General features: G+C 72.1%; 42 protein-coding genes and 1 pseudogene (1 of these 43 only partly in view). 10 read left to right on the top strand and 33 right to left on the bottom strand.

Translation table 11 applies throughout. The features are described 5' to 3' along the window. Positions 1 to 16: 16 nt before the first annotated feature. From DEJ47_RS28145 to rimP, 9 genes are all read right to left on the bottom strand, one after another. Positions 17 to 970, bottom strand: coding sequence for a bifunctional riboflavin kinase/FAD synthetase (locus tag DEJ47_RS28145; protein ID WP_150172855.1), 954 nt, complete (start codon positions 968 to 970; stop codon positions 17 to 19). A gap of 180 nt (positions 971 to 1,150) precedes the next feature. Continuing rightward, positions 1,151 to 4,681, bottom strand: a complete 3,531-nt coding sequence (locus DEJ47_RS28140) for a trypsin-like peptidase domain-containing protein (RefSeq protein ID WP_150172853.1) — start codon at positions 4,679 to 4,681, stop codon at positions 1,151 to 1,153. 228 nt (positions 4,682 to 4,909) lie between these two features. Then, a complete protein-coding gene (truB, locus tag DEJ47_RS28135) occupies positions 4,910 to 5,815 on the bottom strand; it encodes a tRNA pseudouridine(55) synthase TruB (protein WP_150172851.1) in 906 nt (301 codons plus the stop codon). Further along, positions 5,812 to 6,273 (bottom strand): 30S ribosome-binding factor RbfA, encoded by a 462-nt coding sequence (gene rbfA, locus DEJ47_RS28130; protein ID WP_150172849.1) that lies wholly within the window; start codon positions 6,271 to 6,273, stop codon positions 5,812 to 5,814. The genes truB and rbfA overlap by 4 nt, the downstream gene beginning before the upstream one ends. A 50-nt stretch (positions 6,274 to 6,323) precedes the next feature. Then, a complete protein-coding gene (locus tag DEJ47_RS28125) occupies positions 6,324 to 6,617 on the bottom strand; it encodes a DUF503 domain-containing protein (protein WP_150172847.1) in 294 nt (97 codons plus the stop codon). A gap of 157 nt (positions 6,618 to 6,774) precedes the next feature. Then, the gene (gene infB / locus DEJ47_RS28120) at positions 6,775 to 9,888 is read right to left on the bottom strand and encodes a translation initiation factor IF-2 (RefSeq protein ID WP_150172845.1); all 3,114 of its coding nucleotides are present in this window, start codon (positions 9,886 to 9,888) and stop codon (positions 6,775 to 6,777) included. A gap of 146 nt (positions 9,889 to 10,034) precedes the next feature. Next, entirely contained in the window at positions 10,035 to 10,325 is a 291-nt protein-coding gene (locus DEJ47_RS28115) for a YlxR family protein (protein WP_150172843.1), read from the bottom strand. Between the two features lie 132 nt (positions 10,326 to 10,457). Further along, positions 10,458 to 11,447, bottom strand: a complete 990-nt coding sequence (gene nusA / locus DEJ47_RS28110; protein ID WP_150172841.1) for a transcription termination factor NusA — start codon at positions 11,445 to 11,447, stop codon at positions 10,458 to 10,460. Between the two features lie 2 nt (positions 11,448 to 11,449). Beyond that, positions 11,450 to 11,947, bottom strand: coding sequence for a ribosome maturation factor RimP (gene rimP / locus DEJ47_RS28105; RefSeq protein ID WP_150172839.1), 498 nt, complete (start codon positions 11,945 to 11,947; stop codon positions 11,450 to 11,452). A 267-nt stretch (positions 11,948 to 12,214) separates the two neighbouring features. Between rimP and DEJ47_RS28100 the strand changes: the two genes are divergently transcribed. The 3 genes from DEJ47_RS28100 to DEJ47_RS28090 are packed head-to-tail and all read left to right on the top strand — an operon-like array spanning position 12,215 to position 14,175. Next, positions 12,215 to 12,766 carry a hypothetical protein gene (locus DEJ47_RS28100; protein ID WP_150172837.1) on the top strand — a complete coding sequence of 184 codons (552 nt, stop codon included), beginning with the start codon at positions 12,215 to 12,217 and terminating at the stop codon, positions 12,764 to 12,766. Continuing rightward, a complete protein-coding gene (locus DEJ47_RS28095) occupies positions 12,763 to 13,248 on the top strand; it encodes a ferritin-like domain-containing protein (protein WP_150172835.1) in 486 nt (161 codons plus the stop codon). Before DEJ47_RS28100 ends, DEJ47_RS28095 begins: the two co-directional genes overlap by 4 nt. A 27-nt stretch (positions 13,249 to 13,275) precedes the next feature. Further along, positions 13,276 to 14,175 (top strand): aminoglycoside phosphotransferase family protein, encoded by a 900-nt coding sequence (locus tag DEJ47_RS28090; protein ID WP_150172833.1) that lies wholly within the window; start codon positions 13,276 to 13,278, stop codon positions 14,173 to 14,175. Positions 14,176 to 14,243: 68 nt separating this feature from the next. On the opposite strand, the gene DEJ47_RS28085 is transcribed toward DEJ47_RS28090, so the two are convergent. The 13 genes from DEJ47_RS28085 to DEJ47_RS28025 form a co-directional block, all read right to left on the bottom strand. After that, a complete protein-coding gene (locus DEJ47_RS28085) occupies positions 14,244 to 15,938 on the bottom strand; it encodes a proline--tRNA ligase (protein WP_150172831.1) in 1,695 nt (564 codons plus the stop codon). Between the two features lie 74 nt (positions 15,939 to 16,012). Further along, positions 16,013 to 16,564 (bottom strand): GNAT family N-acetyltransferase, encoded by a 552-nt coding sequence (locus DEJ47_RS28080; protein WP_150172829.1) that lies wholly within the window; start codon positions 16,562 to 16,564, stop codon positions 16,013 to 16,015. Positions 16,565 to 16,593: 29 nt separating this feature from the next. Then, positions 16,594 to 17,442 (bottom strand): GNAT family N-acetyltransferase, encoded by an 849-nt coding sequence (locus DEJ47_RS28075; RefSeq protein WP_150172827.1) that lies wholly within the window; start codon positions 17,440 to 17,442, stop codon positions 16,594 to 16,596. A 1,483-nt stretch (positions 17,443 to 18,925) separates the two neighbouring features. Further along, entirely contained in the window at positions 18,926 to 20,083 is a 1,158-nt protein-coding gene (gene ispG / locus DEJ47_RS28070) for a flavodoxin-dependent (E)-4-hydroxy-3-methylbut-2-enyl-diphosphate synthase (protein WP_150172825.1), read from the bottom strand. A 191-nt stretch (positions 20,084 to 20,274) separates the two neighbouring features. Continuing rightward, the gene (locus DEJ47_RS28065; protein WP_150172823.1) at positions 20,275 to 21,576 is read right to left on the bottom strand and encodes a M50 family metallopeptidase; all 1,302 of its coding nucleotides are present in this window, start codon (positions 21,574 to 21,576) and stop codon (positions 20,275 to 20,277) included. Then, the gene (dxr, locus tag DEJ47_RS28060) at positions 21,573 to 22,841 is read right to left on the bottom strand and encodes a 1-deoxy-D-xylulose-5-phosphate reductoisomerase (RefSeq protein WP_150172821.1); all 1,269 of its coding nucleotides are present in this window, start codon (positions 22,839 to 22,841) and stop codon (positions 21,573 to 21,575) included. The genes DEJ47_RS28065 and dxr overlap by 4 nt, the downstream gene beginning before the upstream one ends. A 55-nt stretch (positions 22,842 to 22,896) precedes the next feature. After that, positions 22,897 to 25,620, bottom strand: coding sequence for a preprotein translocase subunit SecA (gene secA, locus DEJ47_RS28055; RefSeq protein ID WP_150172819.1), 2,724 nt, complete (start codon positions 25,618 to 25,620; stop codon positions 22,897 to 22,899). A 48-nt stretch (positions 25,621 to 25,668) separates the two neighbouring features. After that, positions 25,669 to 26,199, bottom strand: coding sequence for a chloramphenicol phosphotransferase CPT (cpt, locus tag DEJ47_RS28050; RefSeq protein WP_165283573.1), 531 nt, complete (start codon positions 26,197 to 26,199; stop codon positions 25,669 to 25,671). 590 nt (positions 26,200 to 26,789) lie between these two features. Continuing rightward, positions 26,790 to 28,733, bottom strand: coding sequence for an acyl-CoA dehydrogenase family protein (locus DEJ47_RS28045; RefSeq protein ID WP_150172817.1), 1,944 nt, complete (start codon positions 28,731 to 28,733; stop codon positions 26,790 to 26,792). 77 nt (positions 28,734 to 28,810) lie between these two features. Then, positions 28,811 to 29,692 carry an SDR family NAD(P)-dependent oxidoreductase gene (locus DEJ47_RS28040; protein WP_150172815.1) on the bottom strand — a complete coding sequence of 294 codons (882 nt, stop codon included), beginning with the start codon at positions 29,690 to 29,692 and terminating at the stop codon, positions 28,811 to 28,813. Positions 29,693 to 29,882: 190 nt separating this feature from the next. Continuing rightward, positions 29,883 to 31,328, bottom strand: coding sequence for an aldehyde dehydrogenase family protein (locus tag DEJ47_RS28035; protein ID WP_150172813.1), 1,446 nt, complete (start codon positions 31,326 to 31,328; stop codon positions 29,883 to 29,885). A 233-nt stretch (positions 31,329 to 31,561) separates the two neighbouring features. Beyond that, a complete protein-coding gene (locus DEJ47_RS28030) occupies positions 31,562 to 33,256 on the bottom strand; it encodes a PucR family transcriptional regulator (RefSeq protein WP_150172811.1) in 1,695 nt (564 codons plus the stop codon). Between the two features lie 258 nt (positions 33,257 to 33,514). Beyond that, complete coding sequence (locus DEJ47_RS28025; protein ID WP_150172809.1) at positions 33,515 to 35,695, bottom strand: ATP-binding protein; 2,181 nt, start codon at positions 35,693 to 35,695, stop codon at positions 33,515 to 33,517. A 241-nt stretch (positions 35,696 to 35,936) separates the two neighbouring features. Here DEJ47_RS28025 and gabT point away from each other — a divergent pair, with 241 nt between their 5' ends. Further along, on the top strand, positions 35,937 to 37,271 hold the full coding sequence (gene gabT, locus DEJ47_RS28020) for a 4-aminobutyrate--2-oxoglutarate transaminase (RefSeq protein ID WP_150172807.1): 1,335 nt from the start codon (positions 35,937 to 35,939) through the stop codon (positions 37,269 to 37,271). A gap of 433 nt (positions 37,272 to 37,704) precedes the next feature. Here gabT and DEJ47_RS28010 read toward each other — a convergent pair whose 3' ends face one another. Then, on the bottom strand, positions 37,705 to 38,733 hold the full coding sequence (locus tag DEJ47_RS28010) for an Lrp/AsnC family transcriptional regulator (RefSeq protein ID WP_150172805.1): 1,029 nt from the start codon (positions 38,731 to 38,733) through the stop codon (positions 37,705 to 37,707). A 152-nt stretch (positions 38,734 to 38,885) separates the two neighbouring features. On the opposite strand from DEJ47_RS28010, the gene DEJ47_RS28005 reads away from it, so the two are divergent. Together DEJ47_RS28005 and DEJ47_RS28000 are read left to right on the top strand one after the other, a co-directional pair. Then, positions 38,886 to 42,059, top strand: coding sequence for an amidohydrolase family protein (locus DEJ47_RS28005; RefSeq protein WP_150172803.1), 3,174 nt, complete (start codon positions 38,886 to 38,888; stop codon positions 42,057 to 42,059). A 45-nt stretch (positions 42,060 to 42,104) separates the two neighbouring features. Then, positions 42,105 to 42,779 (top strand): phosphatase PAP2 family protein, encoded by a 675-nt coding sequence (locus tag DEJ47_RS28000; protein ID WP_150172801.1) that lies wholly within the window; start codon positions 42,105 to 42,107, stop codon positions 42,777 to 42,779. Here the strand turns inward: DEJ47_RS28000 and DEJ47_RS27995 are convergent. The 8 genes and pseudogenes from DEJ47_RS27995 to DEJ47_RS27960 all read right to left on the bottom strand — a co-directional run. Then, positions 42,718 to 43,725: pseudogene (locus tag DEJ47_RS27995) on the bottom strand (chitinase); the annotation flags it as partial. The gene DEJ47_RS28000 and the pseudogene DEJ47_RS27995 sit on opposite strands and share 62 nt — an antisense overlap. A 277-nt stretch (positions 43,726 to 44,002) precedes the next feature. Continuing rightward, the gene (locus tag DEJ47_RS27990) at positions 44,003 to 44,488 is read right to left on the bottom strand and encodes a hypothetical protein (RefSeq protein WP_150172796.1); all 486 of its coding nucleotides are present in this window, start codon (positions 44,486 to 44,488) and stop codon (positions 44,003 to 44,005) included. A gap of 91 nt (positions 44,489 to 44,579) precedes the next feature. Then, the gene (locus DEJ47_RS27985; protein ID WP_150172794.1) at positions 44,580 to 45,998 is read right to left on the bottom strand and encodes an NAD(P)/FAD-dependent oxidoreductase; all 1,419 of its coding nucleotides are present in this window, start codon (positions 45,996 to 45,998) and stop codon (positions 44,580 to 44,582) included. 29 nt (positions 45,999 to 46,027) lie between these two features. Then, positions 46,028 to 46,831 (bottom strand): ABC transporter permease, encoded by an 804-nt coding sequence (locus tag DEJ47_RS27980; RefSeq protein ID WP_150172792.1) that lies wholly within the window; start codon positions 46,829 to 46,831, stop codon positions 46,028 to 46,030. Then, positions 46,831 to 47,781 carry an ABC transporter permease gene (locus DEJ47_RS27975; protein ID WP_150172790.1) on the bottom strand — a complete coding sequence of 317 codons (951 nt, stop codon included), beginning with the start codon at positions 47,779 to 47,781 and terminating at the stop codon, positions 46,831 to 46,833. The genes DEJ47_RS27980 and DEJ47_RS27975 overlap by 1 nt, the downstream gene beginning before the upstream one ends. Continuing rightward, positions 47,778 to 48,938, bottom strand: a complete 1,161-nt coding sequence (locus DEJ47_RS27970) for an ABC transporter ATP-binding protein (RefSeq protein WP_150172788.1) — start codon at positions 48,936 to 48,938, stop codon at positions 47,778 to 47,780. Before DEJ47_RS27970 ends, DEJ47_RS27975 begins: the two co-directional genes overlap by 4 nt. A gap of 38 nt (positions 48,939 to 48,976) precedes the next feature. Next, positions 48,977 to 50,227: a spermidine/putrescine ABC transporter substrate-binding protein gene (locus DEJ47_RS27965; protein ID WP_150172786.1), complete on the bottom strand. Its 1,251-nt coding sequence runs from the start codon at positions 50,225 to 50,227 to the stop codon at positions 48,977 to 48,979. 69 nt (positions 50,228 to 50,296) lie between these two features. Then, a complete protein-coding gene (locus DEJ47_RS27960; RefSeq protein WP_150172784.1) occupies positions 50,297 to 51,799 on the bottom strand; it encodes a gamma-aminobutyraldehyde dehydrogenase in 1,503 nt (500 codons plus the stop codon). Between the two features lie 177 nt (positions 51,800 to 51,976). Here DEJ47_RS27960 and DEJ47_RS27955 point away from each other — a divergent pair, with 177 nt between their 5' ends. Continuing rightward, positions 51,977 to 52,555 carry an NADAR family protein gene (locus DEJ47_RS27955; protein ID WP_150172782.1) on the top strand — a complete coding sequence of 193 codons (579 nt, stop codon included), beginning with the start codon at positions 51,977 to 51,979 and terminating at the stop codon, positions 52,553 to 52,555. Here the strand turns inward: DEJ47_RS27955 and DEJ47_RS27950 are convergent. Continuing rightward, entirely contained in the window at positions 52,552 to 53,859 is a 1,308-nt protein-coding gene (locus DEJ47_RS27950; protein WP_150172780.1) for an MFS transporter, read from the bottom strand. The two genes, DEJ47_RS27955 and DEJ47_RS27950, sit on opposite strands and share 4 nt — an antisense overlap. Before the next feature lie 112 nt (positions 53,860 to 53,971). Between DEJ47_RS27950 and DEJ47_RS27945 the strand changes: the two genes are divergently transcribed. After that, positions 53,972 to 55,291 carry an aminotransferase class I/II-fold pyridoxal phosphate-dependent enzyme gene (locus DEJ47_RS27945; RefSeq protein WP_150172778.1) on the top strand — a complete coding sequence of 440 codons (1,320 nt, stop codon included), beginning with the start codon at positions 53,972 to 53,974 and terminating at the stop codon, positions 55,289 to 55,291. On the opposite strand, the gene DEJ47_RS36600 is transcribed toward DEJ47_RS27945, so the two are convergent. After that, the gene (locus tag DEJ47_RS36600; protein ID WP_190415597.1) at positions 55,275 to 56,036 is read right to left on the bottom strand and encodes a DUF4190 domain-containing protein; all 762 of its coding nucleotides are present in this window, start codon (positions 56,034 to 56,036) and stop codon (positions 55,275 to 55,277) included. The genes DEJ47_RS27945 and DEJ47_RS36600 overlap by 17 nt on opposite strands. Positions 56,037 to 56,160: 124 nt before the next feature. On the opposite strand from DEJ47_RS36600, the gene DEJ47_RS27935 reads away from it, so the two are divergent. Continuing rightward, positions 56,161 to 57,222 (top strand): adenosine deaminase, encoded by a 1,062-nt coding sequence (locus tag DEJ47_RS27935; RefSeq protein WP_223828530.1) that lies wholly within the window; start codon positions 56,161 to 56,163, stop codon positions 57,220 to 57,222. Between the two features lie 54 nt (positions 57,223 to 57,276). Continuing rightward, a protein-coding gene (locus DEJ47_RS27930; protein ID WP_150172774.1) for a glycerophosphodiester phosphodiesterase crosses the window boundary here: on the top strand, positions 57,277 to 57,671 show its 5' portion. The gene runs 298 nt beyond the window's last position; 395 of the gene's 693 nt are visible here — the first part of the coding sequence; its start codon is at positions 57,277 to 57,279; the stop codon falls past the right edge of the window.

Below are 57,671 nucleotides of genomic sequence, written 5' to 3'. Positions count from 1 at the left end.
CACGCCGCCCGAGGCACTACGCCCGGGTCGCCGCCGCCACAAGCTCCCCGCACCGCTTCACGTCATCCGCCATGGCGACCAGCAGCGAGTCGATCGTGTCGAACTTCGCCTGGCCGCGGACGAAGGCCAGGAAGTCCACGGCCACGTGCAACCCGTACAGGTCGAGGCCGACGCGGTCGATCGCGTACGCCTCGACCGTCCGCTCCGTGCCGTCGAACTGCGGGTTCGTCCCGACGGAGATCGCCGCCGGCATCGCCTCGCCCTGGGCGTGGAGCCAGCCGGCGTAGACGCCGTCCGCGGGGACGGCGGTGTGCGGCAGGGTCTCCACGTTCGCCGTGGGGAAACCCAGCTCGCGTCCGCGCTGGGCTCCGCGGACCACGACGCCCTCGACGCGGTGCGGGCGGCCCAGGATCTCCGCGGCGCCCGTGACGTCGCCCTCGGCGATGAGGCGCCGGGTCAGGGTCGAGGAGAACGGCTCGCCGCCGCCCGCCTCGCCGCTCACGTAGAGGTCGATGACGTCCACTTCGTAGTCGTACGTTCCGCCGAGCTCCGCCAGGAAGTCGACGTTGCCCGCCGCCTTGTGTCCGAAGCGGAAGTTGGGGCCCTCGACGACCACGCGCGCGTGGAGCTTGTCGACGAGGACCTTGACCACGAAGTCGGCGGGCGACAGCTTCGAGAACTCGGTGGTGAAGGGGAGGATCAGCAGCGCGTCCACGCCGAGCTCCGCCATCAGCTCGGCGCGCCGGTGATGCGGGGCGAGCAGCGGCGGGTGGCTGCCGGGGCGGACGACCTCGCTGGGGTGCGGATCGAAGGTGACGACGACGGCGGGCACGCCGAGCTCACGGGCCCGCTCCACCGCGCGGCCGATGATGAGCTGGTGCCCGCGGTGCACGCCGTCGTAGGAACCAATGGTGACGACGCTGCGCCCCCAGTCCTGGGGGATGTCCTCCAAGCCACGCCAGCGCTGCACTTCTTTGCTCCTCGCCGAACCCGTATACGTCACGTACATCTGTACGTTCCCATTGCCGATTGCGCAGGACTAAGAGTGCCATGCCGACACCTCGCGGCTCGCACCGGAGTGAGTGGCAGGGGTCACTCCTGTGTGTCATTTCCCTCCGCTGTTCCCGTGCGTCGTGCCCGTGCGTCCTTCCTATGCGGGGACGCTGACGCCGCCCGCGAGGTTCTCGAGCACACGCAGTGCGCTCGGGCCGATGAGTGCGGCCCAGTCCTGCGGGGCCTCGGTCAGCCAGCCGACGAGCAGCGCGGCGAAGTCCGGACGGCCGCCGCGGGCCAGTTCGACGAGGCACCGGTCGCACCGGGACGCACCTTCCGGCGTGCGGACGAGCAGCAGCGCGGTGCGGTGGACGAGCGCGCGGGTGCGGTCCTCGCCGCTCTCCGCAGCGCCGAGCACCACCGCCCGCAGGACGCTCTCCAGGACGGCGGCGTCCCGCTCCTGGCTGAGCAGGACGTCGAGCAGTTCGCCCCGCAGGGCGCGTGACGCGTCGGTGCCGGGCGCGGCGAGCACGGGCGCGAGGGCCGCGCGGAGCTGTACGTGTCTGCTGTGCAGGAGCCCCGCGACCAGGGGGAAGAGGACGGGGCGCGCGTCGGGGCCGTGTTCGAGGCGGCGGTCGATGTACGCGACGGCGGGCGCGGCCGCTTCGGGGCGGGCTTCCAGGAGGTCGTGGACGAGGGTGGCGACGCGGCGGGCGAGCGCTGGCGTGGTCACGTCGGCGAGACAGCACAGGATGGCGTCGGCGGCCGGGTCCGGGGCGTGCAGACGGGTGCGGAAGGCGTCGAGGACGGGGTCGGGGTGGGTCGTCAGGGCGGCGGCGAGGGCGCTCGCGGGCAGCTGCGGGTCCCCGGCGGTGAAGCGTCGCACGGCGTGCGGCAGGTGCGTGGCGCGGGTCTGCGGGTCGCGTACGAGGAGGGCCAGGGCGGCGCCGTGGAGGGCCTCGTCGGCGGGGCGGCCGAGGAGAGCCAGGGCGGCGCACCGGAGGAGGGCGTGCTCGGCGGGGGTGGTGGCGTGCGGGGCGGCGCGCAGCCCGTAGGCGGCGGCCGCTACGCGCCGGGCGGGGCGTTCGTCGCGGGCCCAGCGGTCGACGGCCCGGCACAGGGCGGCGGGCTCCTCCTCGGCGAGCGCGGCGAGCAGTTCGTCGGCGCGGGCGTGCGCGCAGTCGACGAGGGCTTCGGTGAGGTCGTCGATGGCGCGGTGCCGGTGCGTGTGGAGCAGCGCCTGCGCGGCGGAGGCGACGGTGGCGTCGGGCGCGGCGTCCAGCGGCCTCTCGTCGGCGAACCATCGCGCGAGGAGCGGCTGTACGTTCGCGGGGTCGGCGCGGAGCAGTGCGGCGACGGCGTCCAGTCGGCGGTCCGGGGTCCCCGGTGGGCCGTCGTGCACGACGAGCCCGCGCAGCAGCGAGAACCGGTCGGCCTCGGCGAGCGGCAGCCGCAGCCAGAACGCCGTCCTGAACTCCCCGCGCGCGGCGAGGGGTTCGAGCACCGCGAGGTACGGCGTCGCATCCGGCACCCGCAGCAGCACCTCACCGAGAAGCCGCGAGGCCCACCACGCGCCGTCCCCGGACCTGCCCGCCGCTCCCCCGCGCCCGAACTCCACCAGCGCATCGGTGAGCTCCCCCAGTCGAGAGGCCAGCTCCGCGGCCCCCCGCTGCCGCCCGAGCAGCAACAGAGCCTGCACCACGGGCCCGATCCGGTGCCGCGGCACGGGCAGGGGGCGGGTGGGGGGAAGGGGCGGTGCCGGGGCGCTGCCCGGCGTTCGACGGCGCTGTTCCGGGACGGCCGGGCCGTCCCCTCCCGCCCCCCGGTCCCGATCCAGATCCCGATACCGGTGCACCAGTGCTCCCAAAGCCCCGTCCACGTCCAGATGCGTGCCCTGGAGCCAGTCCGCCAGTTCCTCGTGGGCGAAGCGGTAACCCGTGCCCGCCGGTACGAGGAGCCCCTCCGTGAGCACCGCCGAAGCCCAGCCCGTACAGCCGTGGAGGCGTGTCGCCCACGGGAAGGTTTCCTCGAAGGAGGCCCGGTCCAGTTCCCCGTGGCCGGGGCCGAGGCAGCGCCGTGCCGCCTCGTGGACCTGGCCGGACACCCTCGCCGCGAGGCGGCGCACCGCGCCCCCGCGCAGCCCGTTGGCCGCCGCGAGCCGCACCGCGACCCGCAGGCAGAGCAGGTGCAGGTAGGCGCTGAAGATGTCCTCGCGGCTCGGGGTGCCCGGAGGAGGGGCGTCCGGTGTCGCGCCCCGCACTTCGGAGAGGAGGCGCAGGGCCAGTGGGTGCCGGGCGTCGGCGGGGGTCAGCGCGTCGTCCGGGATGCCGTGGAGCGCGCGGGCCCGGCTCGCCTGGGGTTCCGGCAGATCCCCGAGGCGTACGCAGCCGGGGAGCTCCGCGCCGTCCGTCGCCGCGTGCAGCGACGCCGCGTCGAAGTGGGTTCCGGCCTGCTCCCAGTACTCCGCGCGGCTCGCGATGACGAGCCGGGCGCCCGTGTCCCGCAGCCAGCGTGCCGTGCCCGAGCTCCACTGCGCGAGGTGGTGGGAGAGGACGGCCGGCATTTCCTCGGGGCCGTCGAGCAGGAGGAGGAGCGGTCGTCCCGCGTCCCGTACGAGCCGGGCCAGCCGGTCGGCCCCCACGTCGCCGAGGACCCGCTCGTCCGGCGCCGACGCGGCGAGGATGCGGCCCGCGCGGTCGAGTGCCCGCTCCACCGCGTCGGCCACGGACGTGTCCGTGCCCCGCAGGTCCGCGCCGCGCAGCCACAGTGTGGGGGCGGGCTCGGCGCCCCTGGCGCGTCGTGCGGCGAGCGCGGCAAGCTCCGTCGTGCGTCCCGTGCCGGGGTCGCCGACGAGGCCGAGTACGCGGGCCGGGCCGGTCATGAAGGCCGTGAACTCGCGTGCCGTGTCGGGGCGTTCGACCGGTTCGTGGGGTGGGGCGGGCGGGCCGTCGGAGCCCGCCGAGACTGCGGTGAGGTGCAGTGCGCCCGCGAGGTTGAGGTCCTCGCCGTACGCGGGAACGGTCGCGGCGTTGCGGGCGACGAGTTCGGCGAGCGGCCCGCCCGGGTCGGCGGCGGCCGCCTCCAGGAGGGCGACGGCGAAGCCCGCGGGACGGTGGGCTTCCTGGTCGGAGGGCTCGATGCCGCGGCGGGGCCGCAGGGCCGTTCCGAGGACGGCGAGCACCGCGCCCGTCGCCGCGTCCACGACGGGCCCGCCCGCGGCGCCCCCGCCGAGCCGCAGCGCGTCGGCGCCGTCCGTGCCGATCGCGAGTTCCAGGGCGGCGCCCACGAGGTGGTAGCGGTCCGTCGCCGTGTAGGTGACGGCCGAGGTGCCGAGGACGCGTGCCTCGCGCCAGCCGCCCGCGACGATGCGCACGTACGTGCCGATCGCCACGGATGCCCGCGCGGCGACCGGCAGGGGCCGCAGTGCGAGTCCTTCGGTGCGGATGAGGGCGAGGTCGGTGCCGGGCAGCTCGGCCACGGCTTCGGCGGGCACCACACAGGTGCGGTCGTCCGCCGCGTACAGGACGATGCGGGCGAGCCCGTCGACCGCCTCGTGGCTGGTGATGACCGTGCCGTGCTCGTCGGCGGCGAACCCCGTGCCGCGCGGTCGCCCCGCGAGATCGCAGACCCGCACCAGAGACGCCTCCGGCGCCGGAACCGGGAAGCCGTCCCGGCCGCGTCCCGCCATGCTCGAACCTCCCCACCGTGCCCCGTTCCCTCGACCGTAGGTCGGGGGTGATCAGCGGGACAGGTGACGGCGCGAACGCGCCCCCTTCCGACCCCCCGGTTCACTCCGAGCGCCTGCCCGATGGGGTGAATGCGGGCGTGTCGGTGGATAGACCTTAAGAGGGGGGAAGCGTGGAGCGGCGGACCGAGGTCCGCCGCTCCACTACGTTCCACCACCCGGAGCAGGCCGTCAGGCGAAGACGGCGAGGCTCTTGGCCTTGCCCCGCGACTCCTCCGCGAGGACCAGGAAGCGGCCCTCCGGGTCGAAGACGGCGACGGCACCCACACCCGCGTACTCCTCGGGCATGTCGATCCGGACGCCGTTGAGCAGCAGCCGTCCGCGCTTCTCGTCCACGTCCCAGCGCGGGAAGGCGCGGCCGGCGGCCTCGGCCACGGGCATCACGGTCAGCTCTTCCTGGAGCTGGTCGAGGGTCTTCGCCGCGTCCAGCTTGTAGGGGCCGACACGGGTGCGGCGCAGCGCGGTCAGGTGACCGCCGACGCCGAGGTCGGCGCCGAGGTCGCGGGCGATGGCCCTGATGTACGTGCCCGACGAGCAGACGACCGAGACGACCAGGTCGAGCACGGGCGTGCCGTCCTCGGCGACCGCGTCGCGGACGTCGTACACCGTGAAGGCGGAGATCGTGACCGGTCTGGCCGGGATCTCGAAGTCCTCGCCCTTCCGGGCACGGGCGTACGACCGCTTGCCGTCGATCTTGATGGCGCTGACCTTCGACGGCACCTGCATGATCTCGCCGGACAGCTTGGCGATACCGGCGTCTATGGCCTGGCGGGTGACCTTCGAGGCGTCCGTCGACGAGGTGATCTCGCCCTCGGCGTCGTCGGTGAGGGTGTTCTGGCCCAGGCGGATGGTGCCCAGGTACTCCTTCTCGGTCAGCGCGAGGTGGCCGAGGAGCTTGGTGGCGCGCTCGACGCCGAGCACGAGGACGCCGGTCGCCATGGGGTCGAGGGTGCCCGCGTGCCCGACGCGGCGGGTCTTGGCGATCCCGCGCATCTTGGCCACCACGTCGTGCGAAGTGAAGCCGGACGGCTTGTCGACGATGACAAGGCCGTCCGGCGTGGTGCCGCTGTTGCTCATGCTCGGGCGTCGCCGTCCGTCTCTTCGTCGGAGTCGTCCTCGGGCTTGCGGTACGGGTCCGCGCCGCCCGCGAACTCGGCGCCGGCCGAGACCTCGCGCACCTTGGCGTCGGACATCCGTGCCTTGTCGAGGAGGTCCTCGATGGCCCTGGCGTTGTCCGGCAGGGCGTCCGCGACGAAGGACAGGGTCGGCGTGAACTTCACGCCCGCGGCCTGTCCGACCGCCGAACGGAGGACGCCCTTGGCGCTCTCCAGGCCCGCGGCGGCCGCCGCCCGCTCCTCGTCGTCGCCGTAGACCGTGTAGAAGACCGTGGCCTCCCGCAGGTCGCCGGTCACCCGGGTGTCCGTGATCGTCACGTGCGTGCCGAGCCGCGGGTCCTTGATCCCGCGCTGCAGCTTCTGAGCAACCACCTCTCGGATGAGGTCCGCCAGCCTTTTCGCCCGCGCGTTGTCGGCCACTGCTCCGTCTCCCTTATCCCCGGGCATTCCCTGGGCTTGTCTTGCTGTGTTCAATCATCGTCGCCGTGCAGCCGCCGCCGTACCGACAGCAGCTCCACTTCCGGCCGGGCGGCGACGAGGCGCTCGCACCGGTCCAGTACGTCGTGGAGGTGGCCCGCGTCGCCCGACACCACCGCGAGGCCGATCTCGGCTCTGCGGTGCAGGTTCTGACCGCCCACCTCCGCCGCGCTCACCGCGTACTTCCGCTGGAGCTCGGCGACGATCGGACGGACGACGGAGCGTTTCTCCTTCAGCGAATGTACGTCGCCGAGGAGCAGATCGAAGGACAGAGTCCCCACATACATGTGTGTCCGGATGTCCCGCCGGTACGGGTTCGAGGCCCCGCCAACCACTTGGCAGGGACACAAGAACCGTACACGGAACGGCCGGGGCCGATCGACGGGATTTTTCCCCGTCGACCGGCCCCGACACTGAACCGAGCGGATCAGATCAGTGAACTGATCAGCCGCGCGGCTTCTCGCGCATCTCGTACGTCGCGATGACGTCGTCGATCTTGATGTCGTTGAAGTTGCCGAGGTTGATACCGCCCTCGAACCCTTCGCGGATCTCGGTGACGTCGTCCTTGAAGCGGCGCAGACCCTCGATGTTGAGGCTCTCCGCGATGACCTTGCCGTCGCGGAGCAGGCGGGCCTTGGTGTTGCGCTTGACCTCGCCGGAGCGGATGAGCACACCCGCGATGTTGCCGAGCTTGGACGAGCGGAAGACCTCGCGGATCTCCGCGGTGCCGAGCTCGACCTCCTCGTACTCCGGCTTGAGCATGCCCTTGAGGGCCGCCTCGATCTCCTCGATGGCCTGGTAGATCACCGAGTAGTAGCGGACGTCGACACCCTCGCGCTCCGCCATCTGCGCGGCACGGCCGGCCGCACGGACGTTGAAGCCGATGACGATGGCGTCGGAGCCCATCGCCAGGTCGATGTCGGACTCGGTGACCGCACCCACACCGCGGTGCAGGACGCGGATGTCGACCTCTTCGCCGACGTCGAGCTGGAGCAGCGAGGACTCGAGAGCCTCCACCGAACCGGACGCGTCGCCCTTGATGATGATGTTGAGGTCCTGGACCAGACCGGCCTTGAGCACCTGGTCGAGGTCCTCGAGGGACACCCGGCGGGTGCGCTTGGCGAACGCGGCGTTGCGCTCGCGGGCCGCGCGCTTCTCGGCGATCTGACGCGCCGTACGGTCCTCGTCGACAACCAGGAAGTTGTCGCCGGCACCCGGCACGTTGGTGAGACCGAGAACGAGGACGGGAGTCGACGGGGTCGCCTCCTCGACGTTCTCGCCCTTGTCGTCGAGCATCGCGCGGACTCGGCCGTACGCGTCACCGGCGACCATCGTGTCGCCGACGCGGAGGGTACCGCGCTGGACGAGGACGGTCGCGACGGCGCCGCGGCCCTTGTCGAGGTGGGCCTCGATCGCGATGCCCTGCGCGTCCTGCTCCGGGTTGGCCCGCAGGTCGAGCGAGGCGTCCGCGGTCAGGACCACGGCCTCGAGCAGCTGCTCGATGTTCTGGCCCTGGCGCGCGGAGATGTCGACGAACATCGTGTCGCCGCCGTACTCCTCGGCCACCAGACCGAACTCGGTGAGCTGACCGCGCACCTTGGTCGGGTCGGCACCCTCGACGTCGATCTTGTTGACCGCGACCACGATCGGCACGTCGGCCGCCTTGGCGTGGTTCAGCGCCTCGATCGTCTGCGGCATCACACCGTCGTTCGCCGCGACCACGAGGATCGCGATGTCGGTGGACTTCGCACCACGGGCACGCATGGCGGTGAACGCCTCGTGACCGGGGGTGTCGATGAAGGTGATGGCGCGCTCTTCACCGTTGACCTCGGTGGCGACCTGGTACGCACCGATGTGCTGCGTAATACCGCCGGCCTCGCCCGCGACGACGTTCGTCTTGCGGATCGCGTCCAGAAGTCGGGTCTTGCCGTGGTCGACGTGACCCATGACGGTCACGACCGGCGGACGGGAGACGAGCATGTCCTCGCCGCCCTCGTCCTCGCCGAACTCGATGGAGAACGACTCGAGGAGCTCGCGGTCCTCCTCCTCCGGGCTGACGATCTCCAGCACGAAGTTCATCTCTTCGGCGAGGAGCTTCAGCGTCTCGTCGGAGACGGACTGCGTGGCGGTGACCATCTCGCCAAGGTTCATCATCACGCCGACCAGCGAGGCCGGGTTCGCGTTGATCTTCTCGGCGAAGTCGGTCAGCGAGGCACCGCGCGACAGGCGGACGGTCTGTCCGTTGCCGCGAGGCAGCATGACGCCGCCCACCGACGGGGCCTGCATGGCCTCGTACTCCTGGCGCCTCTGCCGCTTCGACTTGCGGCCACGACGGGCGGGCCCGCCGGGACGGCCGAACGCACCCTGCGTGCCACCACGGGCACCGGGACCACCGGGACGGCCACCGAAGCCGGGACGACCGCCGAAGCCGCCGCCACCGCCGGGACGACCGGCACCGCCGCCACCCGGACCGCCGGGACGGCCGGCGAAGCCGCCGCCACCGCCACCGGGACGACCCGCGAAGCCGCCGCCACCGGGACGACCGCCACCGCCGCCACCCGGGCGACCGCCGCCGCCGGGACCACGGCCGCCGCCGGGGCCACCGCCGGGACGCGGACCCGCGGCGGGACGCTGCGGCATCATGCCCGGGTTCGGACGGTTACCGGCGGGACCGCCGCCGGGACGCGGAGCGCCGCCCTGCGGGCGAGGCATGCCGCCCGGGGTCGGACGTGCGCCGCCCTGACCCTGCGGACGGGGAGCGCCGCCGGGGCCGCCCTGGCCCTGCGGGCGCGGGGCGCCACCGGGACCGCCGGGGCCACCCTGGCCGCCGGGGCGCGGGGCGCCGCCCGGACGGGGCGCCTGCGGGCGCGCCATGCCGGTGGAGCCACCAGAGGTGAAGGGGTTGTTGCCCGGACGCGGACCCGAGGGACGGGCGCCGCCGGGACGCGGGGCGCCACCCTGGCCGCCGGGGCGCGGAGCACCCTGACGGTCGCCGCGGTCACCACGGCCCTGACCCTGGCCCTGGCCCTGTCCGGGGGCCGGACGGCCACCGGGCTTCGGGGCGCCGGGACGGGCAGCCGGACGGGGTGCCTGCGGGGCCGCGGGGGCCGCGGGCGCGGCCGGCGGAGCGGTGAACTCCGGGGCGGACGGGGCCGGCGAGGCCGGTGCCGGCTTGGGGGCCGGCGGCTTCGGGCCGGGCGTCGGGCGCGGGCCCGGCGTCGCGGGGGACGCGGGCTTCTCGGCCGCGGCGGGCTTGGGCGCCGGCGGCTTCGGTGCGGCCGGACCCGGACGGGCGGCCTGCGCGGGAGAGGGGGTTGCGGGAGCCGCGGGGCTCGCCGGCTTGGGGGCGGCCTGCTTGCGCGGCGCCGCGGGCTTGGCGGCGGACTTGCCGTTGCCGCCGCCCTGGTTCAATGCGTCAGTCAGTTTGCGTACCACCGGCGCCTCGATCGTCGAGGACGCCGAACGTACGAATTCACCGAGTTCTTGGAGCTTGGCCATGACGACCTTGCTCTCTACGCCGAACTCCTTGGCGAGCTCGTATACCCGGACCTTAGCCACTTCGCTCCTTTTAGGTCCGGGTTACGCCGGACCGTCGCTACTTCATGGGCGTACTCATCGCGTGCTCATCGAGTGCTCATCGCAATCTCGACCTACTTCCAACTCGCGGGGTACCAGGGCCACACGGGGTTCCGTGCGCCCACGTCTTACGGTGTCGCCTCCTGGGCAACTGTCTCGACAGCCCGGCGCAGTGCCTCCGTGTCGAGCGGCCCCTGGGCGCGGAACGCCCTCGGGAACGCCCGGCGGCGGACCGCCAGGTCCAGACAGACCAGGGCGGGGTGTACATACGCACCCCGGCCGGGCAGCGTACCGCGCGGATCGGGGACGCAGACGCCCTCTTTCCTCACGATGCGCAGCAGTTCGCTCTTGGCCGCTCGCTCCCGGCACCCCACACAGGTGCGCTCAGGGCATGCGCGGGCATGCGTCCGGCCAGACACGCTTAAGTCTACCTCCCCGCACCGACCTCACCCCTTTGGGGCAAGAATCGAACGGCTTCTCGCCACATACTGTCGTGATCGAAGCGGTGGCCGCCCGGAATTTATTCCCGGAGCGGCACCGCCCACAGCCCTCTACTGGTCGGCGGGCTGCTCCGTGTCGGGCCTGATGTCGATGCGCCAGCCCGTGAGCCGCGCGGCGAGGCGGGCGTTCTGCCCCTCCTTGCCGATCGCGAGCGAGAGCTGGTAGTCCGGCACGGTCACGCGGGCCGAGCGGGCGCCGAGGTCGACGACCTCGACCTTGCTGACGCGGGCCGGGGAGAGCGCGTGGGCGACCATCTCGGCCGGGTCGTCGGACCAGTCGACGATGTCGATCTTCTCACCGTTGAGCTCGCCCATGACGTTGCGCACACGGCTGCCCATGGGGCCGATGCAGGCGCCCTTGGCGTTGAGGCCCGAGCGCGTCGACCGGACCGCGATCTTGGTGCGGTGGCCGGCCTCGCGGGCGATGGCGGAGATCTCGACGGAGCCGTCGGCGATCTCCGGGACCTCCAGCGCGAAGAGCTTCTTCACCAGGTTGGGATGGGTGCGCGACAGGGTCACGGAGGGGCCGCGGACGCCCTTGGCCACGCGCACGACGTAGCTGCGCAGGCGCATGCCGTGGGGGTACCGCTCGCCGGGCACCTGCTCCTGCACGGGCAGGATGGCCTCCAGCTTGCCGATGTCGACCAGCACGTTCTTCGGGTCGCGGCCCTGCTGGACCACGCCGGTGACGATGTCGCCCTCGCGCCCGGCGTACTCACCGAGCGTCGCGTCGTCCTCGGCGTCGCGCAGGCGCTGCAGGATGACCTGCTTCGCGGTGGTCGCGGCGATGCGGCCGAAGTCGGACGGGGTGTCGTCGAACTCGCGGGGCTCCTGGCCCTCCTCGAGGTCGTCCGCCTCCTCCTTCGCCCAGACCGTGACGTGTCCGCTCTCACGGTCGAGCTTCACGCGCGCGCGGCGGTGGCTTCCCTCGGTGCGGTGGTAGGCGATGAGGAGGGCAGACTCGATCGCCTCGACGAGGAGGTCGAAGGAGATCTCCTTCTCCCGGACCAGACCCCGCAGGGCACTCATGTCGATGTCCACGGCTACGCCTCCTCTTCCTTCTTGTCCTTGCGGTTGAACTCGACCTGCACGCGCGCCTTGTCGATCTCGTCGAAGGCGAGGCGGCGGGACGTGGGCTTGCGGCCCTTGACGCCGGGCACTTCGAGGTCGAGGCCCTCGTCGTCCACGGTGAGGATGCGGGCGGTGACCTCGCCGCCCTCGGTGAGCTGGAACTTCACCAGGCGGTCGACGGCGCGCAGGTAGTGGCGGCGCTCGGTGAGCGCACGCTCGGCGCCGGGGGAACCGACCTCCAGGTCGTACTCGCCCTCGCCCATCGCGTCGGTCTCGTCGAGCTTCGCGGAGAGCGCACGGCTCACGTCCGCGATCTGGTCCAGGTCCACGCCGTCCTCGGAGTCGATCACGACTCTCAGCACCCGCTTGCGTCCGACGGAGGCCACTTCGATCTCTTCGAGATCCAGGTCCTGCGAGGTGACGAGCGGTTCCAGTAGTTGCCGCAGCCTCTCGCTCTGGGTGGTGCTCATCCGGGTGACTCCTCGGCCGCGTGTGCTGTTGTGGGTGCGTTGCAAGTCTGCGTGTCAGGTCAAAGGGTATCCGGTCCGAAGGGGTGTTGCCGCCCACGGGCGGGACGATACGGCGCTCCGTTCCGAGCCGATCGCGGGCGCAGGGCCGGTCCGAAGGTACGGTGATCACCGGGCCAGTGCCCATCGATCTCCCTTTCTGTTCCTTTCCGTTCCCTTTCGCACCTTTCTTGCTCGCGCCTTTTGGCCTTCCTTCCGAGGACGTCTGCCGTGCCGTCGTATCGCACCGCCCCGCGCTCCCGTCCGGGACCGCGCCGAAGGAGTCTGCTCACCGGCGCCGCGGGCGTCGCGTCCGCCGCGCTGCTCGCGGGCTGCTCGGACTCCGCCGACTCCGACACCGACGGGCGCCCGTCCGAGGCCCGGCGCCTGCGCGCAGCTGCGGCGAAGGACAGCCGGGAGCTCCTGCGGCGGTACGACGCCGTGCTCGCGGCGCACCCCTCGCTCGACAAGCGCCTCGGGCCGCTGCGGGGCGAGGTGCAGCGGCATGTGGAGGCGTTCGAGAAGAGCACGGACACCGAGAGCCCGTCCCCCACCGCGTCCGGCTCCCCCGCAGGCTCCACGCCGAAGGCACCCTCGCCCTCCGCGGCCCCCGACCCGAGGGCGGCCGTGCGCGACCTCGCCAAGGCCGAGCGCGAGCTGGCCGACCGCCGGGGCAAGGCCCTGCTCGACGCCCCCGCCGAGGAGGGCAGGCTGCTCGCCTCGGTGGCCGCCGCGGGCGCGGCCCACGCCTACCTGCTGACGGAGACGGAGGACGACAAGTGAGCGGTACGAAGGACTCGCCCGAGCCGTCGAAGGACGACGAGCTGAAGGCGCTTCAGGCCGCCCTCGGCGCCGAGCACGCCGCCGTGTACGGCTACGGAGTCGTCGGCGGCCGCATCGGCGACCAGCGCAGGGACGAGGCGCGCACGGCGTACGACGCGCACCGCGCCCGGCGCGACGAACTGCAGCGCGCGGTGCGCGACCTCGGCGGCGAACCGCAGTCGGCGGACGCCGCATACTCGCTGCCCTTCCCGGTGCCCGACGCCGCCGCGGCGGTCCGGCTCGCCACGGAGCTGGAGGACCGGGTCGCGGGCGTCTACTCCGATCTCGTACGCGCCTCGTCGGGCACCCGGCGGGGCACCGCGGCCCTCGCACTGCGGGAGGCGGCGGTCCGTGCGGCACGGTGGCGGGGCGGGAGCGTAGCCTTCCCTGGGCTCGCCGAGCGGTCGACACCGTCGTCCGCACCGGCGACACCCCAGGCGTAACGCGCTCAGGAAGGGAACGACTCGCGCATGGCTCTCGAACCGCCGCAGCGCCTCGTCACAGCACTCGGCGAGACGGCGCAGGACGGCGACGACTGGCTGGACAAGCTGCCCGGGGCAGTCGAAAAGGCCGTCGCTCTACGCGGGTTGACCGTCGAGCGGGTGCACGTGCCCGGTGGCCGCAGCAGCCTCGTGCTGATGGTGCGGCGCTCCGACGACACGCCCGCGGTGCTGAAGCTCGTACCGTCCCGGTCGCGTCCTGAGAGCGAGCGGGCCGCGCTCGCCCACTGGAACGGGCTCGGCGCCGTGCGGCTGCTCGACCCCGAGTGCGCGGACGGGGCACTGCTCATGGAGCGGCTGCACCGTGACGTGTCCGTACGGTCGCTGCCCGAGGCCAAGGCGCTCCTGGAGGCGGCGGGCACGCTGCGCAGGCTGTGGGTGGAGCCGCCCGCCGGGCACCGCTTCGAGACGGTCGCCGAGCGCACGGGCCGGCAGGCCGACGCGATGCGCGCCTCCGCCTCGGCCGACGCGGGGGTCGCGCCGCTGGTCGACGCGGCGCTCGCGGCGCGGGACGAGCTGCTCGCGGCGAGCGTGGAGCCGCGGCTGCTGCACGGCACGTTCCGGCAGAGCAAGGTGCTCGCCGGGGACCGGCTGCCGTGGCTGGCCGTGGGCCCCGACCCGGTCGTCGGCGAGCCCGCCTTCGACCTGGCCCGGCTCGTCCGCGACCGGGTCGAGGACCTGATCGCGTCGCCGTCGGGCGCCTCGATCACGCGGCGGCGCGTGAAGAAGCTGGCGGAGTCCCTGGAGGTCGAGCAGGAGCGGCTGCGGGGCTGGACGCTGTTCCGCGCGGTGGAGTCGGGCGTGCGGGCGCTGCGGGTGGGGCGGCCGCAGGACGCGGAGCTGCTGTTGGAGTTCGCGGGCTGGCTGTAGCGGTCCGTGTACGTGTGACGCGAGAAGGGGGCGCCCCGCCGTGCGGAGCGCCCCCTTCTCGTGTGTCGTCAGGCGGTGAGGCGGGCGATCGCCTCGTCGACGGTGAGCTCCTCGCGCTCGCCGGTGCGGCGGTCCTTGAGCTCGACGACGCCGTCGGCGGAGCGGCGGCCCGCGACCAGGATCTTCGGCACGCCGATCAGCTCGGAGTCGGTGAACTTCACGCCCGGCGAGACGCCCGGCCGGTCGTCGACCAGGACGCGGACGCCGGCCGCGGCCAGCTTGTCGGAGACCTCCAGGGCCAGCTCGGTCTGGAGCGCCTTGCCCGCGGCGACGACGTGGACGTCGGCGGGGGCGATCTCCTCGGGCCAGATCAGGCCCTTGTCGTCGGCGTGCTGCTCCGCGAGGGCGGCGACGGCGCGGGAGACGCCGATGCCGTACGAGCCCATGGTCACGCGGACCGGCTTGCCGTTCTGGCCGAGGACGTCGAGCTGGAAGGCGTCGGCGTACTTGCGGCCCAGCTGGAAGATGTGGCCGATCTCGATGGCGCGGTCCAGCTTGAGGCCGGTGCCGCAGTTCGGGCAGGGGTCGCCCTCCTGGACGACGACCACGTCGACGTACTCGTCGACCTCGAAGTCACGGCCCGCGACGACGTTCTTCGCGTGCACGCCGTCCTTGTTGGCGCCGGTGATCCAGGCGGTGCCGGGGGCGACGCGCGGGTCGGCGATGTACTGGACCTTCTCCAGGCCCTGCGGGCCGACGTAGCCCCGTACGAGATCGTCGCGGCCCTCGAAGTCGGCGCCGGTCACCAGCTCCACCGCGGCGGGGGCGAAGTGCGCCTCGACCTTGTCCATGTCGACCTCGCGGTCGCCGGGGACGCCGACGGCGACGATCTCGCCGTCGACCTTCACGAGGAGGTTCTTGAGGGTGGCGGACGCGGGGACGCCGAGGTGCGCGGCGAGCGTCTCGATGGTCGGGGTGTCCGGGGTGGGAATCTCCTCGGCGGCGGGCACGCCGTCGGCCTCCACCGGCTTCAGGGCGAAGGAGACGGCCTCGGTGTTCGCCGCGTAGTCGCAGCTCGGGCAGTCGGCGAAGGTGTCCTCGCCGGCGGCGGCCGGGGCGAGGAACTCCTCGGACTTCGAGCCGCCCATGGCGCCCGCGGTGGCGGCGCAGATGCGGTAGTCCAGGCCGAGGCGCTGGAAGATCTTCTGGTACGCGGCGCGGTGCAGCGCGTACGACTGGGCGAGGCCCTCGTCCTCCGTGTCGAAGGAGTACGAGTCCTTCATGAGGAACTCGCGGCCGCGCAGGATGCCGGCACGGGGGCGGGCCTCGTCGCGGTACTTGGTCTGGATCTGGTAGAGGATCACCGGCAGGTCCTTGTAGGACGTGCACTGGTCCTTGACCAGGAGGGTGAAGATCTCCTCGTGGGTGGGGCCGAGGAGGTAGTCGCCGCCCTTGCGGTCGTTGAGGCGGAACAGCTCGGCGCCGTACTCCGTCCAGCGGCCGGTCGCCTCGTAGGGCTCCTTGGGCAGCAGGGCCGGCAGGGAGACCTCCTGGCCGCCCATCTCGTCCATCTCCTCGCGCACGACGCGTTCCACGTTGGCGAGGACCTTCTTGCCCAGCGGCAGCCACGACCAGACACCGGCGGCGGTACGGCGCACGTATCCGGCGCGGACGAGGAGTTTGTGGCTGAGCACCTCGGCGTCCGCGGGGTCGTCGCGCAGCGTCTTCGCCATCAGTCGGGACATGCGCTGGACCTGGGCCATGGTGAACTCCTGCTGTAAAGGTGGTACGCAGGAGGTTAGCCGGGGGCCGGGGGCGGGCGGAAATCGGTTACGGCTCAGAACCGTTTCGGCGGCGTCGGCAGCGGGAGGGTGGCGCCCATGACGGCGTACGGCCGGGCGGCGCTGGGGAACAGGACACGGCGGGCCAGGTCCGCGTAGCCGAGGGAGCGGTAGAGGCCGCGGGCGGGGCTCTCCACGTCGATGGCGGAGAGGATCGAGCGCGGCTCGCGGACACCCTCGGTGATGGTCGTGATGAGACCGCGCCCGATGCCGCGGTTCTGGTGGTCCGGGTGCACGTGCAGCTCGGTGATCACGAAGGAGTCGTCGAGCCAGCCGTCCAGGTTCTGGCTGCGCAGGTACGGCTCGACGACCGTCGACCACCAGTGGCCGCGGCTGTTCGGCATGCCGTAGACGAAGCCGACGAGACGGTCGTCGGGGGTCGTCGCGCCGAACGCGCGGGCGCCCGGATAGGTGAGGTGTCGCAGGACGATCTGCCGCCGGACGGCCACTTCGTCGTCGCTCAGCCCGAAGGCGTGGGCCTGGACGCTCAGTGCGTCGTCCACGCGCGCGGCGAGGTCGAGCGGCGCGATCACGACATCGTCTGTCATGGGGCGACCCTACTTCGCGACGCTCACGTTCAGAACAGGACGCTCATGAACGCCCCGACCTCCTGGAAGCCGACGCGCCGGTACGCCGCCCTCGCCGCGGTGTTGAAGTCGTTCACGTAGAGGCTGGCGACGGGGGCGATGTCCGCGAGTGCGTAGCGCAGGACGGCGGCCATGCCGGGGGCGGCGAGGCCGCGGCCGCGGTACTCGGGGGCGACCCAGACTCCCTGGATCTGGCACGCCTGCGACGTGGCGGCGCCGATCTCCGCCTTGAAGACGACCTTGCCGTCGCGGTCGAGGCGGGCGAAGGAGCGGCCGGAGCCGACGAGCTCGGCGACGCGGGCCTGATACAGCAGCCCGCCGTCCCCCGCGAGCGGCGACACCCCGACTTCCTCGGTGAACATGGCCACGCACGCCGGCATGATCGTCTCCATCTCGTCCTTGCGGACGCGACGGACGTACGGATCGGGGACGACGTCGTCCGGGAGCCGGTCGGTGACCATCAGGGGCTGCTGGGCGCGGACTTCGCGGGCGGGGCCCCAGGAGGGTTCCAGGAGCCGCCACAGCCGGGCGGTGGACTCGGCGGGGCCGACGATGGAGGAACAGCGGCGTCCTGCGCGACGGGCGCGGTCCGCGAAGCCGCGGATCGCTCGGGGGGTGGCGCAGATGGGGACGAGGTTGGCACCGGCGTAGCACAGGGAGGCGAGCATGCCGTCCTCGTACCAGCCCCACATCTCGCCGCCGAGACGCCAGGGGTCGAGGCCCGCCACCTGGACGCGGGCGGTCACGAACGCGTTCGCGACCGGCTCGCGGTCGAGCACGGCGAGCGCGGCGTCGAGGTCACTCGGTTCGAGGACCCGGGTGGTGGTCTGAGTCAACACGTGCGGGGGCCTCACCATACGGTTTGCTGATCTCCGCACTGTACCTGGCGGGGGCGCCTTGTGCGGAGCGCCGTTCTGCCCCCCGTTCGCCGCCTGGTACCCGGCACGTCGGCTCTCCCGGCGGGCCGAACCCGAACGGACCCGCCCTCGTCGCGCAACCTTCCCCGCCGCTCCGCGGCGTCACCCCCACCCACCCACCCGTCACTCGGCACCTTCGTGACCTCCGGCAGGCCGACCCGAACAGAACCGCCCCCGTACGCGGAACTTCCCCGCCGCTCCGCGGCGTCACCCCACCCACCCACCCGTCACTCGGCGGGTTCGCGCTGGGGTGGGGGCACAGGGCACTGGTTGCTCGGCGTCATCGCGATGCTGGGGGGCGAGGCGGTGCGATGTGCGGGGTGAACGGACAGGGAGCGGCTCGGTGCCGGTGTGGGCGGCGCGGGCGTCGGCCCTGCGGGACTGACGGAAGGGTGAGTGCGATCCGCCGCGAGGCGGGGCCCCGGGGCAGCGCAACAGTGCCAGGCGCAGACCCGTGGGCGGTACGGGGCGCACCGGCTGGAGGGAGCCTCGGGACCGGCACGACGGTGCGGGGTACGGCTCGGGGCCGGGCGCACGGACGGACGGGAGGTCGGCATCTGCCGCGAAGCGGCGGGCTCGGGACCAGCGCAGCGGTGCGGGGCACGGCTCGTACGGAACGAAGCGGGGCCGGGCGCACGGGCGGGTGGTAGGGAAGCATTCGCCGCGCAGCGGCGGGCCAGGGCAGCGCACAACGGTGCCAGTCACCGCCCCTACGGAACGAAACGAGGCCGGGCACACGGGCCGGGTGGGCGGGAGGCATCCGCCGCGCAGCAGCGGGCCAGGGCAGCGCACAACGGTGCCAGTCACCGCCCCTACGGAACGAAACGAGGCCGGGCACACGGGCCGGGTGGGCGGGAGGCATCCGCCGCGCAGCAGCGGGCCAGGGCAGCACGCAACGGTGCGGGGCACCGCTCCTACAGAACGAAACGGGGCCGGGCGCACGGGTGGGCGGGTGGGAAGCATCCGCCGCGCGGCGGCGGGCCGGGGCAGCGCACAACGGTGCCGGCCACCGCCCCTGCGGGCGCGGTGCACGGACGGGTTGGGGGCCGTCGCTGGGTGGCGATGGCGGGTGGTGCGGCCCTGACAGAGCGGCACGGCTCGGCACGGCACAGCCCCGGTGCTCTGGGAGCTTCCGGGGCCGCAGCGAGAGGGAGAGGGAAAGGGAAAGGCAGAAGACCGCGGGGCCGCCCGCGACGGAGAGCGTGGCGGGCGGCGACCTGCGGCGGGAGGCACTCTCATCGGCCGGCCACGAACCAACCGGGTGCGCCGCGGTCAGCCAACGGCCCGGTACGGCGGGGTCAGGGGTCAGGGGTCAGGGGTCAGCCGAGTACGGGGAGTGCCGAGGGCGGGCAGCCGAGTACGGGGAGTGTTACGCGGCCAGCAGGGGCGACGTGGAGTGTCGGGGTCAGCCGGCGACCGAGATGGTGGGTTCGCCGGAGGCCACTCCGTCCTTCTCCATCTGCTCCGCAATCTTCATCGCCTCATCGATGAGCGTCTCCACGATCTTCGACTCGGGCACCGTCTTGATGACCTCGCCCTTGACGAAGATCTGGCCCTTGCCGTTGCCGGAGGCGACGCCGAGGTCGGCCTCGCGGGCCTCGCCGGGGCCGTTCACGACGCAGCCCATGACGGCGACGCGGAGGGGGACCTCCATGCCGTCGAGGCCGGCGGTGACCTCTTCGGCGAGCTTGTAGACGTCGACCTGGGCGCGGCCGCAGGACGGGCAGGAGACGATCTCCAGGCGGCGCTGGCGGAGGTTCAACGACTCCAGGATCTGGATGCCGACCTTGATCTCCTCCGCGGGCGGCGCGGAGAGGGAGACGCGGATCGTGTCGCCGATGCCCTCGGAGAGCAGCGCGCCGAACGCGACGGCGGACTTGATCGTGCCCTGGAACGCGGGGCCCGCCTCGGTCACGCCGAGGTGGAGCGGGTAGTCGCACTGCGCCGCGAGCTGCCGGTACGCGTTGACCATGACCACCGGGTCGTTGTGCTTGACCGAGATCTTGATGTCGCGGAAGTCGTGCTCCTCGAAGAGGGACGCCTCCCAGAGGGCGGACTCGACGAGCGCCTCGGGGGTCGCCTTGCCGTACTTCTTGAGGAGGCGCGCGTCCAGGGAGCCCGCGTTGACGCCGATGCGGATCGGCGTACCCGCGTCCTTCGCGGCGCGCGCGATCTCCTTGACCTTGTCGTCGAACTGCTTGATGTTGCCGGGGTTCACGCGGACCGCCGCGCATCCGGCGTCGATCGCGGCGAACACGTACTTCGGCTGGAAGTGGATGTCCGCGATGACGGGGATCTGCGACTTCTTCGCGATGACGGGAAGCGCGTCCGCGTCGTCCTGCGTCGGGCAGGCGACGCGCACGATCTGGCAGCCGGACGCCGTCAGCTCCGCGATCTGCTGGAGCGTGGCGCCGATGTCGGACGTGCGCGTCGTCGTCATCGACTGGACCGAGACCGGTGCGTCCCCGCCCACGGCCACCGTGCCGACCTGGATCTTGCGGCTGACCCTTCGGTCGGCGAGCTTGGTCGGAACGGACGGGATTCCGAGCGATACGGCAGTCATCTGGCGAGCATCCCCAAGAGTGTGGATCACAGAGTGTCGAGCACGCGGTGTGCTCTGGGTCCCGAGATCGGCGGGCTCCCGGATTCGAGATTACGGCACCCTCCGGCGGCCGGGCACATCACGTCCGGAAGTCCACCCAATGGTGGGCGACCCGACACACAAGGTGCCGGGGCGCCGTAAATTTCTCGTAATCAGGAGATTCTGACCGGGTTCACCACGTCCGCGATGAGGACGAGGATCGTGAAGCAGATGAAGATCCCCGCCACCACGTAGGCGACCGGCATCAGTTTGGCGACGTCGAACGGGCCCGGGTCGGGGCGGCGCAGGACCTTCGCCGCGTTGCGGCGCACGGACTCCCACAGGGCGCCGGCGATGTGGCCGCCGTCGAGCGGGAGCAGCGGCAGCATGTTGAAGAGGAAGAGCGAGAGGTTGAAGCCCGCGATGAGGAACAGCATCATCGCGATCTGGTTCTCCGGCGGGATGTCCAGGGTGAACACGTCGCCGCCCACGCGGGCCGCGCCGACGACACCCATCGGGGAGTCCTGCTTGCGCTCCCCGTCGCCGAACGCCGCGTTCCACAGGTCGGGGATCTTGGACGGCAGGGCGATGATCGACTCGACGCCGTTCTCCATCATGTCGCCCATGCGGTCGACGGAGTCACCGAAGGACTGCTGCACGATGCCGGTGGCGGGGGTGAAGCCGAGGAAGCCGGCGTAGACGTACTTGCCCTCCACGTACGCGCCGTCGCCGTCGGTCTTGGTGACCTGGTTCCTGATGAGGTTCGCGTGCAGGTCGAGCCGCTTGCCGTCGCGCTCGACCGTGATGGTGGCCGGGCCGATGGTCTCGCGGATCTTCGACTGGAGGGCGGACCAGTCGTCGACGGGCTGGTTCTGGAAGGCGACGATCTTGTCGCCCGGCTTCAGGCCCGCCGCCTTGGCGGGTGCGGCCTTGTCGCCCTTCTCGCACTTGGCGCGGTTCTCGCTCTGCTGGATGACGCAGTCGGAGACCTTGCCGACCTGGGTGGTCTGGCTGCTGATGCCGAACGTCATCATCACGCCGAGGAAGATCGCCACGGCGAGGATGAGGTTCATGAACGGCCCGGCGAACATGACGATCACGCGCTTCCAGGGCTTGCGCGTGTAGAAGAGGCGGGTCTCGTCGCCGGGCTTGAGCTCCTCGAACGCCGCCGAGCGCGCGTCCTCGATCATGCCGCGCCAGGGTGACGTGGACCGTGCCTCTATGCGGCCGTCGGCGCCCGGCGGGAACATGCCGATCATGCGGATGTACCCGCCGAGGGGGATGGCCTTGATGCCGTACTCGGTGTCGCCCTTCTTGCGCGAGAAGAGGGTGGGTCCGAAGCCGACCATGTACTGCGGCACGCGGATGCCGAACATCTTGGCGGTCGACAGGTGCCCCAGCTCGTGCCAGGCGATCGAGAAGAGCAGCCCGATCACGAAGACGACTATCCCGAGGATCATCATCAGTGTCGTCATGCACGGGCCTCCGCGGTCGTCTTCGCTGCCAGTTCGCGTGCCCGGGCACGCGCCCAGGTCTCCGCCTCGAGGACGTCCGCGACGGTCAGGGGGGTTCCAGGACCGCCGGTGACGGCGGTCTCGTGTTCCTCCACCGTCCTCGTGACCGTCTCCATGATGCCGTTGAAGGGCAGGGCGCCCTTCAGGAACGCGTCCACGCACTCCTCGTTGGCGGCATTGAACACCGCCGGGGCCGTGCCCGCGAGTTCCCCGACGCGCCGGGCGAGCCCGACCGACGGGAACGCGTCGTTGTCGAGGGGGAAGAATTCCCAGCTCGACGCCTTGGTCCAGTCGAAGGCGGGGGCGGCGTCGGGGACGCGCTCGGGCCAGCCGAGACCGATGGCGATGGGGCCGCGCATGTCGGGCGGGGTGGCCTGGGCGAGGGTCGAGCCGTCGGTGAACTCCACCATGGAGTGGACGTACGACTGGGGGTGGACGACGACCTCGATGCGATCGAAGGGGATGTCGTAGAGCAGGTGTGCCTCGATGACCTCGAGACCCTTGTTGACCAGCGTCGCGGAGTTGACGGTGATGACCGGGCCCATGGCCCAGGTGGGGTGCGCCAGCGCGTCCTCGGGGGTGACGTCGGCCAGGTCGGCCTTCGTACGTCCCCGGAAGGGGCCGCCGGAGGCGGTGACGACCAGTTTGCGTACGTCGGCGCGCGTGCCGGCGGCCAGCGCCTGGAAGAGCGCGGCGTGCTCGGAGTCCACCGGGATGATCTGGCCGGGCTTGGCGAGCGCCTTGACGAGGGGCCCGCCGACGATGAGGGATTCCTTGTTGGCGAGCGCGAGGGTGCGGCCCGCTTCGAGGGCGGCGAGTGTCGGCGCGAGGCCGATGGAGCCGGTGATCCCGTTGAGGACGGTGTGGCAGGCGGACGCGGCGAGCTCCGCAGCGGCGTCGGGTCCGGCCAGGATCTCGGGGAGCCGCTCCCCCGCGGCGTACTGCCCCTTCAGGGCCTCGCGCAGTGCCGGTACGGCCTTCTCGTCGGCGACCGCGACGGTCCCGGCCCGCAGCCTGCGCGCCTGCTCGGCGAGGAGGCCGACGCGGCCGCCCGCGGCGGAGAGCGCCGTGACGCGGAAGCGGTCGGGGTTGCGCAGGACGAGGTCGATGGCCTGGGTGCCGATCGAGCCCGTGGAGCCGAGGATCACGATGTCCCGCGGTCCGTCGCCCGTCAGGGGGTCGAAGACGAGATGCGGGTCGGCGAGGGGGGATGGGCTGTCGCTCATCCCCCTATTGTGGCCGTATCCCGGGCCCGGCCCGACAGGGCGTGCCCGATCGGGGTCACTCCTTCTCGTCGCGGGAGGGGTGACGGGGGTGGTCGCGGGACGTGTCGCGCAGGTCGTCGCGGGTGTCGAATTCGCCCTCCTGGACGCCCTCCGCGGTGTCCATCGTCGGTGCGCTGAAGCGGAGTTGGCCGTCGGTCTTGCGCGCCTCCAGGCTTTCGGCGCGGACGTCCAGGTTGAAGAGGTAGCCGACGGACTCCTCCTTGATGGCGTCCATCATGGCGGTGAACAGGTCGAAGCCCTCGCGCTGGAACTCGAACAGGGGGTCCCTGCCGAGGTAGGAGCGCATCCAGATGCCCTCCTGGAGATAGTCCATCTCGTACAGGTGCTCGCGCCATTTGCGGTCGAGGACGGAGAGCACCACGCGGCGTTCCAGTTCGCGCATGGCGTCGGGGCCGAGGGCCCGCTCGCGTTCCTCGTAGCGGGCGTGGATGTCGTCGGTCAGGGTCTCGGCGATCAGCAGTGGGGTGACCTCGGCGCGACCGCCCGCCTTCCGGTCGAGGTCGTCGGTGGTGACGCGGGCGGGGTAGAGCAGGCGGCAGGCGGTCCAGAGCCGTTCCAGGTCCCACTCCTCGGCGAAGCCGTCGGCGGTCTCGGCGGCGACGTACGCGTCGATGGTGTCGGCCATGAAGTGGTGCATCTGTTCGCGCAGGTCCTCGCCCTCGAGGACGCGGCGCCGTTCCTGGTAGATGAGGCCCCGCTGGCGGTTGAGGACCTCGTCGTACTTGAGGACGTTCTTGCGGGTCTCGAAGTGGTGCTGTTCGACCTGGGACTGTGCGGAGGCGATGGCGCGGGTCACCATCTTGTTCTCGATGGGCACGTCACCGGGGACGTTGGCCATGAGCATGACGCGTTCGACGAGTTCGGCGCGGAACAGACGCATCAGGTCGTCGCCGAGCGAGAGGTAGAAGCGGGAGCGGCCGGGGTCGCCCTGGCGGCCCGAGCGGCCGCGCAGCTGGTTGTCGATGCGGCGCGACTCGTGGCGTTCGGTGCCGAGGACGTAGAGCCCGCCGAGGGCGGTGACCTCGTCGTGCTCGGCGGCGGCCGCGGCGGCGATGCGGTCGAGGGCCGTGCGGTAGCCGTCCGGGGCGTCCTCGGGGGTGCGGCCGTCCGCCCGGAGCTCCGCCTCGGCCATGGCCTCGGGGTTTCCGCCGAGCATGATGTCGGTGCCACGGCCCGCCATGTTCGTGGCGACGGTGACGGCGCCCTTGCGGCCGGCCTGCGCGACGATCTGCGCCTCGCGCAGGTGGTTCTTGGCGTTGAGCACCTCGTGCGGGACGCCGCGCCGGGTGAGCAGGGCGGAGAGGTGCTCGGACTTCGCGACGGAGACGGTGCCGACCAGGATCGGCTGGCCGGTGCCGTGCTGCTCGATGATGTCGGCGACGACCGCCTCGAATTTGACGGACTCGTCGCGGTAGATCACGTCGGGCCGGTCGGCCCGGATCATCGGCTTGTTGGTGGGGATCGGCACGACGTGGAGTTGGTAGATCTGGTGGAATTCGGCGGCTTCCGTCATGGCCGTGCCGGTCATTCCGGCGAGTTTTTCGTAGAGGCGGAAGAAATTCTGGAGGGTGATCGTGGCGAGCGTCTGGTTCTCGTCCTTGATCTCCACGCCCTCCTTGGCCTCGATGGCCTGGTGGACGCCTTCGCTGTAGCGGCGTCCCGCGAGGATGCGTCCGGTGTGCTCGTCGACGATCAGGACTTCCCCGTCGGTGACGACGTAGTCCTTGTCCTTCTTGAAGTGTTCCTTCGCCTTGAGAGCGTTGTGCAGCTGACCTATGAGCGAGGTGTGGGCGGAGTCGTAGAAGTTGTCGATGCCCAGCTGGTCCTCGAGGAATTCGACGCCGCTGTCCAGTACGGCCACGGTGCGTTTCTTCGGGTCGTACTCGTAGTCGTACGCGGCGCGCAGTTCCGCGAGTTCCATTTTGCGCTGCGGCGCCGTGTACTTCTCTTCCTGGATCGCGACGCCCCGCATTCTGCGGACGGCGTCGGCGAAGAACGCGTACCAGTGCGTCGGCTGGTCGGCCGGGCCCGAGATGATCAGAGGAGTGCGGGCCTCGTCGATGAGGATGGAGTCCGCTTCGTCGACGATCGCGAAGTGGTGCCCGCGCTGCACCAGTTCGCTCTTCGACCAGGCCATGTTGTCGCGCAGGTAGTCGAAGCCGAATTCGTTGTTCGTGCCGTACGTGATGTCGCAGGCGTACGCGGCACGGCGTTCGTCCGGGCTCATGTCCGCCTTGATGACACCGACGGTCAGACCGAGGAATCGGTAGGCGCGGCCCATCCAGCGGGCGTCGCGCTCGGCCAGGTAGTCGTTGACCGTGACGAGGTGGACCCCCTTGCCGGTGAGGGCGTTCAGATACGCGGGCAGCGTGGCGGAGAGGGTCTTCCCCTCGCCCGTCTGCATCTCCGCGATGTTGCCGAGGTGGAGGGCCGCGCCGCCCATGACCTGGACGTCGAAGTGGCGCATGCCGAGGACGCGCCGTGCCGTCTCGCGGACGGTCGCGAAGGCCTCCGGGAGCAGCGCGTCGAGGCTCTCCCCGTCGGCGTACCGCTCCTTGTACTCGTCGGTTGAAGCGCGGAGTTCGGCGTCGGAGAGCCGCTCGATCTCGCCCTCGACGGAGTTGACCTGGTCCCTGACGCGTTCGAGCCTGCGCAGCATCCGGCCCTCGCCCGCGCGCATGATCCTGCCGGTGAGCCGGTCCAGCCTGAGGACGGACATGATGACCCCTCCCTGGCTCGCCGGCCGGTCCGCCCATTGTGGGCTGGGTCACACGGCGGCAGCAATGGTCCGCGCGCACTCCATCGACTCGGTGTGCGCGGTGTCGATCTCCAGGTCGTAGACCATGCCGCGGTGGACCACCTCGGCCTGCGACGCGGCCATCCCGGCGGCCCGGTCACCGCGGGCGATCCCGCGGGCCTCGGCGACCGCGGCGTCGCACCGGACGCCGACCCAGAGCACCGGCAGCCCGTCCAGGGCCTTCCGCCAGCGCCGCTGCGACTCCCCGCCGCCGAGGAAGATCTCGTCGACGATGATGCGGGCACCCGCGCGGGCCATCGCGGCGACCCCCTCGATCCACGCCGCCTCCAGGGTCCGGAACTCCTCCCCCACGCTCACCGTGCCGTCGGCCGCGAACTCGATGCCGCCGTCCGAGGACCGCAGGGACGCGGGCATCGCGGCGACCAGCGTGTCGGCGCCGAGGGCCAGCCACGGCTCCGGCAGGACCGACTGCAGACACCGCACGATCCCGGTCTTCCCCGAACTGGAACCACCGTTGAGAACGATCACCTGGGTCATCACCGGGTCACCGTAGGAGCGCCGCGCCCCCGCTCCAAACGATTTACCGGGGTTGGCGCCGGGCGGCGCGTCTTCAAGGCGGGACGGACGGCGGACGATCTCGGCACGGGTGCTCCCCGAACATGGCCGCAACGGCCGCACCGGCCGCTTGGAGCCCGCAAGCGCGACGCCCCCGGAGTGCGCGACACGTCGTTCCCGGCCGGGACACGGGTCGACCGTCGCGGACCTCGACCACTTCTTCCGCGAGCTGATCGACGGCCGTGTCGTCGACCGGAAGTCCCTCGCGCAGATGCAGCGCACGGGCCCAGTGCGCGTTCTGGACGGCGGGCGAAACGCTCGACTACGGGTTCGGCCCGACGCGGACCGAGGCTCCGGGGCGGCCGCGTGTACGGGGGGGCACGAGGGCACGGTCCGGGGCGCCGGGACGACGTCCCGGACCAGTGCCGACGGCCGGCGTCAGATGACTCTCGCCGTCAACCTCGTGCGGTGGAACAAGCCGGACGCCTCGGGGAAACCGCAGCCGCGCGCCATCGACGGCGCGCTCGCGGCCCTGCACCAGCCGGCGCTCGGCTGACCGCCGCCACCATGCCGGATCACTGCTCCTCGATCACCCTGCGCACATCGGGCCGCGGCGTCGCGGGCAGCGCGGTGTCCGCGATCCACGGGCCGTCACCGGAGGGGTCGACGACCCCTTCCTCCAGCCAGGTGTACGTCCCCGACAGAACGCCCTTGACGACCTTGCGGTCCAGGTCGTCGGTGTTGGTCCACAGCCGGCCGAAGAGTTCCTCGACCCGGATGCGGGACTGGCGGCAGAAGGCGTCGGCCAGTTGGTACGCCTCGCGTCCGTGGTCCTCGGTGGTGCGCAGGAGTTCGGCGCGTACGCACGCCGCGCTCATCGCGAACAGTTCGGCGCCGATGTCGACGATCCGGCCGAGGAAGCCCTGCTTGGTCTCCATCTTCCCCTGCCAACGGGACATGGCGTAGAAGGTGGAGCGGGCCAGCTTGCGGGCACTCCGCTCGACGTAGCGCAGGTGACCGGAGAGGTCGGCGTGGCCCTCGGGGTGGAACTCGGCGTACGAGCGCGGGAGTTGCCCCGGCCCCGCCACCAGTTTCGGCAGCCACTTGGCGTAGAAGCCGCCGGCCCGCGCGCCCGCCTTCGCCTTGTCGGAGAGGGTCTTGTCGGGGTCGATGAGGTCGCCCGCGACCTTCAGGTGGGCGTCCACCGCTTCGCGGGCGATCAGCAGGTGCATGATCTCGGTGGAGCCCTCGAAGATGCGGTTGATGCGCAGGTCGCGCAGGACCTGCTCGGCGGGGACGGCGCGTTCGCCGCGGGCCGCGAGGGACTCGGCGGTCTCGAAGCCGCGGCCGCCGCGGATCTGGACGAGCTCGTCGGCCATCAGGCACGCCATCTCGGAGCCGTACAGCTTGGCGAGGGCCGCCTCGATGCGGATGTCGTTGCGGTCCTCGTCGGCCATCTGCGAGGACAGGTCGAGGACGGCCTCCAGCGCGAACGTCGTCGCCGCGATGAAGGAGATCTTCGAGCCGACCGCCTCGTGGAACGCGACGGGCTTGCCCCACTGCTCCCGGGCGGCCGACCACTCGCGGGCGATCTTCAGACACCACTTGCCCGCGCCGACGCACATGGCGGGCAGCGAGAGCCGCCCGGTGTTGAGGGTGGTGAGCGCGATCTTGAGGCCGGCGCCCTCGGATCCGATGCGGTGGGCGGCGGGGACCCGTACGTTGTGGAAGCGGGTCACACCGTTCTCCAGGCCGCGCAGGCCCATGAACGCGTTGCGGTTCTCCACGGTGACGCCCTCGGACGCCGCCTCGACGACGAACGCGGTGATGCCGCCCTTGTGTCCCTCGGACTTCGGCACCCGCGCCATGACGACCAGCAGGTCGGCGACGACGCCGTTCGTGGTCCACAGTTTCACGCCGTCGAGCACGTAGTCGTCGCCGTCGGGCACCGCCGTGGTGGCGAGGCGCGCCGGGTCGGAGCCGACGTCGGGCTCGGTGAGCAGGAACGCGGTGATGTCGGTACGGGCACAGCGCGGCAGGAACGCGTCCTTCTGCTCCTGCGTGCCGAAGATCTTCAGGGGCTGCGGTACGCCGATCGACTGATGCGCGGAGAGCAACGCGCCGACCGCCGGGTTGGCGGAGCCGACCAGGGCGAGGGCCTTGTTGTAGTACACCTGCGTGAGACCGAGTCCGCCGTACTTCGTGTCGATCTTCATGCCGAGGGCGCCGAGCTCCTTGAGGCCGTTGAGCACCTCGTCGGGGATCTTCGCCTCGCGCTCGATGCGCGCTGAGTCGATCTTCGTCTCGCAGAAGTCGCGGAGCTTGGCGAGGAACTCCTCGCCGCGCTGCGCGTCCTCGTCGGGCGGCATCGGGTGCGGGTGGACGAGGTCGAGCCGGAATCGCCCGAGGAAGAGTTCCTTGGCGAAGCTGGGCTTGCGCCAGTCCTGCTCGCGGGCGGCCTCGGCGACCTGCCGGGCCTCGCGTTCGCTCACGGACGGTTTGGAGGTTGGTGCGGACATGAGGAGCTCACCTCGCCGCGGAGTGGGGCCGTCGGGCCGGTCGGCCCGATCGTGACCCGGTCGGTTACTGACTGGTGCTACTGGATCGTTGGTACCCGATTCGCCCCGCTCCTGCCAGTCCTCGCGCAGCCATCGCTCCACCGGGGAAGGCCGAGGAGACGGTGGGTCAGCTCCATCAGGCGTGCCCTCGCCCCGGTGTCGTACGCCTGCTCGTGGGCGCGCGTGTCGGTGTACTGGTCGAAGTAGCGGCCGGTCGTGCCGTCGAGTTCGGGATCGACGAGGAGCCGCACGGTGGGCCGCACCCCTTCCTCCACGCCGACGAGCGGGGCGAGGCCGTACGCCCGCACGCCCTCCGTGTCCATCAGGTGCGCCGGATGGAGGGCGTTCACGGTGACGCCGGTGCCTTCCAGTTCGACGCCGAGCTCGAAGGTCGTCATGATCATGGCGACCTTGCTGCGGCAGTAGGCGCGCAGCCCCTCATAGCCGTGCTCCAGCATGACGTCGTCGAAGTCCACCGCTTCCTGCCCGATGGAGGCCACGTTGACGACGCGGGCGGGCGCGGACGCGGTGAGCAGGGGCAGCAGGCCGCGGACGAGTGCGTAGGGCGCGAGGTGGTTCACGGCGAACCGCAGCTCGTGGCCCTGGGCGCTGAACTCCCGCCGGAGGGGCTCGGCGCCGCCGCCCGCGACGGCGTTGTTGACGAGCCCGTCGAGCCGGGGTTCGGCGGCGGAGATCTCGGCGGCCAGCGCGCGCACCTGGTCGAGGTCGGCGAGATCGGCGAGGTAGGTGCGGACGGGGGCGCCCGGCGCGTGCTTGCGCACCTCCGCCGCGACGGCGTCGAGCCGGGTCCGGTCGCGGCCGTGCAGGAGGACGGCGTGGCCGCGGGTGGCGAGGTCGAGCGCGATGCCGCGGCCGAGGCCCTGGGTCGCGCCGGTGACGAGGGTGGTGTGTCGGTCCATGGGGACCACGGTGGGGGCGCGGGGAGGCGGGTGGGGAGAGCGTGCCGAGCCTGGTGTCAGCACCACCAGGCGGGCTCACGGAGGCGGGGCGGGGTGTACGACAACGGCCGGAGCCCCCGCACAGTGGGCTCCGGCCGTTGGTCTCGGACGCGGCCGGTCTCGGACGCGGCCGGTCTCGGGACGCTCGGTCCTACAGGGCGAGGCCCGTCAGGACCATGACGCGCTCGTACGTGTAGTCGTCCATCGCGAAGCGCACGCCCTCACGGCCCACGCCGGACTGCTTCACGCCGCCGTACGGCATCTGGTCGGCGCGGTAGGAGGGGGCGTCGCCGATGACCACGCCGCCGACCTCGAGCTCGCGGTGCGCGCGGAAGGCGGTCTGCAGGTCGTGCGTGAAGACGCCCGCCTGGAGGCCGTACTTGGAGTCGTTGACGGCGTCGAACGCCTCGGTCTCGCCGTTCACCTTCTTCAGGGTGAGGACGGGGCCGAAGACCTCCTCGCAGGCGATCGTGGTGTCGGCCGGTACGTCGGCGAGGACGGTCGGCGCGTACGAGGCGCCGTCGCGCTTGCCGCCGGTCAGGATCTTGGCGCCCGCCTTCGCCGCCTCGTCGACCCAGGACTCCACGCGCTTCGCGGCGTCCTCGTTGACGAGCGGGCCGACCTCGGTCGCCGGGTCGGACGGGTCGCCGGTGACCTGGGCCTCGACGGCCTTGACCACGCGCGGCACGAGCCGGTCGTACACGGACGCGTCCGCGATGACCCGCTGCACGGAGATGCAGGACTGGCCGCCCTGGTAGTTGGAGAACGTGGCGATGCGCGAGGCGGCCCAGTCGAGGTCCTCGTCGGAGGACCAGTCGCCGAGGACGACGGCCGCGCCGTTGCCGCCGAGCTCCAGAGTGCAGTGCTTGCGCGGCACCGAGTCCATGATCGCGTAGCCGACCTTCTCGGAACCCGTGAAGGAGATGACCGGCATCCGCTCGTCCTGGACGAGGGCGGGCATCTTGTCGTTGGCGACCGGCAGGATGCTCCACGAACCGGCCGGCAGGTCCGTCTCGGCGAGCAGCTCGCCGAGGATCAGGCCGGAGAGCGGGGTGGCCGGGGCCGGCTTGAGGATGATCGGCGCGCCGACGGCGATGGCCGGGGCGACCTTGTGCGCGCAGAGGTTCAGCGGGAAGTTGAACGGCGCGATGCCGAGGACGACGCCCTTGGGGAAGCGGCGGGTCAGGGCGAGACGGCCCTGGCCGCCGGCGTCGGTGTCGAGGCGCTGGGCCTCGCCGCCGTTGAAGCGGCGGGCCTCCTCAGCGGCGAACCGGAAGACGGAGACGGCACGGCCGAGCTCTCCTCGGGCCCACTTGATCGGCTTGCCGTTCTCGGCGGAGATCAGCTGGGCGATCTCCTCGGTGCGCTCGACCAGGCGGTTCGACACGTGCATGAGGGCGGCGGCGCGGACGTGGGCCGGGGTGGCGGCGAACTCGTCACGCACGGCGTACGCGGCGGCGACGGCTTCCTCCACCTGGGCGTCGGTCGGGACGGCGGCCTTGCCGACGACCCGGCCGTCCCAGGGCGAGGTGACGTCGAAGGTGGTCTCGCCGGTGGTCTGGCGACCGGCGAGCCAGAAGGCGTGGATGGAAGTCATGTCGATTCCGGCCCTTCCGCGGGGGTGTGTCTGGGGGTACGTACGTCCCTCACGGTAGGGGTAGGGGTGGGCGTCGACGTTTGTCCTGTGCGGAGTGCTGGCCGGGGGCCTTGTGCCGCTTTGTATGTGTCGCCGTCGCCCTTGGGGCTCGGCTCCGCCGGGGCCGGGCGCTCCTCGTCCGCGGGCCGGGGGGGCTCGTCGCGCAGTTCCCCGCGCCCCTGGTCGGGCGTGGCTCAGTCCGAGTTCGTTGATGTGGCCTTCAGGGAGAGCCACAGCTCCATGCGGACGTCCGGGTCGTCCAGGGAGCGGCCCAGGATCTCCTCGACCCGGCGCATGCGGTAGCGGAGGGTGTGGCGGTGGACGCCCAGGTCCGCTGCGGCCGCGTCCCACTGGCCGTGGCGGGAGAGCCAGGCGCGGAGGGAGGCGACCAGGTCGCCGCGGCCCGTCGCGTCGTGTTCGTGCAGGGCGCGGAGGAGGCCGTCCGCGAACGCCCGTACCGCGTCGTCCGCGAGGAGCGGCAGGACGGAACCCGCGGCCAGCTCCTCGTGCTCGACCAGCGCGCGGCCCCGACGCCGTGCGACGGACAGCGCCTGCTCCGCCTGTTTGTACGCCGTCGCCGCGGCGATCGGTCCGGCCGGCGCGGACAGGCCCATCACCAGTTCGCCCTCCTCTCCCGAGGTGGACGTATCGCGTCCTGCCGTCAGCCGGCCCGCCTCCAGCGCCGCCGCGTACTCCGCGCACGCCCGCACTCCCGCGCCCCCGTCCACGACGAGCAGCACGAGCCGTTCCCCGTAGGGGACGACGAGCAGTGCCTCGCCGGAGCGCGCGGCCGCCGCTTCGACGACGTCGACGAGGCCGGCGAGCGGATCGCCGTTCCCGGAGGCGTCGGCCACCGCGGCGAGCACCGCGGCGGACGCGGTGCCGGGCATCGCGTCGGCCGCGCCCTCGCCGTTCTCCTCCGCGCCCGCCCGCACCCGCGCCGCGGACGCCGACGCGACCTGCGCGACGACCAGGCGAAAGGGGGCGTCGAGGAGGCTTCCGTACAGTTCGCCGGCGACCGTTCGCGCGTGGTCGGGCTCCCCCGCGAGCAGCATCCGCAGGACCGCCGCGCCGATCCGCTGCTCGGCGGCGTGCAGGGAGCGGGAGCGCTCGGTGGTGAGGGTGAGGAGGGCGATGGCGGAGTGGACCGCGTAGCGCTCGGCGGTGCCGAGGGTCGACGCCGTACCGACGGCGAGCGCCGCGCGCGGCCTGCGTCCCGTGCCGAGGGAGTGCAGCTCCACGCGGTCCTCGGCGCCCGCGACGACGGAACTGGCGGGCGCTGGACGCTCCCTGAGGCGTTCCACGTCGGCGGTGACCCGCGCGGCCCTGCGGTTGGCCCACTCCGGCGCGGCGGCGACCACGGCGCCCGACGCGTCGTACAGCGCGGCCCACCCGTCGACCTGTCCGGCGAGCGCGAGGAGCAGCCCCTCGGGGCCGTCGCTCAGCGCCTGCTTGGTCAGCTCGCGCTGGGCGGCGAAGCCCGCCGTCACGGCGCGGTACTGCTCGGCGGCGATGGCGGCGGACACGGCCTTGCTGATGGCGAGGAACGGGGTGCGCCGCGGCACCTCGATGAGCGGCAGGTCGGCGTCGGTCGCGGCGTCGACGAGGGCCTTCGGGATGTCGGGGTAGTGCACGCCGACGGCGAAACCGAGCCCGACGACTCCGGCGCCGGCCAGCCGCTTCACGTACCGCCGCATGGCGTCCGGGTCCTCCGCGTCCAGCTTGAGCGCGGTGATCAGGAGGAGTTCGCCGCCCTCCATGTAGGGGACGGGGTCGGCGAGCTCGCTGGCGTGCGCCCAGCGCACGGGGGCGTCCAGGCGGTCCTCGCCCGCGCGCACGGTCAGCTTGAGCGCGGAGTGGTGGACGAGCGAGGCGAGCGTGGGCGGCATGGGACCTTCAGGTCTGCGGCAGGCGGGGCGGATGGGTTGGTTCTCCGGCCCCCGGTTCGCGGGCGCCGGATGTGGATCTTTTGGCCGGTCCGTATGAACGACCTGTGTCGATTCTGCCTCACCGTATGGTGCGGCAGAGACCGAACTCCCCGTACGTGTGATCCGGAGGGGGTGACCCGGCGCGTCCTGCGCGCCGGTCCCGCGCCGGACCTACCGGGTGCCCCGTCCACGCCGCTTCAGGCCGCGCCCCGTGCCGCTTCAGGAGCGCAGGTCGACCAGGAGCGGGGGCGCGTGCTCCCCGCGTACGTCCGTCAGGGACAGCACGGCGTGCCCCGGCGGCACCCCGTGCGCCAGCTCGGAAGCGGACCACCGCTCGCGCTCGACCTGACGGACGGTGACGGCGCGGGCCGTCGGCGCGTTGCCGGTGATGACGCGGCGCAGCATGTGCACGGTTTTGCCGAGCGGGGTCTCGGCGATGATCTGCCGGTCGGTCACATCGCGGGCCTCTGTCCACTCCTTGCCCCAGACCTCCGCGAAGTCCTGGCCGTCCCACGGCGTGAGCCCGGAGAGCGCCATGCGGCAGCCGATCGCGCCGAGCAGCGGTGTGCGCAGCGGACGGGGTACGTCGTCGAGCGTACGCAGAGTCATGACGACGCCCGCGTTGGCGGACCGCAGCCGCTGGACCCGGCGTACGGATTCCGGGGTGATCGTGCCCGACGCGTCGTCCAGGACGAGGCAGGCGAAGAGGGAGCGGTCCTCGCGTCCCGCGGCGACCGCCGTGAACTGGGCGAGGACGAGGCGGGCCAGGATCCGCGAGGCGTCGGCGTGCCCGCGCTCGGGGAGGTCGATGCGGACCCGTACGGGGTGGTCGAGGGCGCGCAACGAGAACGGGGTACTGCGCCCCGAGGTGTCGAAGAACGGCGCGAAGGCGGGCCGGTCCAGGAGTGCGATGCGGTCGGCGAGGACCGCGCCCGGGTCGCCGGGGTGGCCCAACTGGCGTTCGCGGGCGTCGAGTTCCCTGATCATCGCGTCGTGCCCGGCGGACTGGAGTGCCTTGCGCAGGGCGGCGAGCGGGCCGGGCGCTCCGTCGAGCAGGGCGCGCAGCTCGGGCACCGAGGGGAAGCGCCGGTGGACGGCGAGGAAGGGGCCGAGGAGCTGGGCGAGGCAGGTCGTGGAGCGGCGGCTGTCACCGCTGGGGTGCGGGTCGACGAGGTCGCCGACGAGGGCCTCGGCGAGGACGGCGGCGGCTTCGTCGGGGTCGTTGGTGCCGCCGTACAGGTCGAGGTCGTACACGGAGTCGGGCTGTCCGATCCGGACGATCACGTCGTAGTCCTCGGCGGGCCCGAGCCCCGCGCCCGCCGCGCCGACGACGACCACGGCGGCCCGCCCGGCGAGTGCGCCCAGGCACAGGGACTCGGCGATGGGCCAGACCACGCGGCCGGTCTTGCCGGAGCCGCCGGGGCCGACGGCGAGCAGGGAGGTGCCGAGCAGGTCGGGGCCGAGGGCGAGCCCGGTGCCGCGGTAGGCGTAGGGGTTGCGGGGGTCGTCGGCGGTCGTGCCGATCCGCACCTGCGCGGTGGCGAGGTCGTGCCGGGCGGCCCGCGCGGGCAGGTCCCTGTCACCCGAGGGGTGCGGGCAGGCGCGGGCGCCGTCGCGCACGACGGCGTCGGTGAAGACGTGCAGGGGGCTGTGGCCGGTGCGCACGGACCGCCAGGCCCGCGCGATCCGCGCGTGGTCCACGTCCCGCATCAGTCCGGCCCGCGCGTCGGCGGCGAGCCGGTCGGCGGCGGCCTCCGCGCCCGCGGCCCGCAGCTGCGGCCAGCGGACGGGGTCGTCCTCGGGGGCGGGCGGCGGCGGGGGCGCGTCGGGGCGGCGCAGCCGGGGGGCGACGAAGCGGCGCCAGACCTCGCCCCAGCGGCCGAGCCTGCCGACGCCGATCATGATGGCGAACGCGATGAGGGTGTAGTAGCCGTACCAGACGACGGCGTTGCCGACCTTGTCGCCGGTGTAGAGCCAGGCGTCGGGCAGGAACAGTTCGATCGGCAGGACCCACCAGCCGCCCAGGTACCCGTTCCACAGCAGCGACCAGATGAGCCAGCCGACCAGGAACGAGATCAGGGCGCCGCTGAGCAGTTGCCGGGTCGGCACGGTGTCGGGTTCCTGGGCGGGCCGCGGCTTGTGCGCGAACCGCCAGATGCCGGGCAGGGCGTCGGGGCGCGGCGCGCGCAGCCAGGCGAGGAAGGCGGCCCCGTCGGGCAGCGGCGGCGCTCCGGGGGCCTGCGCGGGCCGGGGCGGCAGACCGGACACCGGGCCGCGCGCGCCCTGTGGTGGCGTGGCGGGTCCCTGCGGGGGCGGTACGGACCCGGTCGGTGGCGACGCCGGGCGCGGCACCGGCGTCGCATGCGTGCCCTGCGCGTCCTGCGTGCCGTCGGAATCCACGATTCTTGCCCCCTGGCCTGCCGCTCTCTTGTTTCGCGGGTCAATCTAGTGCCCCTGCGGGGCGAGCTCACCGGATACGCGCCCGGCGATGAGCTCTCCGCTATGTCCACCACGGACAACCGCCGCGTCGAACGACTCCCCCATGGAGCATGCCCACCCCCTGGTGCCGCCCCTAACCTGCGAAGAAAGCAGTAGAGCGTCCGTATCGTCGCCCCACCCCCGTCAGCAACAGGAGCCCCTCATGACTGCCCTTCCGCAGGAGCGCCGCGTCGTCACCGCCATCCCCGGTCCGAAGTCGCAGGAGCTGCAGGCCCGCCGTACCGCCGTGGTAGCCGGTGGCGTGGGCTCCGTGCTGCCCGTCTTCACCGCCCGCGCGGGCGGCGGCATCATCGAGGACGTCGACGGCAACCGTCTGATCGACTTCGGCTCCGGCATCGCCGTGACGTCCGTGGGCGCCTCCGCCGAGGCCGTCGTGCGCCGGGCCTCCGCCCAGCTGCGGGACTTCACCCACACCTGTTTCATGGTCACGCCGTACGAGGGCTACGTCGCCGTCGCCGAGGCGCTGGCGGAGCTCACGCCGGGTGACCACGCGAAGAAGTCGGCGCTGTTCAACTCCGGCGCCGAGGCCGTCGAGAACGCCGTGAAGATCGCGCGTGCGCACACCAAGCGCCAGGCCGTCGTCGTCTTCGACCACGGCTACCACGGCCGCACCAACCTCACGATGGCGCTGACCGCCAAGAACATGCCGTACAAGCACGGCTTCGGCCCGTTCGCCCCCGAGGTGTACCGCGTCCCGGTGGCGTACGGCTACCGCTGGCCGACGGGTGCCGAGAACGCCGGTCCCGAGGCCGCCAAGCAGGCCATCGACATGATCAACAAGCAGGTCGGCGCCGAGAACGTCGCCGCGATCATCATCGAGCCGGTGCTCGGCGAGGGCGGCTTCATCGAGCCCTCGAAGGGCTTCCTGCCGGAGATCGTGCGGTTCGCCAACGACAACGGCATCGTCTTCGTGGCCGACGAGATCCAGTCCGGCTTCTGCCGCACGGGCCAGTGGTTCGCCTGTGAGGACGAGGGCATCGTCCCGGACCTCATCACCACCGCCAAGGGCATCGCGGGCGGTCTGCCGCTCGCCGCCGTGACGGGCCGCGCCGAGATCATGGACGCCGCGCACGCGGGCGGCCTCGGCGGCACCTACGGCGGCAACCCGGTGGCCTGCGCCGGTGCGCTCGGCGCCATCGAGACCATGAAGGAGCTCGACCTCAACGCCAAGGCGAAGAACATCGAGTCGGTCATGAAGGCCCGGCTCTCCGCCATGGCCGAGAAGTTCGACATCATCGGCGACGTCCGCGGCCGCGGCGCGATGATCGCCATCGAGCTGGTCAAGGACCGTACGACCAAGGAGCCGAACCCCGAGGCGACCGCCGCGCTGGCCAAGGCCTGCCACGCGGAGGGCCTGCTCGTGCTGACCTGCGGCACGTACGGCAACGTCCTGCGGTTCCTGCCGCCGCTGGTCATCGGCGACGACCTGCTGAACGAGGGCCTGGACATCATCGAGGGCGCCTTCGCCCGCGTCTGAGCGTCCCCGGCCGGGTGTGACCGTCGGGGCGTGTGAAGAAGGTGTGCGGGCCCCATGACGGGTTGCCGTTCCGGCTGTCGGCCCGCCATCCGCTGCCGTACGGTTTCTGCAGATGAGAGAAACACCCCGCTCACAGGGGACTGTGAGCGGCACCACGGCGGAGCCTCCCCAGCCCCGTCCTGGTAGTGCCTAGCGCACACGGCCGGAGCCCTGAGCTCCGGAACTCCTCACCGATCGGACGGCCGCCCGCCCCACACCCCCCGGGGCGCGCGGCCCCCCGATCCGGAAGACCGCTTCGGAGACTCCCCCCGACGGACCCGCGTGAGCAGGTCCCCTCGGACAGTCCGGGCCGGTCGGCCACCGAAGGGCCGGCGCACTCCCCCCCTTGCGCCGGCCCTTCGGCATGTCGGGGCCGAGACCCTGACACTCCCGCTCAGCTCGCCCGGACGGTTCTCCGGCCCTGCGCGTCCAGCAGGTTGCCCGCCCGCTTCGCCGTCCGCAGCGTGATGCAGCGGTCCGCGATCCGTACGCCCTCCAGACCGTCCTCGATCCGCGCCTCCAGCCGCGTGACGTCGGCGAGTTCACGCATCCAGACACAGACCGCCAGGTTGTACGTGCCGACGGTGGTGACCACCAGGCGTGCCTCGTCCAGGCGGGCGAGACGGGCCGCGACCCCCGCGAGGCGCCGCGCCGGGACCTGGAGGAAGAACCAGGCCTGCACGGACCGCCCGCACTTCGCGCGGGCGACGTCCGTCCACAGTGCCACCCGCCGGTGCCGGAGCAGGCGTTGCACGACCTCGCGTGCCCGGCGCACGGGGACGTCCGTGCGGGCCGCGATCGTGGTGGCGGGCATCCGCCCGTCCTCGCGCAGGGCCGCGAGGACCGCGCGCTCCAGGCCGGTCGGCGCGACCGGGGCGCCCGGTTCGCGCGCGCCGTGCTCCGTGAACCGGGCCGCCTGGTCCGCGGGCAGCTCCCCGAGCCGCCAGTCACCCGCCTCCCGGACGAAGGACGTGACGAGCTGGGTGCGCACCGCCCGGATCTGCGGTCCGGTGCCGAGGCGCTTCAGGAGGTAGTCGGCAAGCGCCACCTCGTCGTGCGCGCAGACGCCGACGAGCAGGTCGCGCCCGCCGGACGCGAGGTCGAGCGTCTGGCACTCCTGGTCGCCGACGAGCGAGTCGGCCACCTCCAGGGGGTTGCCCGCGCACTCCACCTCGACGACGGCGAGGCGGCCCTGCGCGGGCCCCGGTTCGTACGCCGTCACCCAGGCGAGGCCCGCCGCCCGCAGCCGGTTCCAGCGGCGCGCGACGGTGACGGCGTCCACGCCCAGCACGCTGCCGACCTTCGCCCACGAGGCCCGCGGCTCGATCTGCAGCGCGCTCACGATGCGCAGGTCCAGTCCGTCGAGGCCCGGATCCGCCGCGAGCGGCTCGGCCGCGCCGCCGGTCGGCGCATGGGTTCTCACAACTCCCTGTATAACGCGCCTTCCTGCGCGAGACAGGTCGTTTTCGGCGTGATCCTGCACAGCACTCCTCGCCGCCCCACCGCTGCGTGAAGATCGCGGAGCGTCCTTCCCGGTCGCCGTCAGCGCACCAACAGGCCCACGCGGGAGTACAGTTGAGCATCCCCTACATATCGCGCCGCCGTTTCCTGCAGACGACGACGGCCGTCGGTGCCGCTGCCACGACGGGCGCGTTCGCGGGCCTCGGCAGCGCCCACGCCGCCGCTGCGGCCCCCGGTGGTGAGACGGCCGCCGCGACCCGGCTGCGCTTCACCGCCACCACCAACGGCGCCGCCTCCCTCGCGGGCGACCGGCTCGTCGCCGAGGTGCAGGGCGTGCTGTGGTCCCTGCCGCGCACGGGCGGCGACGCCGTGCCGCTCACCCCCGCCGACCTGGAGCCGACGCGTCCGGTGCACACCGGCGACGGCCGGCTGATCGCCGTCTGCGCGTTCCGCACCGGCAACTTCCACATCTGGACGCTGAAGCCGGACGGCTCCGAGCTCACCCAGCGCACCGACGGCCCGTGGGACGACCGCGGCCCGGCCTGGTCGCCCGACGGCAAGCGGATCGCGTTCGCCTCCGAGCGGGGCGGCGACCCCGTCACGGGTGCCCCCTTCCGCATCTGGGTCCTCGACCTCGCGACCGGCGAGCTGACCCGGCTCACCGGGCGGCCCGGCCAGTCCGGTCCCGAGCAGGACGGCGCGTGGGAGGACTTCGACCCCGTCTGGTCGCCGGACGGCAAGCGGGTGCTGTTCGTCCGCGCCGCGGTGAGGTCGGGCGCGCTGGACGCCCGCACGATCGCGTCCGTGGCCGCCGACGGCAGCGGCGCGGTGACCGTGGAGCACACCGACCCCACCACCGCCCAGATCTTCGTGCCCGCCGTCTCCTCGACCGGCACCCTGGCGTACCTGCGCACGACCGCGGCGCCGAACGCCTCCTGCGCCCTCGTCGTGGACGGCAAGGCGGTCGCGGTCGGCGGCGACGTGGAGCCCGCGCCGCCCCGCTGGATCTCCGCGAAGGAGCTGCTCCTCACGGTCGACGGCCACTTCACCGTCGTACGCGCCGACGATCCCGGCACGCGGAAGGACATCCCCTTCACCGCGCCGCTGCCCGTCGACCGACCGGACTACCGGCTCAAGACGTTCGACCTGTCCGACACGGCGAGCCGCCCCGTGCGCGCCTACGACCTGCCCGTGCTGTCGCCCGACGGCAAGCGGGTCGCCTTCACCGCGCTCAACTCCCTCTGGGTGGGCGACGTCTCGGGCGGCAGGGCGCCGCGCAGGGTGACGCGGGCCAAGGCCACCGGGTACCTCTACGCGGCAGCCTGGACGCCCGACGGCAAGGCGCTGCTGTTCTCCGACGACCGCGACGGCATGCCCGCGATCCGCAGACGTGACCTGGACACCGGCAAGGAGACCGTCCTCGCGTCCGGCGGGCGCATCCAGGCGGCGCTCTCCCCCGACGGCCACCGCCTCGCCTGCTTCGACCTCGCGACGAACCTGCTGGTACGGGATCTGCGGACCGGCGAGGAGAAGGTGCTCGCGACCAGTCCGCCCGGCGGTGAGCTGTCCGGGAGGCCCAGCTGGTCCCCCGACGGCCGCCACGTCGCCGTCAGCTTCCGCAACCGCGTCAACCAGCGCTTCCGCGAGGGCTACAACCTGATCCGCGTCATCGACACGGCCGACGGCTCCGCCCGGACCCACGCCGTGGCGCCCCACACCTCCATCTCCGACCGCAACAGCAACGGCCCCGTCTGGTCCCCCGACGGCCGTCACATGGCCGCGGTCGTCGAGTCCGCGCTGTGGCTGCTGCCCGTGGACGCCGACGGCACCCCGGACGGCAAACCCCGCGTCTTCCCCGCGGAGGCCGCCGACCATCCCACCTGGTCGGGCGACAGCGGCCACGTCCTGTACCTTTCCGCGGGCCGCCTCCGGCTCCTGACCGTGGCGGACGGCAGTGTCCGTACGGTCAAGCTGCCGCTCACCACCCGGCGACCCGCGCCCGAGGACACCGTCCTCCACGCGGGCCGCTTCTGGGACGGCTCCGGGGGCGACGACAGCGTCCGCGAGGACGTCGACGTGACCATCCGGGGCGGCCGTGTCACGGACGTCGCGCCGCACCGCGCCGGGCGCGCGGCGGGCCGCCGTGTCGACGCCTCCGGACAGACCGTGATCCCCGGCCTGTGGGACACGCACATGCACCCGCAGCCGGCCGTCTACGGCGGCCGTCAGTCCGCCCTGTTCCTCTCCTACGGCGTCACCAGCGCCATGTCGATGGGCGGTTCCGGCTACGAGGGGGCGAGGCTGCGCGAGGCCACCGCCTCCGGGGAGCTGACCGGTCCCCGGCTCGTCACGGCGAGCGAGGTCCTCGACGGGTCGCGCGTCGCGTGGGACAACCGCGTCCACGCGACGCGCGAGGGCCTTCGCCTGACACTCTCCCGGGGCAAGGCCCTGGACTGGGACTTCGTCAAGACGTACGTCCGCGCCCCCGCCTGGGTGATGGAGGAGGCGGCTCGCTTCGCGCACGAGGAGATGGGCGTGCGCTGCGGCAGCCACAACCTCTCCCCCGGCATCCAGCTCGGCCAGGACCTGACGACGCACCTCCAGGCCACCCAGCGCGCCGAGTTCGGCCACGCGACGTCCGCGGGCGAGCTCGCGTACCAGGACGTGACGGAGATCTACACCGCCACCGGCGACTTCCACCTCGTCGCCACGCCGTTCTCGGCGACGCCCCTGATCGGCGCGGCGCCGGGCCTCGCCGACGACGAGCGGGTCACCCGGCTGATGCCCCCGTGGGAGACGGCCCAGGTGCGGAGCCTGGCCGCGCAGCCGCCCACCGAGGCGCAGCTGGCGACGATGGCGCGGGAGACCGACATCTACCGCAGGATCACGACCGGCGGCGGCCTGATCGCCCTCGGCACGGACTCGCCGGGCATCCCGACCGGCCTGGGCGTCCACATCGGTCTGCGCGCGCTGAGGCGCGGCGGCTACTCGGTCTCCGAGGCGCTGCGCACGGCGACCTCCGCGCCCGCGCGGATCTTCGGTCTCGACCGGGACCTCGGCACGCTGGAGGTGGGCAAGCTCGCCGACCTGGTGGTGGTCGACGGCGACCCGTTCGCGGACTTCGACTCACTGGTGCGCACGGTGTCGGTGATGCGCGGCGGCGTCCCGTACGAGGTGAGCGACCTGGTGTCGGCGGTGCCCGCGGTGCGGGTGACGGCCGCGGAGCGCGAGCAGTGGGCCCGGACGGGCAAGCAGCTGCGGACCAAGTGCTGCGACCACGAGCACTGAGTCGCCGGACCGGTGGGGGCCTGCCGCCGTGCCAGGCTGTAGCGCATGTCTGCAACCCCGGCCCCGCGACGGCCGGTCCTCACCCTGGCGCCGAGCGTCCTCCTCTTCGCGCTGCTGACCTGGCAGGTCGTCGCCGACGGGCCGCTGCGCCGCGCCGACGAGCGCGTGGGGCGCGCCCTCACCGGGAGCCGGCTGCCGGACCGTGCCGCCGAGTTCCTCGCCGATCTCGGCAACGCCACGGTGGCCGTGCCGGTGCTTGTGGCCGTGGCGGCGTACACCGCTTGGCGGGCGCGGCGCGGCGGTGCGTTCCGGTGGTGGCTGCCCGCGGTCGCCGCGCTGGTCGCGATGGCGGCGGTGCCCGTGCTGGTGGTGCCGCTCAAGGCGGTGATCGGGCGTACGGGCCCGCCCGGCATGGCGGGCGACGGTTACTTCCCCTCCGGCCACGCGGCGACGGCCGCCGTCGCCTACGGAGCGGCGGTCCTGCTCCTGCTGCCGCTGCTCCGTGGCGCGTACGGCCGTCGCGAACTGGTCATCGGGTGCTGCCTGTTGAACGTGGCAGTGGGGTTCGGGCTGGTGCGGCGGGGCTACCACTGGCCGTTGGACGTGGTGGCGAGCTGGTGCCTGGCCGCGGTGCTGCTTCGGGCGGTGGTGCTGGTGGTCAGCCGAAGTACCGGTCGAAGTTCTTCGAGAACTCCCAGTTGTCGAAGCGGTCCCAGTTGATCGACCACGTCATGAGGCCGCGCAGGTCCGGCCAGGTCCCGTGAGTCTTGTACGTGCCGCAGTTGCTGCCCTTGGTGAGGCAGTCCAGGGCCTTGTTGACCTCACCCGTGGACACGTGGCCGTTGCCCGCGTGGACGGAGGCGGGCATGCCGATGGCGACCTTGCGGGGCGGCAGCGGCGGGAAGACGTTGTTCTTGTCGCCCGCCACGGGGAAGCCGGTGAGCAGCATGTCGGTCATGGCGACGTGGAAGTCCGCGCCGCCCATGAAGTGGTACTGGTTGTCCAGGCCCATGATCGGCCCCGAGTTGTAGTCCTGGACGTGCAGCAGCGTCAGGTCGTCGCGCAGGGCGTGGATGACCGGCAGGTACGCGCCCGCACGAGGGTCCTGGCCGCCCCACTTCCCCGTGCCGTAGAACTGGTACCCGAGCTGCACGAAGAAGGTCTCGGGCGCCATGGTGAGCGTGAAGCCCGGCCCGTACCTGGCCTTGAGGGTCTTCACCGCCGAGATGAGGTTGACGATCACCGGTGTCTTCGGGTTCTTGAAGTCGGTGTCGTCGGCGTTGAGCGAGAGCGAGTGGCCCTCGAAGTCGATGTCCAGGCCGTCGAGCCCGTACTCGTCGATGATCTTCGAGACCGACGCGACGAAGGTGTCGCGGGCCTGCGCCGTCTTGAGCTGGACCTGGCCGTTCTGGCCGCCTATGGAGATCAGGACCTTCTTGCCCGCCGCCTGCTTGGCCTTGATCGCGGCCTTGAACTCGTCCTTCGTCTCGACGTTCGGGCACTCCGACTTGGGACACAGGTCGAAGCGGATGTCGCCCGAGGTGGCGGAGGTGGGTTCACCGAAGGCGAGGTCGATGATGTCCCAGCTGTCGGGGGTGTCGGCGAGCCGGGTGTAGCCGGAGCCGTTGGCGAAGCTGGTGTGCAGATAGCCGACGAGGGCGTGGTCGGCGGTCGCGGCCCGCGGTCCGGTGTCCCGGGGTTCGGGGGCCGCCGCGGCGCGGGTGGAGAGGAGACCGGACGCGGCGAGCGCGCAGGCCGCGACGGCGACCACGGCGGCACGTCTCACGCGGGCGGCGGGGCTTGTGCGGGGCAACGAAGAGCGATCCACAACTGCCTCCGGGCATGGGGGGAACAGGAGGGCGGGTCGCGCACAACTTGGTCCAGACCAATCAAGTTGTCAAGGTTTCCGACAGTGCGGGCCCGCAGCAGGCTTCCGGCCGCCCTCACGTCTCCCCGTCCTGGCCGTCGCCCGCGAGACGTGCCGCCGCCTCGTGCATCGCGAGTTCGAGGACGCCGGGGTCGGTCAGCGTCCCCGAGCCGTCCGGCGGGACCAGCCAGCGGACGCCGCCCGCGGCACGGCCCGGATAGGGCACGACGACCCAGGTGCCGCGCCCCGCGCCGCGCACCCCCGTGCCCAGCCACCGGGACACCGTGCCCGGCGGCACGAAGAACCCCATGCGTTCGTCGCCGAAGTCGGCGAGCACGGGGCCGGGGCGGTCGACGCAGCGGGTCAGCACGTCGAGCGTGGGGTAGCCGAGTTCGCCGGGCAGGATCAGCACGTCCCAGCGCCGGCCCGCCGGCAGGAGCGCGACCCCCAGGGGGTTGCGCTCCCACTCCCAGCGGCAGGCGTCCGGATCCGGCGCCACCGACACCAGCCATTCGATCGCCGACCGCGCCGACCTCGCCCCCGCGTCACCCGAGCCAGTCATGACAAGACCTTCCTTCCCTGTGCGGCAACATGCGCGTCACAGGGGAGAGAGGCCACGGGCCGGAGCATTACGCGGTTTCGAGGGTGAATCCTCAGCTGTCGAAGCCGAGCCCCAGCTTGTCCATCGTCTTCAGCCACAGGTTCCGCCTGCCGCCGTTGGCGTCGGACCGGGCCAGCGACCACTTGGTCAGCGCGACACCGGCCCACGCGAACGGCTCGGGCGGGAACGGCAGCGGTTTCGTCCGCACCATCTCGAGGTCCGTACGCTCCGTCCGCTCGCCCGACAGCAGGTCGAGCATGACGTCGGCGCCGAACCGGGACGCCCCGACACCGAGGCCCGTGTAGCCCGCCGCATACGCGACACGCCCCTTGTGGGCCGTGCCGAAGAACGCCGAGAACCGCGAGCACGTGTCGATCGCGCCGCCCCACGCGTGCGTGAAACGGACCCCCTCCAGCTGCGGGAAGCACGCGAAGAAGTGCCCGGCGAGCTTCGCGTACGTCTCCGGCCTGTCGTCGTACTCGGCGCGCACCTTCCCGCCGAACGGGTAGATCGCGTCGTAGCCGCCCCACAGGATGCGGTTGTCGGCGGAGAGCCGGAAATAGTGGAACTGGTTGGCGCTGTCGCCGAGGCCCTGGCGGTTCTTCCAGCCGATCGCCGCCAGCTGCTCGTCGGTCAGCGGCTCGGTCATCAGCGCGTAGTCGTAGACCGGCACGGTGTACGGGCGCATGCGCTTGACCAGCGAGGGGAAGACGTTCGTGGCGAGCGCGACGTGGCGGGCGAAGACCCTGCCGTACGGCGTGCGGATCGCCATTCCGGCACCGGCTGAGGCCAGTTCGAGCGCGGGCGTGTGCTCGTAGACGCGTACGCCCTTCTCCAGGCAGACCCGCTTCAGGCCCCACGCGAGCTTCGCCGGGTGCAGCATGGCGACGCCCTGGCGGTCCCAGAGGCCACCGAGGAAGGTCGGCGAGTCGACGTGCTCGCGCAGCGCGTCCGCGTCCAGGAGCTCGGAGCCCTCGGCGAGGCCGTGCTCGGCCATCTCCGCGTACATCTCGCGGAGTTCGTCCATCTGGTGCGGCTCGGTGGCGACGTCGATCTCACCGGTGCGCTCGAAGTCGCAGTCGATGGCGTAGCGCTTGACGGCCGCCTCGATCTCGTCGAGGTTGCGCGCGCCGAGCTCTTCCAGCTTCTCGATCTCGCCGGGCCAGCGGGACAGGCCGTTGGCGATGCCGTGGGTGAGGGAGGCGGCGCAGAAGCCTCCGTTGCGGCCGGAGGCGGCCCAGCCCGCCTCGCGGCCCTCGACGAGGACGACGTCGCGGCTCGGGTCGCGCTCCTTGGCGATGAGCGCGGTCCACAGACCGCTGTACCCGCCGCCGACGACGAGCAGGTCGCACCGCTCGTCGCCGGTGAGGGCGGGCTCGGGGGCGGGCCTGCCGGGGTCGTCGAGCCAGAAGGACACCGGCTTGGCGTCGGAGAGGGACTCGGTGAAACGGGTCATGGCACCAGGGGCCATGATTTCCACTCCTTCATCAATTGCTTGGATTACCGGGACTGCTTGTTGCGGCGCTTGCCGACGAGCATTCCGGAGAGTACGAGCAGGACGGCGACGAGGAACATCGCCGTACCGATCACATTGATCTGAACGGGCGTGCCCCGCTGCGCCGATCCCCAGACGAACATGGGGAAGGTCACGGTCGAGCCCGCGTTGAAATTCGTGATGATGAAATCGTCGAAGGACAGCGCGAAGGCGAGCAGCGCGCCCGCCGCGATGCCGGGTGCGGCGATCGGCAGCGTCACCCGCAGGAACGTCTGCACGGGACCGGCGTAGAGGTCCTGCGCGGCCTGTTCCAGGCGCGGGTCCATCGACATGACGCGCGCCTTGACGGCGGTCACCACGAAGCTGAGGCAGAACATGATGTGGGCGATGAGGACGGTCCAGAAGCCGAGCTGGGCGCCCATGTTGAGGAAGAGCGTGAGCAGCGAGGCGGCCATGACCACCTCGGGCATCGCCATCGGCAGGAAGATCAGCGAGTTGATGGCGCCGCGCGCCCGGAACCGGTAGCGCACGAGCGCGAAGGCGATCATCGTGCCCAGCACGGTCGCGCCGATCGTCGCCCAGGTGGCGATCTGCAGGCTCAGCGAGAGCGACCCGCACATGTCGGCGACACCGCACGGGTCCTTCCACGCGTCGAGCGAGAATTCCTGCCACGAGTAATTGAAGCGGCCCTTCGGTTTGTTGAAGGAGAAGACCGTGACGACGATGTTCGGAAGGAGCAGGTAGGCGAGCGTCAGCAGGCCCGCGATGACGACGAGATTGCGCCGGAACCAGCGGAAGAAGGCGGTCATCAGACGAGATCCTCCGTCCCCGACTTGCGGATGTAGAAGGTCACCATGAAGAGGATGGCGGCCATGAGGATGAAGGAGAGCGCGGCGGCCGTCGGGTAGTCCAGGATGCGCAGGAACTGCGTCTGGATGACGTTTCCGACCATGCGGGTGTCGGTGGATCCGAGCAGGTCGGCGTTGACGTAGTCACCGGCCGCGGGAATGAAGGTGAGCAGCGTTCCGGAGACGACGCCGGGCATGGAGAGGGGGAAGGTCACCTTGCGGAAGGTGGTCGACGGCTTGGCGTAGAGGTCGCCCGCGGCCTCGTGCAGCCGGCCGTCGATGCGCTCCAGCGAGGTGTAGAGCGGCAGGATCATGAACGGCAGGAAGTTGTACGTGAGTCCGCAGATCACCGCGAGGGGTGTGGCGAGGACCCGGTCGCCCGCCGTGACGCCCAGCCAGCTGGTGACGTCGAGGACGTGCAGGGAGTTGAGGGCGCCCACCACCGGGCCGCCGTCGGCGAGGATCGTCTTCCACGCCAGCGTCCGGATGAGGAAGCTGGTGAAGAACGGCGCGATGACCAGGACGAGGATGACGTTGCGCCAGCGTCCCGCGCGGAACGCGATGAGGTAGGCGAGCGGGTAGCCGAGCAGCAGGCACAGGACGGTGGCGGTGCCCGCGTAGAGCACCGAGCGCAGGAACTGCGGCCAGTAGTCGGTGAGCGCGTCCCAGTACGTCGCGAAGTGCCAGGTGACCTTGAAGCCCTCTTCGAGGGAGCCCGTCTGCACGGAGGTCGACGCCTGGTAGACGAGCGGCAGCGCGAAGAAGACGATGAGCCAGAGGATGCCGGGGAGCAGCAGCCAGTAGGGGACGAGCCGCCCGCGCCTGCGCGGCTTCCGGGCGGGTGGCTCCTCCGGGGCGAGCGCCGTCGACGGTGGCGGTGGGGGCGGGGGTGCGTCGGTCACGGTCGTCATGCGGAGGCGTCCTCCTCGACCTTCTCGACGCCCGCCTCGGCGTCCTGGGCGGCGTCGAGGGCGAAGGTGTGGGCGGGGTTCCAGTGCAGGACGACCTCGGCGCCGGGCACGAGGCGGGTGTCGCGCTCGATGTTCTGCGCGTACACCTCGAAGGACGGGCAGACGGGGCTGCGGACGACGTACTGCGTGGACACGCCGATGAAACTGCTGTCGGCGATGCGTCCGGTGATGCGGTTGCGGCCCTCGGGGATCTGCCCCGCGTCGTCGGCGTGGCTGAGGGAGATCTTCTCGGGGCGCACGCCGACGAGGACCTTGCCGCCGGTGGCGGTGGGGCCGGTACATCGCGCGACGGGCAGCGTCAGCTTGCAGTCGCCCGCCTTGACGACCATGTCGTCACCGCTCCTCGCGTCGACATCCGCCTCGATGAAGTTGGACGTGCCGAGGAAGTTGGCGACGAACGTGGTCCGCGGGTTCTCGTACAGGTCGGCGGGGGCGCCGAGCTGCTCGACACGGCCGCCGTTCATCACGGCCACGGTGTCGGCCATGGTCATGGCCTCTTCTTGGTCGTGCGTGACGTGCACGAAGGTGATGCCGACCTCGGTCTGGATGCGCTTGAGCTCCAGCTGCATCTGGCGGCGCAGCTTCAGGTCGAGGGCGCCGAGCGGCTCGTCGAGGAGGAGCACCTTCGGGTGGTTGATGAGGGCGCGGGCGACGGCGACGCGCTGCTGCTGGCCGCCGGAGAGCTGGTGCGGCTTCTTGCGGGCGTGCTCACCGAGCTGCACCAGGTCGAGCATCTCGCCGACCCGGCCCTTGACGGACTTGATGCCGCGACGGCGCAGCCCGAAGGCGACGTTCTCGAAGATGTCCAGGTGCGGGAAGAGCGCGTACGACTGGAAGACGGTGTTCACGGGCCGCTTGTACGGCGGCAGGGCCGTGACGTCCTGGTCGCCGAGGTGCACGGTCCCCGAGCTGGGTTCCTCCAGGCCCGCGATCATGCGGAGCGTGGTGGTCTTGCCGCAGCCGGACGCCCCGAGCAGGGCGAAGAAGGAGCCTTGGGGCACGGTGAGGTCGAGCGGCCGTACGGCGGTGAAGGAGCCGTACGTCTTGCTGATCCCGGAGAGACGGACGTCGCCGCCGGTTTCCTGAGCAGAGGTCATGGTGGGTCCAGGGGAAGTCGAGGGGATGGCGAGAGGGACTAGGCCCCGGTGAGGCGCGCGAACTTCTCTTCGTACGCCGTCTCTTCCTTCGGCGTGAGGGACCGGAACGCCCGGGACTTCTCCTTCATCTCCTTGTCGGGGATGATCAGCGGATTCGACGCGGCGTCCTTGTCGAGCTTCGCGAGGGCGTCCCGTACCCCGTCGACCGGGCACACGTAGTTGATGTACGCGGCGAGGCGGGCGGCGGGCTCGGGCTCGTAGTAGTAGTCGATGAGCCGCTCTGCGTTCTTCTTGTGCCGCGCCTTGTTCGGGACCAGCAGATTGTCCGTGGACGTGATGTAGCCCTGGTCGGGGATGTGGAAGCCGACGTCCGGGCTGTCGGCCTGGAGCTGCACGATGTCGCCGGCCCAGCCGAGGCAGGCCGCGATGTCGCCCTTGGCGAGGTCGGACGTGTAGTCGTTGCCGGTGAAGCGCCGGATCTGCTTGCGGTCGACGGCCTTCTGGAGGCGGGCGATGGCCGCGTCGAAGTCGTCGTCGGTGAAGTCCGCGGGGTCCTTGCCCATGTCGATGAGCGTCATGCCGACGGTGTCACGCATCTCGGAGAGGAACCCGACGCGCCCCTTCAGCTTCGGGTCGTCGAGCAGCTGCGACACCGAGGTGATCTCCCGGCCGCCGGTCGCCTTCTTGTTGTACGCGATGACGGTGGAGATGCCGGTCCAGGGATACGAGTACGAGCGTCCCGGGTCCCAGTCCGGGTCGCGGAACTGGGCGGAGAGATTGGTGTACGCGTGCGGCAGGTTGGCCGGGTCCAGTTTCTGGACCCACCCGAAGCGGATGAGCCGGGCGGCGAGCCAGTCGGTGACGCAGATGAGGTCGCGTCCGGTCTCCTGGCCCGCGGCGAGCTGCGGTTTGACCTTGCCGAAGAACTCGACGTTGTCGTTGATGTCCTCGGTGTACTTGACCGTGATCCCGGTGCGTTTCGTGAACGCCTCCAGGGTGGGCCGCCGGTTCTCGTCCTTCTCGTCGACGTCCATGTACTCGGTCCAGTTGGAGAAGCTGATCCGCTTCTCCTCCGCCGAGTGGTCGTCGGACGAGACCTCGCCCTGGCTCTTGCCCGCCGCGGGGATGCCGCAGGCGGTGAGCGCCCCGAGGCCGCCGATCGCGAGCGCGCCGCCCGTGGAGGCGCGCAGCACGCTGCGGCGGGTCAGGGCGGCCCTGCCGTTCCTGTAGCCGCGGTGCATGGCGGCCAGTTGGGCCGGGCCGAGGCGGTGGGGCTCGTACTGCTCCATACGCGTGGTTGCCCTTTCGGGAGGAAGGCGGCCGCCGGTCACGCGGCCTGTGACGACGTGGCTGCGTGACTACCGGTCCCCGAAGATCGTGCGGTGCCAGTCCTTGCGGGCGACCGCCGTGTTGTCGAACATGACGTGCTTGACCTGCGTGTACTCCTCGAATGAGTACGCGGACATGTCCTTTCCGTAGCCGGATGCCTTGTAGCCGCCGTGCGGCATCTCGCTGAGGATCGGGATGTGGTCGTTGACCCACACGCAGCCCGCCTTGATCTCACGGGTCGCGCGGTTGGCGCGGAACACGTCGCGGCTCCAGGCGGAGGCGGCGAGGCCGTAGGGGGTGTCGTTGGCAAGCCGGATGCCCTCGTCGTCGCTGTCGAAGGGCAGTACGACGAGGACGGGTCCGAAGATCTCGGACTGCACGATCTCGCTGTCCTGCGCGGCGTCGGCGATGAGGGTGGGTTTGTAGTACGCGCCGGGGTGCTGGAGCGCTTCGCCGCCGGTCACCACGCGCGCGTAGGAGCGGGCCCGGTCGACGAATCCCGCGACGCGGTCGCGGTGCGCGTGCGAGATGAGCGGCCCCATGTCGGTGCTCGGGTCGAAGGGGTCGCCGAGCCGCACGCTCTCCATGAGGTCGGCGACGCCCTGCACGAAGGCTTCGTAGAGCGGGCGTTGCACGTACGCGCGCGTGGCGGCCGTGCAGTCCTGCCCGGAGTTGATGAGCGCCCCGGCGACCGCGCCGTGCACGGCGGCGTCGAGGTCGGCGTCGTCGAAGACGACGAAGGGCGCCTTGCCGCCGAGCTCCAGGTGCAGCCGCTTGACGGTGGCGGTGGCGATCTCGGCGACGCGTTTGCCGACGGCGGTGGACCCGGTGAAGGACGTCATGGCGACATCGGGGTGCCCGACCAGATGCTCACCGGCGTCCTTCCCCGCGCCCGTGACGATGTTGACGACACCGTCGGGGATGCCCGCCTCGGTCGCGGCCTGCGCGAAGAGGAGGGAGGTGAAGGGGGTGAGCTCGGCGGGCTTGAGGACGATGGTGTTGCCCGCGGCGATCGCCGGGAGGATCTTCCAGGCGGCCATCTGGAGCGGGTAGTTCCAGGGAGCGATGGACCCGACGACGCCGATGGGCTCACGGCGTACGTACGAGGTGTGGTCACCGGTGTACTCGCCGGCCGACTGGCCCTGGAGGTGGCGCGCCGCGCCCGCGAAGAACGCGGCGTTGTCGACGGTCCCGGGCACGTCGAACTCCCGGCTCAGCTTGATCGGCTTGCCGCACTGCAACGACTCGGCCTGCGCGATCTCCTCGGCACGCTCCGCCAGGACGCCCGCGAACCGGTGCAGGGCCTCGGAGCGCTCGCCCGGGGTGGCGCCCGCCCACCCGGGGAACGCGTCGGCGGCCGCGGCGACGGCGGCGTCCACGTCGTCGGTTCCGGCCGGCTCGTACGTGAGGACCTCGTCGCCGGTGGCGGGGTCGACCACCGCGTGGGAGGTGCCGGACGTGCCCTTGGTCAGCCGCCCGGCGATGTACTGCGCACCGTCCGCGAAGTGGTCCTGCGCCTGGAAGTTGTGCATGACGCTCTCCTCCGCCGCCCGCCCCGTCCCGCGGGGGTCGGCGTAGCTCCGGATCGATTTGAGTGCCGATCCTGACAGAGCAGTGATAGTCCAACAAGTGATTCCGTTGTTGCCTTTTGGTTACGCGACGGAATCTGTCGACCAGGTGTCGAGTCGACCCGGAAAACCCAGGACGGAATGTCAGTGGTGCGTGCCAGACTCGCATGCATGGCGAAGATCGACTCGGTGGAGGCGCTGGTCGGCGCGGTGCGCGCGGGCGAGAAGGTGAAGTACCTGCGCTTCTGGGGCCACACCCCGCGTCGGGACCGCACGCTGGGCCCGAGCTGCCTGAGTCAGTGGTGGCCGTCGCCGTTCACGGTCGACGGCGTGGAGTACGCGACGGCGGAGCACTGGATGATGGCGGCCAAGGCCCGCCTCTTCGACGACGCGGACGCCGAGCGGGCGGTCCTCGCGGCGCGCACCCCGGCGGAGGCGAAGAACGCGGGCCGCCTCGTCCGGCACTTCGACGACGAGACATGGGCCCGCGAGCGCTTCGCCGTCGTGGTCGCGGGCAGCACACACAAGTTCGCGTCGGACCCCGCACTGCGGGACTTCCTCGTGGGGACGGGCCGACGTGTGCTGGTCGAGGCGAGCCCGCTGGACCGGATCTGGGGCATCGGCCTGGCGGCCGACGACCCTCGGGCAGAGGACCCCGCGAAGTGGCGGGGCCCGAACCTGCTGGGGTTCGCGCTGATGGAGGCACGGGACCGGGTCTAGCCCGCCGGATGCACCCCCACGGCGCGGCCGTCCGAGGCCCGACTCACCTCGGCGCGCTGCCGCTCCAACCGCCTCCGCACGAGACGGCTCTGCGCCGCCACCGTCACGATCACCCCCGCCCCGAGGACCGGCCAGGCGAGCGGGCCCGCCGCGATCACCGTGGTGACCAGGAGCGGACCGCCGCTGCGCTGCGCCGACGAGGACAGGCCGTGGACGCCGAGGTAGGCGCCCTGCGCGTCGCCGGGCGCCAGCGCGATCGAGAGCTCCCAGGACGCGATGGCGTGGAGTATCTCGGCGAAGGTCAGGGCGATCGCGGCGGCCGTGAGCGCGGCGACGGCCACTCCCGTCCCGCCGAGCGCCGAGACGGTCAGGGCGGCACACCCGACGACGAAGCAGACCGCGAGCGGGACGAGCAGTGCGCGGGCCCGCTCCGGCGTGCTGCCGAACCGGGACAGCGGGACCTGACAGCCCACGACCAGCACGCAGTTGAGCACCATGAGGAGCGGAGCGAGACCGTGCGGGGCATCGGTGGCGTGGACGATCCACAGGGGGATGCCGACCTGGAGCACCGCGTCGTCGAGGAAGAGCGCCGCCTCGGTCACGGTGAAGAGCAGGAAGGAGCGGTCGCGCCAGGGGTTGGAGGCCGGTCCGGGGGCGGTGGTCGCTCCGGATGCGTCCGTGGTCGACCCGGGTGCGGCGGCAGGCGAGCCGGGTGTGGCCGTGATCGAGCCGGGTGTGGCCGTCGGTGAGCCGGACACCACGCGGGACGGCGACGGAGGCTCCGCGCACCGCAGGGTGAGGGCCGCGGCGGCGAGGAAGCTGACCACGTTGCCGAGGAGCAGCGCCTGGTAGGCGTGCGTGGTGCCGACGGCGAGGGCGCACGCTCCGGCGAGACCGCCGACGGCCCAGCCCGCGTTGGAGACGGTGCGCTGCACGGCCTGGTACCTGGTGCGGTCCCGGCCCGCGATGCGGGCGGCGTACAGCTTGGTGAGGACGTTGGCGCCGCGGTCGGCGAGGCTGTTGACGGCCGAGTACAGCAGGAGCAGCGCGAAGTCGTCCGTCGTGAGCAGCGCCAACAGCGCCACGGCCTGCTGGAGTTGGGCGCCGATGAGGATGCGGGTGACCGGGAAGCGGTCGGCGAGGTGGCCCGCGAGCGGCGCGCCCGCGATGCCGACGGCGCCGGAGACTCCGAGGAGCATCCCCACTTCGGCGACGGAGAGCCCGGCGACCAGAGTGAAGTAGAGGGCGGCCGCCCCCATCCAGAGACCGGTTCCCATCTTGTTGATCAGAGCGATCCAGAGCATGCGCCGACCGTCGGCGCCCCCCGGTATGCGTGCGTACAGCGCGGACCGTTTCCGCCTGAGGCTCACCCGTCCCCCTTGACGCTCTCATTTGTACCGGTACATAATTGTTTACGTGGCAGCACAATATGTGATCAGCGGCTCGACCGCCAAGGGAATCACCGCTTCGGTCGAACAGGCCGTGGCCGACGGCGGTTTGGCGCCGGGCGCCGCACTGCCCCCGGTGCGCAGGCTCGCCGACGACCTGGGGGTCAGCGCCGGCACGGTGGCGACGGCCTACAAAGAACTGCGGCAGCGCGGCATCGTCGTGACGCGCGGCCGGGGCGGAACGGTCGTGGCGCAGGCCCCGGCGGTCGGCACCCGCAGGCCGCCGAAGGCACCCCAGGGGGTGCGCGATCTCGCGGGCGGCCACCCGGACCCGGAACTCCTCCCGGTCCTGCTGCCGCCCGCCCGGGTGGAGCCGGTGAACGGCTCGCACCGCGGGTCACCGCGCCTCGCCGGTCTGGAGGAGCGGGCCCGGGAGTGGTTCGCACGGGACGGAGTGCCGGACAGCGGCGTGACGTTCGCGCACGGCGCGCTGGACTGCATGGCCCGGTTGCTCTCGGTGGAGCTGAAGCCGGGCGACACGGTGGCCGTGGAGGACCCCGGCTTCCACCATCTCCTCGACCTGGTACCGGCGTTGGGCCTGCGCATGGCGCCGGTGGCCGTGGACGACGAGGGCATCAGGCCGGAGGCGCTGCGCGGGGCGCTGCGGGCGGGTGCGCGGGCGCTGGTGTGCAGCCCTCGGGGGCAGAACCCGGTGGGCGGCCACTTCACCGCGGAGCGACGCGACGCGCTGCTCGACGCCCTCGCCGGACACCCGGACGTACTCGTCGTCGAGGACGACCACAACGCGGACATCGCGGGGGCGGCCCCGCACTCACTGGCGACCGGCGGACTCCCGCGCTGGGCGCAGGTCCGCACCGTGTCGAAACACTTGAGCGTCGACCTGCGCTGGGCGGCACTCGCCTGCGACGCCACCACGCTGGCCAGGCACGAGGGGCGGATGCTGCTCACCTCGGGGTGGGTGAGCCACGTACTGCAGGAGACGGTCGAGCGGACAATGGCCGACCCCGCGGCCCGCGAGGTGGTGCGCCGTGCCGAGCGCGTCTACGGGGAGCGGCGCGCGGCGCTGATCCGGGAACTCGCGGGGCACGGGATCGCGGCGCGGGGCGCGAGCGGGATGAACGTGTGGGTGCCCGTGCGGGACGAGTCGGCGGCCGTCAACGGGTTGCGGTCGCGCGGGTGGTGGGTGGCAGCGGGGGCACGGTTCCGCATCGCCGCGCCCACGGGGGTGCGCATCACCGCGTCCGCGCTCGGGCCGGCGGACGCGGGACGTCTCGCCGCGGACTTCGCGGCGGTGCTCGGCGAGTCGGAGGCTACGTACGGAGGGTGAGGCCCGGTCCCACCGCGGAGGGGGCCGCCGCGGCCGAATATCCCGGGTCGTCGTCCCGCGTGGACCCCGCGTCCGGGTCCTCGTCCGGCACGACGATGAGGACCACCAGCAGTGCCACGCCGAGGACGATGCCCGCGGCTCCGCAGATGATCCCGGCGAGGGCCTGCCCGCCGTTCGTCGCCTCGCCCCTCCGTGCCTTGCCGCGTCCCACGGCTCCGAAGATCACCGCGAGGATGCCGAGGACGATCGCCAGCGGCCAGAGACAGAACCCGGCGGCGGCGATGATCCCGAGGACGAGCGCGGTGACGCCCATGCCGTTCGCGGGGGCCATGGGCATGGCGGGCCACCCGTACCCGGGATAGCCGTGAGAACCCTGGTACCCCGGGTAGCCCTGGCCCGGGTACCCGTACGGCACCTGCCCCGGAGCCCCGTACGGCACCTGCCCCGGAGCCGCGTACGGCATCTGCCCGGGCCCGTCCGGCGAGACGGGAGGCGGCGGCACCGGCTCACCGGGCGCGGCGAAGGGGCTGCCGACACCTTCCGCCCCGCCGGTCGGCACGCCGGGCGGCGGCACCGGCCCCGAGGCACCTCCTGGCCAGACACCCCCTGGCGAGAAACCCCCTGGCGAAGCACTCCCCGACCGGTCCTCCGCGGGCGGCGCCCAAGGATCACGTTCCTGCGGCGCCCCCGCGCCCTCCGCGCCACCCGCGTCGGGCACGGCGTCGTCCTCGGACTTCGCGGACATGACGGGTCACCTCTTTCGTACGTTCCGTCATGCTACGGCCCCCGCTTTCGCCACGCCGACCGGCGCCTACGATGATCCCCGACACCCCGATCAGCCGATCAAACCCGTTCCTGGGGAGGAAACCGTGACCGAGCAGCAGACCGCAGCCGCGCCCGCCAGAGATGCGCACGCCTTCATCGCCGGACTGCCCAAGGCGGAACTGCACGTGCACCACGTCGGCTCGGCCTCCCCCCGCATCGTCTCCGAGCTGGCAGCCCGGCACCCCGACTCCTCGGTGCCGACCGACCCGGAGGCGCTCGCCGACTACTTCACGTTCACGGACTTCGCGCACTTCATCCAGGTCTACCTGTCCGTCGTGGACCTGATCCGCACCCCGGAGGACGTCCGTCTCCTCACGTACGAGGTGGCCCGCGACATGGCGCGGCAGAACGTCCGCTACGCCGAGCTGACCATCACCCCCTACTCCTCCGTGCGCCGCGGCATCGACGACCGCGCCTTCATGGACGCCATCGAGGACGCCCGCACGGCCGCCGAGAAGGAGTTCGGCACCGTGCTGCGCTGGTGCTTCGACATCCCCGGCGAAGCCGGGCTCGAGTCGGCCGCGGAAACGCTCCGCCTCGCCACCACCGACAAGCTGCGCCCCGAGGGCCTGGTCTCCTTCGGGCTCGGCGGGCCCGAGATCGGCGTGCCGCGCCCGCAGTTCAAGCCGTACTTCGACCGGGCGATCGCGGCGGGCCTGCACTCGGTCCCGCACGCCGGCGAGACGACGGGCCCCGAGACCGTCTGGGACGCCCTCGTCCACCTGGGCGCCGAGCGCATCGGCCACGGCACGGCCTCCGCGCAGGACCCCAAGCTTCTCGCCCACCTCGCCGAGCACGGCATCCCGCTTGAGGTCTGCCCGACCTCGAACATCGCGACCCGCGCCGTCAGCACCCTCGACGAGCACCCGATCAGGCAGTTCGTCGAGGCCGGGGTGACCGTCACGATCAACTCCGACGACCCGCCGATGTTCGGCACGGACCTGAACGAGGAGTACGCCGTCGCGGCCCGTCTCCTCGGTCTCGACGAGCGCGGCATCGCGGATCTCGCCAAGAACGCCGTCGAGGCGTCCTTCCTCGACCCGGCGGGCAAGGCGCGGATCGCGGCCGAGATCGACACGTACACGGACACGTGGCTCGCCCCGTGATCCACGCACCCGCAATCCACGTACCCGTCCGCGTCCCGTGACCACAATGGACCCATGCACACCGTGACTGCTGTGGCCCACCGAGGCGATCCCTACCGCGTCCGCGAGAACACCCTCCCGTCCCTGCGCTCCGCGTTCGACCGGGGCGCGGACGCGGTGGAGATCGACGTCCGCCTGAGCGGCGACGGCGTACCCGTCCTGCTGCACGACCCGACCCTGAAACGCCTGTGGGGGTACGAGCGGCCGCTCGCCGCTCTGTCCTCCGCGGAGGTCGAGGGACTCACCGAGGGCGGCGTCCCGACCCTCGCCGCCGCCCTCGCGGCCACGGAGGGGCACCGGCTCATGATCGACCTGCCGGGAGCGACATACGACGCCGTGCGCACGGTCGTCGGCGTCGTCGCGGAGTGCGGCGCGGCGGAGCGGGTGTACTACTGCGCGGGCGGGCGGAC

The sequence above is a fragment of the Streptomyces venezuelae genome (genome assembly GCF_008642355.1).
Lineage (GTDB): Bacteria > Actinomycetota > Actinomycetes > Streptomycetales > Streptomycetaceae > Streptomyces > Streptomyces venezuelae_B.
The sequence above is the reverse complement of the archived record's forward strand: the minus strand, read 5'-3'. Positions and strand labels throughout refer to the sequence as shown.

Excerpts from the sequence above, each read along its gene's own strand:
- truB (WP_150172851.1), bottom strand. The coding sequence starts at position 5,815 with ATGAGCAACAGCGGCACCACGCCGGACGGCCTTGTCATCGTCGACAAG.
- DEJ47_RS28035 (WP_150172813.1), bottom strand. The coding sequence starts at position 31,328 with ATGACTTCCATCCACGCCTTCTGGCTCGCCGGTCGCCAGACCACCGGC.
- gabT (WP_150172807.1), top strand. The coding sequence starts at position 35,937 with ATGACTGCCCTTCCGCAGGAGCGCCGCGTCGTCACCGCCATCCCCGGT.
- DEJ47_RS27990 (WP_150172796.1), bottom strand. The coding sequence starts at position 44,488 with ATGACTGGCTCGGGTGACGCGGGGGCGAGGTCGGCGCGGTCGGCGATC.
- DEJ47_RS27970 (WP_150172788.1), bottom strand. The coding sequence starts at position 48,938 with ATGACCTCTGCTCAGGAAACCGGCGGCGACGTCCGTCTCTCCGGGATC.
- DEJ47_RS28040 (WP_150172815.1), bottom strand. The coding sequence starts at position 29,692 with ATGGACCGACACACCACCCTCGTCACCGGCGCGACCCAGGGCCTCGGC.
- DEJ47_RS28140 (WP_150172853.1), bottom strand. The coding sequence starts at position 4,681 with ATGGCGGGACGCGGCCGGGACGGCTTCCCGGTTCCGGCGCCGGAGGCG.
- DEJ47_RS28065 (WP_150172823.1), bottom strand. The coding sequence starts at position 21,576 with ATGACGACACTGATGATGATCCTCGGGATAGTCGTCTTCGTGATCGGG.
- secA (WP_150172819.1), bottom strand. The coding sequence starts at position 25,620 with ATGTCCGTCCTCAGGCTGGACCGGCTCACCGGCAGGATCATGCGCGCG.
- rimP (WP_150172839.1), bottom strand. The coding sequence starts at position 11,947 with ATGAGCACCACCCAGAGCGAGAGGCTGCGGCAACTACTGGAACCGCTC.
- DEJ47_RS27965 (WP_150172786.1), bottom strand. The coding sequence starts at position 50,227 with ATGGAGCAGTACGAGCCCCACCGCCTCGGCCCGGCCCAACTGGCCGCC.
- DEJ47_RS28030 (WP_150172811.1), bottom strand. The coding sequence starts at position 33,256 with ATGCCGCCCACGCTCGCCTCGCTCGTCCACCACTCCGCGCTCAAGCTG.
- DEJ47_RS27980 (WP_150172792.1), bottom strand. The coding sequence starts at position 46,831 with ATGACCGCCTTCTTCCGCTGGTTCCGGCGCAATCTCGTCGTCATCGCG.
- dxr (WP_150172821.1), bottom strand. The coding sequence starts at position 22,841 with ATGAGCGACAGCCCATCCCCCCTCGCCGACCCGCATCTCGTCTTCGAC.
- DEJ47_RS36600 (WP_190415597.1), bottom strand. The coding sequence starts at position 56,036 with ATGTCCGCGAAGTCCGAGGACGACGCCGTGCCCGACGCGGGTGGCGCG.
- DEJ47_RS27975 (WP_150172790.1), bottom strand. The coding sequence starts at position 47,781 with ATGACGACCGTGACCGACGCACCCCCGCCCCCACCGCCACCGTCGACG.
- ispG (WP_150172825.1), bottom strand. The coding sequence starts at position 20,083 with ATGACTGCCGTATCGCTCGGAATCCCGTCCGTTCCGACCAAGCTCGCC.
- DEJ47_RS27960 (WP_150172784.1), bottom strand. The coding sequence starts at position 51,799 with ATGCACAACTTCCAGGCGCAGGACCACTTCGCGGACGGTGCGCAGTAC.
- DEJ47_RS27985 (WP_150172794.1), bottom strand. The coding sequence starts at position 45,998 with ATGGCCCCTGGTGCCATGACCCGTTTCACCGAGTCCCTCTCCGACGCC.
- DEJ47_RS28085 (WP_150172831.1), bottom strand. The coding sequence starts at position 15,938 with ATGGCCCAGGTCCAGCGCATGTCCCGACTGATGGCGAAGACGCTGCGC.
- DEJ47_RS27950 (WP_150172780.1), bottom strand. The coding sequence starts at position 53,859 with ATGCTCTGGATCGCTCTGATCAACAAGATGGGAACCGGTCTCTGGATG.
- DEJ47_RS28080 (WP_150172829.1), bottom strand. The coding sequence starts at position 16,564 with ATGACAGACGATGTCGTGATCGCGCCGCTCGACCTCGCCGCGCGCGTG.
- DEJ47_RS28090 (WP_150172833.1), top strand. The coding sequence starts at position 13,276 with ATGGCTCTCGAACCGCCGCAGCGCCTCGTCACAGCACTCGGCGAGACG.
- DEJ47_RS27955 (WP_150172782.1), top strand. The coding sequence starts at position 51,977 with ATGTCAGTGGTGCGTGCCAGACTCGCATGCATGGCGAAGATCGACTCG.
- DEJ47_RS28045 (WP_150172817.1), bottom strand. The coding sequence starts at position 28,733 with ATGTCCGCACCAACCTCCAAACCGTCCGTGAGCGAACGCGAGGCCCGG.
- DEJ47_RS28125 (WP_150172847.1), bottom strand. The coding sequence starts at position 6,617 with ATGTATGTGGGGACTCTGTCCTTCGATCTGCTCCTCGGCGACGTACAT.
- DEJ47_RS28000 (WP_150172801.1), top strand. The coding sequence starts at position 42,105 with ATGTCTGCAACCCCGGCCCCGCGACGGCCGGTCCTCACCCTGGCGCCG.